At 35.8% G+C, this 47,454-nt stretch carries 36 protein-coding genes and 2 pseudogenes (1 of these 38 cut by a window edge); 24 read left to right on the top strand and 14 right to left on the bottom strand.

All coding sequences use genetic code 11. The annotated features are described in order from the left end of the window. Positions 1–318 precede the first annotated feature (318 nt). The 8 genes from ACFFGV_RS20160 to ACFFGV_RS20125 all read left to right on the top strand — a co-directional run bounded on the left by ACFFGV_RS20160 (position 319) and on the right by ACFFGV_RS20125 (position 15,157). Positions 319–516, top strand: coding sequence for a hypothetical protein (locus ACFFGV_RS20160; protein ID WP_377351734.1), 198 nt, complete (start codon positions 319–321; stop codon positions 514–516). 152 nt (positions 517–668) lie between these two features. Further along, a complete protein-coding gene (locus tag ACFFGV_RS20155) occupies positions 669–3,983 on the top strand; it encodes an Eco57I restriction-modification methylase domain-containing protein (protein ID WP_377351732.1) in 3,315 nt (1,104 codons plus the stop codon). After that, the gene (locus ACFFGV_RS20150) at positions 3,976–4,797 is read left to right on the top strand and encodes a DUF4007 family protein (protein ID WP_377351730.1); all 822 of its coding nucleotides are present in this window, start codon (positions 3,976–3,978) and stop codon (positions 4,795–4,797) included. Before ACFFGV_RS20155 ends, ACFFGV_RS20150 begins: the two co-directional genes overlap by 8 nt. Then, positions 4,790–5,272, top strand: a complete 483-nt coding sequence (locus ACFFGV_RS20145) for a hypothetical protein (RefSeq protein ID WP_377351728.1) — start codon at positions 4,790–4,792, stop codon at positions 5,270–5,272. The genes ACFFGV_RS20150 and ACFFGV_RS20145 overlap by 8 nt, the downstream gene beginning before the upstream one ends. Then, positions 5,272–9,402 carry a hypothetical protein gene (locus tag ACFFGV_RS20140; RefSeq protein WP_377351726.1) on the top strand — a complete coding sequence of 1,377 codons (4,131 nt, stop codon included), beginning with the start codon at positions 5,272–5,274 and terminating at the stop codon, positions 9,400–9,402. The genes ACFFGV_RS20145 and ACFFGV_RS20140 overlap by 1 nt, the downstream gene beginning before the upstream one ends. After that, entirely contained in the window at positions 9,395–11,740 is a 2,346-nt protein-coding gene (locus ACFFGV_RS20135) for a PglZ domain-containing protein (RefSeq protein WP_377351724.1), read from the top strand. The genes ACFFGV_RS20140 and ACFFGV_RS20135 overlap by 8 nt, the downstream gene beginning before the upstream one ends. A gap of 18 nt (positions 11,741–11,758) precedes the next feature. Then, positions 11,759–13,183: a BREX system Lon protease-like protein BrxL gene (gene brxL, locus ACFFGV_RS20130; protein ID WP_377351722.1), complete on the top strand. Its 1,425-nt coding sequence runs from the start codon at positions 11,759–11,761 to the stop codon at positions 13,181–13,183. A 420-nt stretch (positions 13,184–13,603) separates the two neighbouring features. Further along, a complete protein-coding gene (locus ACFFGV_RS20125) occupies positions 13,604–15,157 on the top strand; it encodes a hypothetical protein (RefSeq protein WP_377351720.1) in 1,554 nt (517 codons plus the stop codon). 483 nt (positions 15,158–15,640) lie between these two features. Here ACFFGV_RS20125 and istB read toward each other — a convergent pair whose 3' ends face one another. After that, positions 15,641–16,399: an IS21-like element helper ATPase IstB gene (istB, locus tag ACFFGV_RS20120; protein ID WP_377351718.1), complete on the bottom strand. Its 759-nt coding sequence runs from the start codon at positions 16,397–16,399 to the stop codon at positions 15,641–15,643. Further along, positions 16,396–17,631, bottom strand: a complete 1,236-nt coding sequence (gene istA, locus ACFFGV_RS20115) for an IS21 family transposase (protein ID WP_377351716.1) — start codon at positions 17,629–17,631, stop codon at positions 16,396–16,398. The genes istB and istA overlap by 4 nt, the downstream gene beginning before the upstream one ends. Positions 17,632–17,770: 139 nt before the next feature. Between istA and ACFFGV_RS20865 the strand changes: the two are divergent. The 11 genes and pseudogenes from ACFFGV_RS20865 to ACFFGV_RS20065 form a co-directional block, all read left to right on the top strand. Continuing rightward, a pseudogene (locus tag ACFFGV_RS20865) lies at positions 17,771–17,934 on the top strand (IS91 family transposase); the annotation flags it as partial. An 80-nt stretch (positions 17,935–18,014) separates the two neighbouring features. Beyond that, positions 18,015–18,718 (top strand): annotated as a pseudogene (locus ACFFGV_RS20110) (threonine/serine exporter family protein). 18 nt (positions 18,719–18,736) lie between these two features. Continuing rightward, the gene (locus ACFFGV_RS20105; protein WP_377351714.1) at positions 18,737–19,183 is read left to right on the top strand and encodes a threonine/serine exporter family protein; all 447 of its coding nucleotides are present in this window, start codon (positions 18,737–18,739) and stop codon (positions 19,181–19,183) included. Positions 19,184–19,971: 788 nt separating this feature from the next. Further along, entirely contained in the window at positions 19,972–20,976 is a 1,005-nt protein-coding gene (locus ACFFGV_RS20100) for a LacI family DNA-binding transcriptional regulator (protein ID WP_377351712.1), read from the top strand. Positions 20,977–21,033: 57 nt separating this feature from the next. Further along, the gene (locus tag ACFFGV_RS20095) at positions 21,034–22,725 is read left to right on the top strand and encodes a glycoside hydrolase family 13 protein (protein WP_377351710.1); all 1,692 of its coding nucleotides are present in this window, start codon (positions 21,034–21,036) and stop codon (positions 22,723–22,725) included. A gap of 57 nt (positions 22,726–22,782) precedes the next feature. After that, on the top strand, positions 22,783–24,015 hold the full coding sequence (locus tag ACFFGV_RS20090; RefSeq protein WP_377351708.1) for an ABC transporter substrate-binding protein: 1,233 nt from the start codon (positions 22,783–22,785) through the stop codon (positions 24,013–24,015). 13 nt (positions 24,016–24,028) lie between these two features. Further along, positions 24,029–24,892 carry a carbohydrate ABC transporter permease gene (locus ACFFGV_RS20085; RefSeq protein WP_377351706.1) on the top strand — a complete coding sequence of 288 codons (864 nt, stop codon included), beginning with the start codon at positions 24,029–24,031 and terminating at the stop codon, positions 24,890–24,892. Continuing rightward, a complete protein-coding gene (locus ACFFGV_RS20080) occupies positions 24,892–25,713 on the top strand; it encodes a carbohydrate ABC transporter permease (protein ID WP_377351704.1) in 822 nt (273 codons plus the stop codon). Before ACFFGV_RS20085 ends, ACFFGV_RS20080 begins: the two co-directional genes overlap by 1 nt. Before the next feature lie 915 nt (positions 25,714–26,628). Continuing rightward, on the top strand, positions 26,629–28,284 hold the full coding sequence (locus ACFFGV_RS20075; RefSeq protein WP_377351702.1) for a hypothetical protein: 1,656 nt from the start codon (positions 26,629–26,631) through the stop codon (positions 28,282–28,284). Positions 28,285–28,295: 11 nt separating this feature from the next. After that, the gene (locus tag ACFFGV_RS20070; protein WP_377351700.1) at positions 28,296–29,459 is read left to right on the top strand and encodes a coiled-coil domain-containing protein; all 1,164 of its coding nucleotides are present in this window, start codon (positions 28,296–28,298) and stop codon (positions 29,457–29,459) included. After that, positions 29,459–30,577, top strand: a complete 1,119-nt coding sequence (locus ACFFGV_RS20065) for an AAA family ATPase (RefSeq protein ID WP_377351698.1) — start codon at positions 29,459–29,461, stop codon at positions 30,575–30,577. The genes ACFFGV_RS20070 and ACFFGV_RS20065 overlap by 1 nt, the downstream gene beginning before the upstream one ends. A 419-nt stretch (positions 30,578–30,996) precedes the next feature. On the opposite strand, the gene ACFFGV_RS20060 is transcribed toward ACFFGV_RS20065, so the two are convergent. The 4 genes from ACFFGV_RS20060 to ACFFGV_RS20045 all read right to left on the bottom strand — a co-directional run bounded on the left by ACFFGV_RS20060 (position 30,997) and on the right by ACFFGV_RS20045 (position 34,136). Beyond that, a complete protein-coding gene (locus ACFFGV_RS20060; RefSeq protein ID WP_377351746.1) occupies positions 30,997–31,242 on the bottom strand; it encodes a peptidase G2 autoproteolytic cleavage domain-containing protein in 246 nt (81 codons plus the stop codon). A gap of 199 nt (positions 31,243–31,441) precedes the next feature. After that, complete coding sequence (locus tag ACFFGV_RS20055; RefSeq protein WP_377351696.1) at positions 31,442–32,023, bottom strand: hypothetical protein; 582 nt, start codon at positions 32,021–32,023, stop codon at positions 31,442–31,444. A 106-nt stretch (positions 32,024–32,129) separates the two neighbouring features. Next, positions 32,130–32,633: a DoxX family protein gene (locus ACFFGV_RS20050; RefSeq protein WP_377351694.1), complete on the bottom strand. Its 504-nt coding sequence runs from the start codon at positions 32,631–32,633 to the stop codon at positions 32,130–32,132. 861 nt (positions 32,634–33,494) lie between these two features. Next, complete coding sequence (locus ACFFGV_RS20045) at positions 33,495–34,136, bottom strand: YczE/YyaS/YitT family protein (protein ID WP_377351692.1); 642 nt, start codon at positions 34,134–34,136, stop codon at positions 33,495–33,497. Between the two features lie 397 nt (positions 34,137–34,533). Between ACFFGV_RS20045 and ACFFGV_RS20040 the strand changes: the two genes are divergently transcribed. After that, entirely contained in the window at positions 34,534–35,592 is a 1,059-nt protein-coding gene (locus ACFFGV_RS20040) for an amidohydrolase family protein (RefSeq protein WP_377351690.1), read from the top strand. Between the two features lie 343 nt (positions 35,593–35,935). Here the strand turns inward: ACFFGV_RS20040 and betB are convergent, their stop codons facing one another. From betB to ACFFGV_RS20010, 6 genes are read right to left on the bottom strand one after another with little or no spacing between them, the layout of a single operon-like run. Next, positions 35,936–37,393, bottom strand: coding sequence for a betaine-aldehyde dehydrogenase (gene betB / locus ACFFGV_RS20035; RefSeq protein ID WP_377351744.1), 1,458 nt, complete (start codon positions 37,391–37,393; stop codon positions 35,936–35,938). Between the two features lie 34 nt (positions 37,394–37,427). Continuing rightward, the gene (locus tag ACFFGV_RS20030; RefSeq protein ID WP_377351688.1) at positions 37,428–37,961 is read right to left on the bottom strand and encodes a chromate transporter; all 534 of its coding nucleotides are present in this window, start codon (positions 37,959–37,961) and stop codon (positions 37,428–37,430) included. Positions 37,962–37,963: 2 nt separating this feature from the next. Further along, on the bottom strand, positions 37,964–38,551 hold the full coding sequence (locus ACFFGV_RS20025; RefSeq protein WP_377351686.1) for a chromate transporter: 588 nt from the start codon (positions 38,549–38,551) through the stop codon (positions 37,964–37,966). Positions 38,552–38,554: 3 nt separating this feature from the next. Beyond that, positions 38,555–39,550, bottom strand: coding sequence for an NAD(P)/FAD-dependent oxidoreductase (locus ACFFGV_RS20020; RefSeq protein ID WP_377351684.1), 996 nt, complete (start codon positions 39,548–39,550; stop codon positions 38,555–38,557). A gap of 20 nt (positions 39,551–39,570) precedes the next feature. Beyond that, on the bottom strand, positions 39,571–39,933 hold the full coding sequence (locus ACFFGV_RS20015) for a Rieske (2Fe-2S) protein (RefSeq protein WP_377351682.1): 363 nt from the start codon (positions 39,931–39,933) through the stop codon (positions 39,571–39,573). A gap of 2 nt (positions 39,934–39,935) precedes the next feature. Beyond that, complete coding sequence (locus ACFFGV_RS20010; RefSeq protein WP_377351679.1) at positions 39,936–41,006, bottom strand: amidohydrolase family protein; 1,071 nt, start codon at positions 41,004–41,006, stop codon at positions 39,936–39,938. A 356-nt stretch (positions 41,007–41,362) separates the two neighbouring features. Here ACFFGV_RS20010 and ACFFGV_RS20005 point away from each other — a divergent pair, with 356 nt between their 5' ends. Beyond that, complete coding sequence (locus ACFFGV_RS20005; RefSeq protein ID WP_377351677.1) at positions 41,363–42,838, top strand: BCCT family transporter; 1,476 nt, start codon at positions 41,363–41,365, stop codon at positions 42,836–42,838. A 368-nt stretch (positions 42,839–43,206) separates the two neighbouring features. Here ACFFGV_RS20005 and ACFFGV_RS20000 read toward each other — a convergent pair whose 3' ends face one another. Together ACFFGV_RS20000 and ACFFGV_RS19995 are read right to left on the bottom strand one after the other, a co-directional pair. After that, positions 43,207–43,329, bottom strand: coding sequence for a helix-turn-helix domain-containing protein (locus ACFFGV_RS20000; RefSeq protein WP_377351675.1), 123 nt, complete (start codon positions 43,327–43,329; stop codon positions 43,207–43,209). A gap of 186 nt (positions 43,330–43,515) precedes the next feature. Further along, positions 43,516–44,700: an ROK family transcriptional regulator gene (locus tag ACFFGV_RS19995; protein ID WP_377351673.1), complete on the bottom strand. Its 1,185-nt coding sequence runs from the start codon at positions 44,698–44,700 to the stop codon at positions 43,516–43,518. Positions 44,701–44,892: 192 nt separating this feature from the next. Between ACFFGV_RS19995 and uxaC the strand changes: the two genes are divergently transcribed. The 3 genes in view from uxaC to ACFFGV_RS19980 are tightly spaced (each overlapping or abutting the next) and all read left to right on the top strand, a layout consistent with a single transcriptional unit that may run on beyond the window. Continuing rightward, a complete protein-coding gene (gene uxaC, locus ACFFGV_RS19990) occupies positions 44,893–46,311 on the top strand; it encodes a glucuronate isomerase (protein WP_377351742.1) in 1,419 nt (472 codons plus the stop codon). Further along, positions 46,302–47,375, top strand: coding sequence for a mannonate dehydratase (locus ACFFGV_RS19985; protein WP_377351671.1), 1,074 nt, complete (start codon positions 46,302–46,304; stop codon positions 47,373–47,375). Before uxaC ends, ACFFGV_RS19985 begins: the two co-directional genes overlap by 10 nt. After that, positions 47,353–47,454 carry the start of an SDR family oxidoreductase gene (locus ACFFGV_RS19980; RefSeq protein WP_377351669.1) on the top strand. The gene runs 744 nt beyond the window's last position, so 102 of the gene's 846 nt are visible here — the first part of the coding sequence; it begins with the start codon at positions 47,353–47,355; its stop codon lies beyond the right edge, outside the window. The genes ACFFGV_RS19985 and ACFFGV_RS19980 overlap by 23 nt, the downstream gene beginning before the upstream one ends.

The raw sequence follows: 47,454 nt of genomic DNA, 5'->3' as shown, positions 1-47,454 counted from the left end.
TCGGGCTTCGTAGCTTAGCTGAACGATACGAAATGCTTCGTCAAACTTGAAGGAACCGCCAAGTACGGTCCCGTACGCTTGGTGGTGTGAGAGGACGGGAGTTAGTCACTCCCTCCTACTCGATTTTGCCAAATTGACCTTGAATAAGAATTGAAAGGGGGGGATTCATGTAGAATAAATCATTTTTTTAGTAGATATAATCAATCATATCGAGTTAATTGACCGGAATTAAAAATTAAGGAACACAAAAAAATAAAACTAACAAGTATGGATGATGACTTGTATTAACCTACATACGTGAATTCGGAGATAAAAGTAATGGCTAATAAAGTAATAGTTGAAACTGGAAAGCAAGAAAGGTATTCAATGATTTTTGATGTGAGAAGAGACTCTCAAACTGGCAAGCTTCATATTAAGCAGAAGATGTTTAACTCTAGTGAAGAAGCTGATGCATTTCTCAAAGAACTTAGAAGTTCTATAGAAGATGTCTTTATGCATCTTAAATATCCAAGATAAGTAATTTAAGTAGTTTTTTATAATACAGAATAAGGCAGGATTGGACTGGAATTAATATTCATAAAATTTAGATTGCGAATGTAGTAAGCGTGTAAGTATTTTGGTAAAATCAGGTTATGTTGTATTATTTTGAGGGGATTGGAGTATTAAAAGTGAAAAATTCAGGATTTATTTCAGAAGCATATTTAAAGAAAGTTATAAAAAAAACTAGTGTAAAAGAACTGGAAGTATTATTAGAAACTATAAAATCTTGGTTCAATGACATAAAAGAAGAAGTACTAAACAATGTTAGTGAAGATGATATGTCATTTGGTGAGTACTTATATGACTTTATTGCTCCTATATTATCTTCACTTAACTTTACATATCAAAAATTGGACGATATTCATGAATTATTATTATTTTGTGATTCCAATAAGTCGCAAAAAGTTGCTACCCTTTATGCAATACGATTTGATAAAAATTTAAATACAGAAACAAAAGGATTGAATTACTCATTTAATGCCGTGCAATTAGCTAAGAGAAATAATATTAGGTGGGCATTCTTAACTAATGGGTTTAAATGGCGTATTTATGATACACATTCTAATTCACCTTATGAAAATTTTTTAGAAGTTAATCTTGAGCAAGTTTTATACAATAAGTTAGATAAAAAAGACATTAACGCACTACTGTTAACTAATTTTTTTCAAGGAAAAGTATTTTTTAAGGAAAAAGATCAAAGTTCTATAATAGAAAATCACTTTATCTCAAGTGAAAAAGAAGTAGAAAAGCAAGAAAAAACATTAAAGAATAAGATGGAGGAAGTTGTCAAGCATATCTGTTATGGATTTAAGGAATCAATAGGTAAGGATAATTTTACGAGTCAGGAAAAGAAAGATATTTTTGAAGATGCAATTGTTCTGTTATATAGGATTTTATTTATACATTATGCAGAATCAAGAGAGTTATTACCTTTTGACAATCCAATTTATAAAGATCAAAGTCTTACAACTTTAACTAATAATACTAGGGATTTTTTTAATAATGGCGAAATAACGAGTATTGCTCATGAAAGTACTTTGTGGAGAAAGTTTGACCGCTTGAGAAATTATGTAGATGAAGGATGGGAAGATATAAATATGTCCGCATATAATGGTGGACTTTTTGATAATTCTGAACGTCCAATCCTTAGAAATTATTCAATTAAAAATTCATATTTTAGCACTGTTTTATGTGAACTTTCTTATTTTAAAAAATCTGATAAATATACAGACAGAATAGAGTACAAAGATCTTTCAGTCAGAAACTTAGGTAGTTTATATGAAGGATTACTTGAATTTAACCTTTTTATTGCAAATGAGCAACTGGTACGAAGAAAAGATTCAAAAGGGAAAATTAATTTTATTGAAGTCTCTGAAACACAACTAAAAAGAAATGAACAATTAAATTTAATTGAACCAGGCGATATTTATTTAGCAAACGATGCGACTGAAAGAAAAAGTACAGGCAGTTATTATACCCCGGAAGATGTAGTGAATTATATTATTAAGAATACTATTGGAGAAAAACTTGAATCAATAGTAAGTGAATTTAATGACAATCTTAATAAATTTAATGAAAAATTGCTTATTACAGTTACAGAATCTGAAAAGAATGCTGTTCAGAAAGAAATTGATGTTTTTACTTTAAGTTTTATCAAAAAAAATATACTTTCATTATCTATTATTGATAGTTCAATGGGAAGTGGACATTTCTTAGTCAATTCAACCTACTATATTACAAATTGTATTATGGAATTAATTAATAGCACTACATGGGTGAATAGCGATATACCTGCGAATTACTCTTATTGGAAATCTATGGTGGTGAGTAACTGTATTTATGGAATTGATATTAATCCACTTGCAGTGCATCTAGGCAAGTTATCTTTATGGTTAATTTCAGCAGAGAAAAATAAACCTCTTTCGTTTATGGACCACCACTTAAAAACTGGTAACAGCCTAATGGGAATAAGTAAAAAACAAATAGAAAATAAAATAGAAGAATGGACAAATGATGAATATAACTTATTTACATCCTTGTATAACAATTCACTTAACTCAGCAATTGATAAGTATGAGCAACTACAAAGTTTACCTGAAGAGACAAAAGATGATGTGCATTATAAGAAGGAACTATATGAGAATATTTCATCAGAACTTGAAATAATGAAGAAAAAGTACGACTTGTTCTTATCGTACTTAATCAAGGATGGTGAAATTAATGAAGAAATCTATTTGGAAAAATTATCGCTAAATGATATTAAGTCCATATTTGAAGGTATTAATCAAGAAGATAACTTGAAAAAGTTATCAGATAAAAATAAATTTTTTCATTGGGAATTAGAGTATCCGCAAATAATGTCAAAAGGCGGATTCGACATAGTAATTGGTAATCCACCATATGTAGTCACGCAAGAAAAGAATTATAGATATTGTAATTATGAATCGGTATCTACCAGAAATTTATTTGCATACATGATGGAAAGGGGTATTAAACAATTAAGGCCGAATGGTAGTTTGGGTATGATTATTCCAATTTCATCTATTTCGGGTGAAACAATGATTCCATTACAAAATTACCTTCTCAATAAAATGAATAATTTGTTTATCAGTAGTTATTCAACCAGACCTTCGAAGCTTTTCCCAAAAGTCGAACAAAGATTATCCATTATTTTTGGAAATAAAAAAGAAAATGATAATAATCCTTGCACAGTTAATACTACTTCATATATGAAGTGGTTTTCGAACGAGAGGGATATTTTATTTTCAAAATTAGTAAATTACACACCTTGTTTTAAAGAGAATATCAAGAGTGGAATTATACCTAAAATTGGTAATGCGGCTGAGAATAGTATATTAGGGAAAGTACGAGCCAAAAAAACAACATTAGAAACATTGACCAATAGCAATGGTGAATATGAGTTGTTTTATCATGGGACACCGAGATACTGGATTAAGTCCATGAATTATTTACCGAGATTTTATAGTGAAAACTTAGGCGAAAAGAAATCGTCTGAATATAAAATAGTTAAATTTTCTAACGAATCTAAGATGAAAATATTCTCATGTGTATTAAATAGTGGATTATATTATTGGATGTGGAATGTTGTATCAGATTGTAGGCATTTAACTAAAAGGGATGTTTTGGATTTTTACTTTGATTGGAATTGTTTGTCAAACGGAGTGAGAGTTAATTTAGAACATTTATTTAATCAGTTGATGCTAAATTATAAAGCAAATAAAGAAGAACTAACTATGAATTTAGGTGGAAAAAATGGACAAGTAACAATTGAGACGGTTAATCATAAAGCATCGAAACCCATTATAGACATGATAGACAAAGAGTTAGCTGCTTATTATGGTTTTAGTGATAAAGAATTGACCTTCATTCAAAATTTTGATTTCCGATTCAGAATGAAAGATAAAGGAGAATTAGATGGATAGACCAAGATTAATTATATCTGAAGGGTATAATCTACACCTAGAAATTGTTTCTGAAATCCTTGAATTTACTATTAAAAATGAAAAGAAATCATATACAAGAAAAGAGATTTCAGAAGAAATTGGCTACGGAGAAAGAATGGTTAAGTCAGTTATGAACTTTGGAATTGCAATGGGGATAATAAAGAAAAGAACATATACACCTACAAAGTTAGGTGAAATTATCCATAGATACGATCCATTTATAACAGACCCAGGTACTCTCTGGGTTCTGCATTATGTATCATCTTCCAACCCGCAATTATTAATTTGGAATAAGCTTTTCAATTCAATACTTTACAAGTCACAAGATGGTGAATTATCAACTTTAATAAATCAATTCGATGAAATTTCTGAGTTTGTTTCAGAAAACACTTTGAAGAAAAATTTACGCGGTGAATTGAGTAGTGTTTTAAATGCATATTGTGAACAGGAATTCCGGAAAGTAGGAATTATATCTAAAGATGATAATGAGTATTTTTGGTATAAGAATCAGCCAATAAATGAAATGATTTTTCTTTCATTGATTTATTGGTATAAGGAAATGTTTCATGCAAATATTTCGACAATAGATATTGATTTTCTATTAAAAGAGAAGAATAGTCCAGGAAGAATTTGTTTATTCGAATTATCCTATATGAGAAAAATACTAGAAAAGTTAGGTAATAATAAACTGATTACTTTAGAAACTAGAGCAGATCTAGACCAGGTTCGATTTAGAGACAATTTTAATTTTTATAATGTACTAGAATTGTACTATGGAGGTCAACATGCATAATAGGATTGATCTTGGAAAATTTATTGAAGATCAGAGCAATGAGCGTTACAAATCATTTATTGTTTTAGCTAACATTTTAACTTTTACTGAAGACATAAAAGAGAAAATAATAGATTCTGTAGAAGGGAACCACCTTGATTTAATTCAAATTTTTAAATCAAATAGAGAGTTGTCAAAAAATATTGATGTATTTGACGTAGATAATCTTAAAAGCTTATTAAATCAATCTGACAATAATTCTGAAATAATATTTGTTACAGGTCTAGATATGATTTGGAATATCTGGACTGATTTTGAAAAGAATCGATTTGTAAAAATGATAGAAAAAGATACAATTTCTAGTCCATTTTCAAATAAGTTATATTGTTTCTTTATGATAAAGGATCAATATATTTCTCAGATAGAGCTATTAAATACATATGGAAAGTCTAGAGTGGTACCAATTGATAAGTTTATTATTAGGGGGACTATTTAATGACAAATAAAATAGCTGAACTTATAGAAATAAAAAGTGCTTATTCAACTCAAGTGAATTTACGTGAAGAATACTCTGATGATTCTGTAAACATAGAAAGAATGGAACGTTATATGCCAATTAGATCTCATAGGGATGCATTTGAGAAAATTGCTAATGGATTGATTCAAAAAGATAATAAAAGGTTTTACTTACTAACAGGTAGTTACGGAACTGGTAAATCACATTTATGCCTAATGGCAGCAAATTACTTATCAACACCTTCAAACACACCAGAAATAGAAGCATTCTTTAACAACTTCAAATCAATGGCTGAAGAAGATAAAGAAAATACAAGCAATTTAGAAAGGCTTAAAAGTGTAAGAAAGAACAAAAAATTCCTAGTTTGTATTTGTGATTATGATAGCAATGATTCTTTTATGGAAATTATTCTTAAATCAATCTTATCTGCATTAACAAGAGAAGGTATTGATTCAAGAAAAGTTGAAAGCCCATATAAGGAAGCAATTCGTAAAATAAAAGAATGGTCTGATTATTCTGATCAGAGCTTTTTTAATCGCTTTAAAGACCAATTATCATCAAAATTACCAGGAACTACAGTTAACCAATTTATCATGAGTATAGAAAAAAATCTAGATACTGGAATGTTAGAAGTCTTTAAAGAAATACATAAAAATATTACTACGGTTGACTTTGTTTTTGATAAAAATAATTTAGTTGATATAGTTAAAGAAATAACTAGTAGTAACTATTTTAATGAGAACTTCAGTGGTATAGCAATCATTTTTGATGAGTTTGATTATGTACTAAAGAGTAAAAGGTTTGATTTACATATTTTCCAATCTTTTGGTGAGTACTGCGCAAAATCTTTCCTAAATAATGCTCCTGTAATAATGTTAGCTACAGGCCATAGATCATTTGTAAGTTATAAGAATCACTATAATGATGAAGATTTTAGTGTGGTTAGTAATAGGGTAGAGGAAATATCTTTGTTAACTGAAGGATTCGAGGATATAATAGCAGCAATTGTCCTTCCTAAGAAAGACTCGCTATTATGGAATGAATATATTACTCCAAATAGACAAATTTTTGATACATTAACACATTCTTGTATTGAATATGGTATTTTTGAGCATCTCAAAGGTTCACCAAGAAAACTAAGGAAAAAAATTGTTGAAAATATTTATCCTATGCATCCTATGGCGACATATGTATTATTAGAGATTTCTAAGCAGATTGGATCAAATAACAGATCTGTTTTTACATTTTTCACACAACATAGACAAAAAGGGTCATATAATTGGTTTATTGACAATTTTGATATTGTTAATGAGAACAACAATTTGAATTTTTATACAGTTGATTTTGTACTTGATTACTTTGGAGATTTGATAAGTTCGGATAATAAAGAATTAACCGATACCGTTAAAAATTTTATTAGGAATTATGAGTCTTCTTTAAGAGAATGGAAAAAAGTAAATCTAAAAAATAAAGATTTAAAAGATGATCTATTTAATGAAAACGAAAAATTGGTTGAAAAAATATTAAAGACCTTAGTTTTATTTAATATCTCTAATATTGTTACCAATGAAGAAAATATCCTTTTCGGCTTAAATGCAAATGCATTTGAAGATCAAAAAAGAAAGATAAAATCATTGTTAAATTACTTAGTTAAAAACCAGGTCCTATATTACAATCGACAAACTACAACTTACGAATTTCGTAAAAGCGATATTATCGATGTAAATTCAATAATTGAGGATTATGTAAGTAAAGAAGAGAATTTTAATATCAATGTCACTGAGGAACTTTATTCACTTGGCAAGGTTAGAGAATATCAAGAGCTTTACAAGGCTTTTAAGGAGGAGTTTCTTGAGGGGAAATCCTACAATCGTCAATGGAATGAAGACAAACGATTTCTAAGAAAGTTCGTTACTATAAATGATATTGAGAGCTCTAAGTTTTATCATAATTTAGCAGATAATTTTAATAAGGAAACTTATGAAGGTTTAGCAATTATTTGCATATGTGAAACAAAGGATGAATGTGAAAGAGCAAAAGAAATAGCGAAAACAAATAAGAACCTTAGGATTATAGTTGGAGTTCCGTCCCATCCTCTTCCGATAAAAGAGAATATGGTAAGGTATCTTGGTACAAAAACTAGCTTCGATTATGATCAATTATCAGAACAAGAAAAAACATATGTAAAGGATAAAAGAAATTCTATTGTGGAAGATATTACTTCTACAATTAAACAATATTCTAGTGATTCAAATCTGAATTGGTTTGGTAGTGAAGGTCTAATATTAGGCACTGATACAAGGTATGAAAATCAACCTGTGAGCTTAACTTTAGAGAGAATCTACGATGGTAAGAGAACTCGAATAAAACAATCGGATATAAACAAGGTGCACTCTAATGAAAAAACAGCATTAAAAAGTGTTAAAGATGCAGTAAATCGATTGCTAAATATGGATGCCCAAATATCTTGGGATACACAAAAATCCGAAGATACTGCGGATATTAGATATTTTAAAAAAGTATTGCATGCCGGGAATGTATTAAATGTTATTGAAAGCAATGAAACTATTAATATTGGGAAAATAAATAAAGATAAGCAAAAGTTTGAAGAAAACATCCCGGTTCTAAGTAGGCTATTTGAGGAAATTGATGATAACCATAGAGGTGTTTCAGTTAAAGAACTTATAGATATTTGTGATGAGTATGGAGCAGGAGAAGTGGCAAAGAGCCTTTATATATCAATCATTATCAGGTATTTTTCAGGCTCATTATTTGTGAAAAAGTCTTCAAATGGTGATTTTTTAAGTTTAAAAAACTATGAGGATTTTCACGATGTTTTTATTACTAAAAATTATAGTAATGCAATTGTTGAAATAATTGAATTTACAGATGACGAAATAAATCTAATCAACAACATATACGGAGTTTTTGAAAATATTACATTAAACGAGAACATAACTGTTGAAAAATGTTTTAATGTATTAAGAAATTGGTATGAAAGTTTGCCAGCAGTTTGCAAGGTTAAAAATTACTATGATAATGAACAAGAACAAAAATTAATTGATGTCTTTTCAACAATGAATTCTGTACCTCCGCAAACATTTATACTAGTAAAGTTACAAACAATAATTGGCTCGGACGAGAGTAATATGATAGATAGTCCTATCTCAGAGGAGATAGTGAACATTCTTCAATTGGCAAAGTTAACTATGCCAAAAACAATTTTAAAAGTAAAAGAAATAATTTACCAAAATGTATTAATTCTTTTTGAAAACACTGATGTCCCAACTTTTAAGGACAAAGATTTAGAGGAAGCTTTAGTAAATTGGTTTGAATCCCTAACTGAAGTTCAGAAAGATATTTCAAATCCAAAGCATAATAGTGAATCTAGAGAGTTAGTATCAATATTAAGCAATGTTATTAGTGTTCAAAAAACTTTACTCGAAGATATTCCTACTGCATTTGATTTACAATGTGTTCATGAATGGAAAGTTGATAAATTACAAGATCTAATTGTAAAACTTAGATATGCTAAAAAACATACTGAAGAAAATGTTGTTGATGTAGAAGACCCAGATATAACATTTGATAGTAGTTGGTTGGAATCAATAGAAAATAATGAAAAGGTATATTACTTTAAAGAAGGAAGTTATCTAACTATTTCTGTTCCTAAATCTCATATCGTATTACAATGTACATTTGATGGATCAAATCCAAAGAATGTAACAGGTGCTATGAAAATTAAAGATTCTTTAGATTATTTTCCCGATTTTGATCAAGTAACGCTTAAAGTTGTGAGTAAAGATCATGAAAACAGATATGGGAATGTAAGAATATATAAACTTAGAGCAAGCAAATTGAAATTTGCAGCTCAAAAGAAAGTAAAAGAACAGCAATTAGGTTATAGTTTTGATAATGAATTAACAAGTGATTTACAAGTACAAGAAGATTATATATATATACCTGGTATTCCTCATGACGATGCTTCATTAGAATTATGCATTGGAAGTGTAATTGATATTGCAAAGAAAGAACATGGAGTAGATGATCGGGAAATCTTTAAAGTTCTAAATAGAATAATTAAAAGGATGCAAGATAGTAGTGAATAAAATTAAAATATGGTTTGATCCATCACTAATTTCTGATGAAAAAGCAGTAAAAATCTATAGAAGCATTGAAGAGTATCCAGAATTATATGAAAGGGTAAAGAATTCTGTTTTGGATAACGAAGAAAGCGAGTTTATTATCCAAAATGTTCAAATGTTAAATTGGGTCAAAGGTCTTAATAGCTTTGACCCGGGTGATTTTATTACTGTTGAGGAAATATCACTAAGGGGATTATTGGAACAAAACTGGGGAAATATAAAAATTCCTGAATATATGTCTGAAAAAGATTTAAAGTTTGTATTAGAGGAAGTACCACAACCTAAAGTAGTGTGTGACTTTGAAAATATTATTATCAGCCATTACTTAGGAGTATATTTTGATGAAAATGTATTTATTGATGACATTAAAGTATGGATAAATCAATTTCCCTACAATGAATTTGAACAAATAGTTAAGAAAAGTCTTTTTTATAAGGTATGGATTCGAAAAAAGAGTGAGCTTTTAGCTAATAGTAATAAAGGTATTCACAATTTGATTAGTTTATTTTTTGACAACCCTAAAAAGTTTAGAACCTTGATTATCTCTTATCAGTTATTAAAATCTTACTCACTTCAATTAAAAAAGAGATTCTGCGGAGATTATATAGAGTCATTAAATTCCTTAGTAGAGTCAGAAATAATAAAAATAGATATTAACAGTGATGAATTACTTGAAATTAAAAATGCAATTGCAATTGAATTAAATTCAATGCTAACTAATTGTGAAGAAAAATTAGATATCCTAAGTGTTATTAGTTGTACCAGCGGAAGATTAGAGAAAGAATTTTATATAATTATAAATTTCTTGAAAGTAAATAGTTTATTGAATGTAGAGGAAGTAAGAGAACAAGTTTACGTAAAGTATAGAGAACTATTAAGTAAGAATTTAGTACTAATGAATAATTTTGAACAATTAAAAAGACCGAAATATCCAATAAATCCAGAGAAAATAGATGACTTTTCAACGTTAATAAAATGGGCTAAGGATGAATATCTCCCATATAGAACTTGGCTTAATAAACAAAATATAATTGATAAAGATATAGAACAATACTCTATTCAATATTCAGATTACTTTTACAAAAATTATATAGACATTATGTTTTCATACCCTTATGTAATGTGGAAGATGATTCCTAATATAAAAGTTGAAATAGATAAACAAAACTTTACAATTCTATTAGTAATTGACAACCTTAACCACAACTATTTTGATTACTTGATTTCTTTATTTAATGAAGAAGACATTTCAATAATAGAATCAAAAGATTATGTTGCAATGGCACCCACTGAGACAAAATTTTCTAAAACTGCGCTGTTCTCTTCAAACTATGAGTATGAAAACAAGGAACAAAATTACAGAAACATATTTAATAAGAAAATGAAAAGTTATTTCCTTACAAAGAAGTTTCATTATACAACCGAGATAAGTACTATAGATAACTTAGATGATACAGTCAATTTTTTAGTAATAAATTTTGGGGAAATTGACGAATACCTTCATAAAGATCAGGGTAGGATGGCAAGGAGCAGAGATGAAAAAATAAAAGATGAATTAAGGGCTTTCTTCATGAGAGTATGGAGAGTTATTGAAAATAAACCTGATGCTGACATATATATTACCTCTGATCATGGTTCGTTAAAGGTTTCTCAAGAACATGAGTTGCTGGTTGACCAAGACTTGTTAGAGGGTAAGTACATTGAAAAGTCAGAAAGAGTAATGACTGTTACAGAACGTGAACTGCAAAAATCAAGAGAATTGTTTGAGAAAGAAGGATATATATTAAGAAAGGATTTCTTTAGTTTAGATACTCACTACGTAGTTGCTAAAGGGGATAGTAGTTTTAAGCCAATTAAAGGTGAGTATTATGTTCATGGAGGACTTTCCCCAGAAGAAACAATTGTTCCATTTATTCATCTTAAAAAATCCAATTTAAAATTGATAAAACCAACAATTCTAATAGAAGAAAATCAATATAGATATAATGTGAAGACTAAACTAATCTTATCAATAGAAAATCCCAACGATGTTCCCTTAATTAATTTATCTATAAATCTTGATAGTGATATTGTAGCTGTTACGGATATGAAAAAACAAGTAAATCTATTAAAAGAATTAAGTAAAGTAACAATAGAATTTGATGAAGTTAGAATTCTGAATAAGAATAGGCAAAATAATGAGTTAATAGTGCATCTTGAATATTCTGTTTATGGAAAACATTTTAATTATGAATACCGTATCCCAATAAAAGTAAATTCAATTCAAGAAAATACATTTGATTTTGATGATTTTGATTTTTAAGGGGGGAATAATACTCTAATGGAGTTTGAAAAGAAGGCTTTAGATATGTACGGGGAAGTAATTATTAACAAAAGTTTAGTACAAAAAGCTGGTTTTTCTGCCCGGTCAATCCCAACATATGTCGGAGAGTGGATTCTATTTAATTTTATTGAAGATGGCATATTAACAAACGAATCAAGAGTGAAAGTTTCTAACTTTATAGATAGATTTTTACCACAAAAGGGGGAAAAAGAAGAAGTTAAAAATCGTCTAATTAATATGGAACCTGTAAAATTACTAGATGATTATAGTGTTTCAATTAATTTACAAAGTGGGACAAGGTATTTAAGAATTCCTTTCTTAGATATAAATGATGCAATTGTTTCACAGAAAATTATTGAAGATAATAATCTTCTTCTTGGCAGTGGAGTATGGGGAGTAGGCGAATTATTTTATGTTCCTCCTGAAAATGAAAAAGATAAAGGTTCAGTCTTAATGAGAAATTTTAAGCCATTTCAAATTGGTGCCGTTGATATCGATTATTTTATCGAATGTCGAAAGCATTTTGGCTTAGATGAATGGTTGGATTTAATAATATCAAGTATGGGATTTAATCCTACAATTTATAGTTTAGAACAAAAGTTTGTATTAATAACAAGGATAGTCGCTTTTGTAGAACCCAGAATTAATCTAATTGAATTAGCACCTAAAGGAACTGGGAAATCGTTTGTATACGATAATTTTTCCAGATATGCAAGGGTGGTCCGTGGTGGGAAAATTACTCCTGCTGTCATGTTCTTTCATCATGTTAGAAATACCCCTGGTTTAATATCAAAATATGATACAGTAGTTCTTGATGAAATTCAAAGCATTCAAACTGATTCGGAATTATCAGCAGGATTAAAGACATATTTAGAAAGTGGTAAATTTAGTAGAGGAGATACCGAAGCTACCTCAGAAGCAGGTTTTGTAATGTTAGGTAATATACCTTTAGATAAAAATCGAAACCCTTTAAACTTAGATAAAGGGTTGTTGAAAGATTTCCCTAATTTTTTACAAGAGACAGCGTTTTTAGATAGATTACATGGTATAATCCCTGGATGGTATATGCCAAGGGTTACTAGTGAAACTCCTTCTCAAATGATGGGGTTTAAAGGGGATTTTCTCTCAGAAGTTTTACATGTTTTACGAGGAAGATCTGACTTTTCGGATTACGTAGCTGGTAATATGAAATTGAAAAATTGTAAAGATTTAAGAGATACTAAAGCAATTCAAAGGTTAGCTACTGGATTCTTAAAAATCTTATTTCCAGATATATCACTTACTAAAAAGGAATTTTTAGAATATTGTTTGAAGCCAGCAATTGAGCTACGGCAACGAGTTAGGGATGAATTACATAAGATGGATCCAGAATATAAGAAAATTAAGATAGGTTATGAGGAAGATTATTATAATAATGATTAAACTGAAAGAAACTTTTATAAACTGTTTTGTATTTTGTAATAGTAGAATTACAAGCTTAAAAAGATGGTGAGACACATACATAAATGGATAAATTTCACTTATGCCATGGCGTTAACATAACCATAAAAGCAGTATTAAAATTATTGGAACAATAAATTTGAAGTGATGTTGGATAAACAATATCATGTTTCAATCGTAAAGTGAGGATTTGTTAAAGAAATGAAGTTTTTCATATTGGTATTAGGTTTGCTAAATTTTCTTTACTCTGTTTCAAAATCTTATAAAATAAGAAAAAGCCTAAAAAACCGGAGTAAAATAGGACTCCACGGAACCCGAACCCTAAAAAACAGTTGGATTATTGGACAGGCAATACTTATATTACTCCCAACAATAATTCAAGTATTGTTGCAAGGAGATCTAATGGAGTTTATTTGGATACTATGTTTTACATTTTTTATACCATTTAGTTTATATAGGTTTACTGAAGCTAGACACTTATCGGATGGTCAAAGTATTTCTAGATTTTCATATAATTTTTTTAAAATATATGCATGGTCAGGATTTTGGCCAACTATTACAGGATTATTATTAGTTTTATTAGTACAAATCCCTCTGATGTGGAAAATATTACTTTTTGGTTGGATAGCGATTACTGTTGTAGCAGGCTTGGGAGATCTTGCACAGACTAGTGGTATTAATAAAAGCATGAGGGAAGGAAAGTATATAAGAAAACGGTGGTATCGCCCCATTATTGATTGGCCTGCAAATATATTTGGCCTATTAACTAAAAAAAAGAGGAAATATTTTTGGAAAGAAGTTACTATTACTCTTAAAAATGTGAGTAAGGGTGTAATTATACTATTTAAAAACAAAAAATTCACTCTATATGATAAAGAATTCATTGAATCTCTTCCAAATCTAGATGGTAATTGGAAAGCTCCATATGTTGTATATGTAGCAAACGGTGTAACAGAAAAACATAAATCAATGAAAGCTTTTATAGAAGACTTCTACGATAGTATCCCTGAAGATAGAAAGCTAGATTATTATAGAAGGTTGAGGAGTCAGAACGATAAAGAGTTTCTTGCCCAGATAAATGAATTTCTTGTTGCAAAATTCTGTTCTGAAAATGGAGAGATTGAATTCAACCCAAAATTAGAAAATGGTTTAACACCAGAATTGTTGTGGGAAATAAATGGACAAAAAGTACTATTGGATGTAGTAACTTTATTTGAATCAGAGGATATTGGCAAGGAGCAAGAAACAATAGATCATCTTTTAAATTACCTTTCAGATGTTGAACATTTTTTTGATGTTGGAATATGGTATGAAATTGTGGATCAAAAAAATTATAAACCTAGTGGAATAAAAAGAAAATTGATTAAGTATCTTGATGCTCTAGATCCAACAGATGTTGATCCAGAGGAAGAACTAGTAATTAATTCTGATGGTATATCAGGGGGATTTTTTATTTCACCTAAGGGAAACATCGAAACAAAATCAAAAATTGATTTTGCTTTGTTAGGTCCACCTAGAAAAATTGAGCCATTAAAGGCGATTGAAAGAAGAATTAATTCAAAGCTAAAAAAATATAAATGGGAAGGTCCAATTATTGTTGCAATATGTAAAGCTGCTGATAACGGAGCGGATTGGGAAGAAGTTGCAGAAGTGTTATATGGTCCTACCATCGTCAGGTATGATAAAAAAGAGGGTGAGTATTCTGAGTGTTTAGGTTCAGGAGGGATACTAATGCCAAGAGGTGACAGTCCTCCACTAAATACTTCTCTTACAGGTATCCTATACTGTGAACAGAACTGGAATGAAGAACTACCGACATTAAAAATTAAGTACTTAATAAATCCTTTTGCCAAACACCAAATAAATTTAAAGATACCCAGTTATCCAACTGTTGAAAATGAAAGGATTAAATTTGATTGGATAAATACCCAGGGGGAAAAACTGGAACATCATTAATAATATTTGTGAAAAAATGAGGACTAATCTATAACTAAATTTAATAAACAAAAAGTCTAATTACGAGTAAAATGCTAACATTTTGCTAACGCAATCCAATGAAAAACGGTGAAACCAAGTTAAAGATGTTACAGACAGCATTCAGCAAAACCTTAATATAGCGCACTATTTGCATACAACGTGTAAGATATTACACACTCTCACCATAGGGGCGGCATGATGTAATAACGGGTTAATAATTAAAGGACTACTTCCTAAATAAAGGAGGTAGTCCTTTTTTGCTTTTAAAATTAGCATTCAGGTTTTTTTAGAAGACCGTACATTCTAGCCATGTAAAAATATTGCTAAGAGAGTGGCAAAACTATGATAATAATGCTGGAGCAATAAATACAAAATTACAACGAGTCAGGTCATTTTTATTTGACAATGTCAATAACGGTTTAAATTTCCCTAATTTCAACGGAATAAAATTCCCTAATATCGTCATAATTGAGCGGGCTGTATGCCTGCTTTTTTCTTTTCACGAAGCCTGTAAGAGTCACCTCTTATATTAAAGGTTGAAGAATGATGAACAATCCTATCTAGAATTGCAGTTACTAATACTTCATCCCCAAAAATCTTACCCCACTCTACATAAGACTTATTGGAAGTTAGGATCATTGCTCCGGTTTCATACCTTTTTGAGATGATCTGAAAGAATGTATGTGAACTTAATTCGTCAAAACCAAAATAACCTATTTCGTCTACAACCAAGATATCTGGTCTACAATACCTCTTAATAATCCGTTGGATTAACCCTTGTTTATTAGCTTTTTGGCATTCTGCTATAAAGTCATTTGCCGTGATATAAAGGGCTGTATGACCTTGTGTGAGGGCCTCTACTGTCATAGATATGGCTAAGTGCGTTTTCCCTACACCAGGAGGCCCTAGAAGGATAATATTCTCTCCATGATGTATGTATCGTCCGGTGAGAACTTCTTTAATACGTTTCTCGTCTATACTTGGTTGAAAGGCAAAATCAAAATCGTGAATGGTTTTTATATAGGGAAGTTTGGACTTTTTAATCCTTTTGTTTAACTCTGTTTCTTCCCTGTGTTCAATTTCCTTAGATAAAAGCGTGTATAGGAAGGTAGAATATGATACATTATCTTTAGATGAATCTTCCAAGATTCCGTCTAGTTGGTCAGCTGTGTAGGACCAACCTAATTGCTTGAGTCGTTCAACTAAGACTGTGGTGTTCATGTTAGATCACCATCCTCTAGTTGATCATAAATTTGAAGAGAGCGTTGCTCTACTTCAAGATTTGAGGGCTGTAAACGACTGTGGGTCGCCAAACCAACAGAGGTCGTTTTCAGTCCTTTATAATGTTCAAAATGAATATGTTCTTTTGCTTTTCCATCTAAGATTGGGTGGCTTGCAATACGTTCGTTTGAGTCGAATATCTCCAGATGATGATCTAAAGTTTCTTTAATTTTTACTTCTTGGCCCACGTACCTGAAAGGTACGGAGTAACGGTTACCTTTATACGAGACAAAGCAGTCTTTACTAACAGTTCTAAGCTCCCAGTGATTAATAGGGAATAAAGGTTTAGTGTTTGATTTAGCTAAGTAACGTTGTTCTTGTTGAAAGCGTATCTCCGGTGCTTCTTGTGTAGTTTGATTAATCTTTCGATTAGCTGTTCGATCTAACCATCTTCTTACCTCATTATTTAATCCTTCAAGACTTTTAGGCAATCTTCGCTGCATAAAATTCTTCTTCAAGTAGCCCACTACGTTTTCTACTTTCCCCTTAGTTTGAGGCCTATAAGGCTTACAGGCTTTAGGAGCCACTCCATAATAATCTAAAAACTCTTCAAACTTTCTATTGAAACGGATCTCTACTGGACTATGTTTAATAACAGCTGTTTTCATATTGTCATAGAGTATCTGTTCGGGAACACCATTAAAGTAAGCAAATGCATTCATATGACATTTCATCAATGTTTCTAGGTTCATATTATCCGTAAACTCTATATACTTCATTCGTGAATAACTTAATACCATTGTGAATGCACTAATGTCTTTCATCTCTCCATCAACTTCAAATTTCCCTACGTGACCCCAATCCATTTGAGCTTGTTTCCCTGGAGACGTTTCAAATCTTATCGTTGCTTGTTTTTTAGGCTGAGACCTAAATGGTCTCACAAAGTCTCTGAGAATCGTCATCTTGCCGGTATAACCTAAGGATTGAATCTCTTCAAATAACACCAAACAATTCGTTGTTCCTTCTTTAATTCTTTCTCTTAAGTAATCTTTGTAAGGATCTAGCTTACTGATCTTTTTAGCTGATCTATCCTTTCGTTCGGGAAGACTATCGGCTTTTATGTACTTTCTAATCGTTTTTGGATCAAATCCAGTCTCCTCAGAAATTGCTGTAATTGACCAACCTTTTTGATAAAGTTCCCTAATCATAAAAAACTCCCCAATCTGGACCATCACTCTACACTCCATCTCTATGTTATATAGAATGATTATCCGTTATTAGTGGGGAATTTGAAACCGTTGTTATTAGGGATTTTATCACCGTTGCTAACAGACAATTCTACAGCCCTTAATGATGTGGTATTGTACTTGTATGGAGACAAACATTTTACGACGAATTTTCTTTGATGAACATCAACATTGGGAAGCCTTTAAGAACAAATATGGAGGTAAGACTCAGCCAGTCGTGAAAAAGGAAGTGGAGAAGCTTCAGATTGTGGAAATTTTAAAAAGTGTTTTAAGCTTTTAGTATATGAATAGATACACTAAACATACTGTAATACGAATTGAGGTGGCGAGTGGAGCGTACAGAGGACTTAATTGAGTTGTGTTTATTAATGGGGAAGATGATGCTACAAAATGGAGCGGAAACCTATCGTGTGGAAGATACAATGACGCGGATTGCCCAATCTTTTGGACGGGATGAAGCACAAAGTTATGTAACACCTACTGGGATTGTGTTTACCATTAGCCCTAGTGCCCCTGCAAAATTAGTAAGGGTTTCAGCACGAGAGACAAATCTCGAAAAAGTAAAGCTCGCGAATAATGTCTCTAGAAACATTACCAGTGGAGACATGTCTACTCAGGAAGCGTATAAAGAGCTTAGAAAAATTGAAACCAGTCCTACAGATTATTCCATGCAAATGCAAATCATCGCTGCCACGTTAGCGAGTGGTTTCTTTAGTATCATGTTTCAGGGGAGTTGGTACGATTTTCTACCAGCCTGCATTGCAGGAGGGCTAGGATTTATTGCATTAATTAACTTTATTCATTATTTGAATCTAAATTTGTTGCTGAATTCATTGCTTCGTTGTTGATTGGTTTTACGGCCTTTTCCCTTTTTTCATTAGGTATTGGGAAGGAAGTTGATAAGGTAGTTGTTGGTTCTGTCATGCCGTTGGTCCCTGGCCTGCTCATCACCAACGCTGTAAGGGATTTGATGGCAGGTCATCTTATCTCAGGACTCGCCAAGGGGGCGGAGGCCTTTTTAACGGCTTTTGCAATTGGGGCAGGTATTGCTGTTATGTTTGCACTATTTTAGAGATCGTGAGGAATAATTATGTTGATTGAACATGCCATTGCAAGCTTTTTTGCATCAGCTGCCTTTGGAATCATCTTTCAGGCGCCAAGAAATACGCTCATCAAATGTGGTCTCGTCGGCATGATTGGTTGGGTCATTTACATATCCTTAGTATGGGAAGAAGTCGACAGTGTCCCAGCTACACTTTTTGCCTCCTTTGTTATTGCCATGGTCAGCCAGATGCTGGCAAGGATATATAAAACACCTATGATTATATTTAGCGTAGCAGGGATTATTCCTCTTGTACCAGGAAGTCTTGCGTATGACGCCATGCGAAGCTTTGTGCAAAATGACTACAGCGTCGCTATCTCCATTGCAGCGAAAGCTTTTATGATATCTGGTGCGATTGCATTTGGGCTCGTGTTCTCGGAAGTGCTTAACCAGATTATAAAAAAGATGAGAAAAACAAAAGCGCAAGTGGGGTAATGGGAGAGCCTCCCTTGCGCTTTTGTTCGTCGTCCATGAAACTATAAACGGAACAACTTTATTACCAATTGTACGAGCAGAAAAGTATTATTTGTGGAGTCGAGGTTGAGAGCAGCACTGATTGACCGTGTAATACACCATCCGCATATGTTTACTTTCACAGGTAATAGTTATTGAATTAGCCATGCGTTATTCAGGCAAAACTACTAAATGAAATCGGCTGGCAAGCTTATGTACTTATCTTTGCACATTTATGTACTTTTCTAGCGTAAAACACAGGATAAAGATAAAGTAGAAGAACTGACCTACGTTCACCTTAAGGGATTTCCTAATATGAAGTAGTTGTTCATGAGGATATACAAGAAAATAATCATGTGAAAGATTCAGTATCATGTTGGTTTTGTCCATACTGGCATTCTAGTAGTGGTACAAGTGGTTCAGGGGGAGGTGTCTTGAGGTTTGCTTATGAATTGCCAGAAAGTCATCCATGGTTATCCACATCTATCCACATTACAGATTTTATATAAACCTTGGCTCATTTTTAATTTCCCCCTCATAATCAATAGGTAGTTTGATGTAGTGAAATGTAAAAACCATACATATTCTAGTGTAATCCTATCCACAGATGGGTATAGTCACAGAAGTAAAAAGACCTCTCAAGAGTCTAAAAACTTTTGAGAGGTTTTTTTAATTTTCTAATTAGCTTGACGAAATAACATCATGTGGGTATATTATAGATAATCATTTAGTAAGCGTTTACGTAAAAATGAAAGTAAGGTGTACTAATCATGAATCCAACAATCCAAGATGTAGCAAAAGCAGCGAATGTTTCGATTGCGACGGTCTCCAGAGTCTTGAACAATCAACCTGGCTTTTCCCAAAAAACAAAGCAACGGGTCTTGCAGACGATTGAAGAGCTTGGCTATCAGCCAAATGCAATTGCCAGAGGTCTTGTCAATCGAAATTCAGGGACAATTGGAGTGCTTTTCCCTAGTGTATCCGGTCTTCTCTCATCAGAAGTCCTACATGGAATTGAAGCCCGAGCTAATGAGGAAGGTTACAGTGTGATTGTGTGTAATACAGCCGCAGATCACGAAAAGACCTTGAGATATATCCAGTTATTAAGTGAGAAGCGGGTTGATGGGCTTGTATTTGTTAGTGAAGAGGTCGATGAGGAATATTATAAGGCATTTCAGCGAATGGGCGTCCCAGTGGTGCTCGTGTTGACGCAGTCTTACAAATATCCATTGCCTTATGTAAAGGTGGATGACTCTCATGCCGCTTATACGGCTACAAGTTATCTCATTGATTCTGGTCATAAAAGGATAGGAATGCTCTCAGGGAACCCGAATGATCTCTTGGCGGGAAGGACGAGAATTGAAGGCTTTAAACGGGCGCTATTAGAGGCAGAACTTCCTTATTCTGAATCATTAGTTGAAAATCAAAATAGTTTCACCTATGAAGACGGAATCAACAGCCTGCCTCGGCTTTTAGAACGTCATCCTGAAATTACGGGTATTTTTGCTGCCAGTGATGAAATCGCCATAGGAGCCATATCCGCAGCTTACAAACTCGGTATCCGCATTCCAGAGGATATATCAATCATTGGATATGACAACTTGAAACTATCGGAGATGTCTATTCCGCCACTAACAACGATTGCGCAGCCATTCCAGCGAATGGGAGAAAAAGCGATCGAAATGGTTCTTACTATAAAAAATGATAAGCAAGCAGAATCTAGTGTGATGCCCCATCATTTAGTGGAACGAGAATCTGTGAAAAAAATAAAATAAATTTTTTTAAGGATTTACGTAAGCGTTTACGTTAATTATTATGAGGAGGATGAAAAAATGGCAGAACAATGGTGGAAAGAAAGTGTCGTTTATCAAATTTATCCACGCAGTTTTAATGATAGCAATGGAGATGGAATTGGGGATATTCCGGGGATCACAGAGAAGCTGGATTATTTAGTGGAGTTAGGGGTGAATGTTATTTGGCTTTCTCCTGTTTATGATTCTCCCAATGATGATAACGGCTATGATATCCGTAATTATACAGCCATCATGGATGAATTCGGAAGCATGGAAGACTTTGATCGTTTACTGGAAGAAGCTCATCATAAAGGGTTAAAAATTGTTATGGATCTTGTAGTTAATCATACATCGGACGAGCACCCGTGGTTTGTGGAATCGAAGTCATCGAAGGAAAGTCCGAAAAGGGATTACTACATATGGAAGGAAGGTCAAAACGGCCAGCCCCCTACAAATTGGGAAGCGGCTTTCAGTGGTTCGACATGGGAATATAATGAAGCGTCAGACGAATATTATCTGCATATATTCTCGAAGAAGCAGCCTGATTTGAATTGGGAAAATGAAAAAGTCCGTGAGGAAGTTTACGACATGATGTCTTGGTGGCTGGATAAGGGGATAGATGGTTTTCGTATGGATGTCGTGAATTTTATTTCCAAGGACCCGAGTTATCCAGACGGGGAGGTCGAGGAAGGAAAAGAGTATGGGGATGGAAGTCCTTATTTTATGAATGGCCCCCGTATCCACGAATTTTTACATGAAATGAACCAGAAAGTTCTTTCTAGGTATGACATTATGACGGTTGGCGAAATGCCAGGAGTGACGCCTGAACAAGGTAAACGTTATACGGTGGAAGATCGAAATGAGTTGAATATGGTGTTCCACTTTGAGCACATGGATGTCGATGGAGGAGGCCCCCTTGGAAAGTGGTCGCTCAACGATTGGAAACTTACCGACTTGAAAAAGATATTGTCCAAATGGCAGTACGAATTGGAAGAAGAGGGATGGAACAGCTTGTATTGGAATAATCACGATCAGCCAAGAGTTGTCTCGCGATTTGGGGATGATCAGGAGTATCGTAAGAAGTCGGCTAAGATGCTGGGCACATGCCTTCATCTAATGAAAGGGACTCCATACATCTATCAGGGAGAAGAGCTTGGTATGACGAATGTCGCTTTTGAAAGAATAGAGGATTATGAAGATCTTGAATCATTGAACATGTACCAGGAGCGGGTGGATCAATACGGAGATGACGTCAAGGATGTGATGAAAAGAATCCATCACAAAGGCAGGGACAATGCAAGGACGCCTATGCAATGGTCATCCGAAGAACATGGCGGTTTTACGACGGGGACACCTTGGCTTCGAGTCAACCCTAACTATAAAACAATCAACGCAGAAGAAGTCTTAGATGATCCAAATTCCGTTTTCCATTATTATCAGAAATTGATTCAGCTGCGTAAATCAAACGATAATGTTGTTCATGGGAAATTTGACTTGTTGCTTGAAAATAGTGAAGACATTTTTGCTTATACACGGACCTATGAGGGGGAAGTACTGCTTATCCTTTGTAATTTCTCGAATAAAGAGCAGGAAGCGGAACTAAGCGAATTTCGTGATAAAAGTGGTGAAATCATTCTGACCAACCGTGAAGAAAGTACTTTCAACTCTCCAGAACTATTTAAAGTCACCCTTGAGCCATATGAGGCTACGGTTATCAGTGTCGATAAATAGTTGGCAGGCATTTTTGTGCCTTGAACGTAAGCGTTTACTAAAATGAAGGAGTGGAGAATGATGAAACGAGTCACTCAAATCGTTGCAAGCGTTCTTGTGGGTGCGTTCCTACTCTCGGGGTGTGGAGAAAGTACCTCTTCCAAGGGAGAAGTGAAGCTTGAACTGTTTTCCAATAAACCAGAAAACATCAGCACCTATAACAAGATCATAGAAAAGTTTGAGCAACAACATCCGGACATTAATGTAGAACTTTATGCTCCGCCGTCTGCGGAGACTGTTCTCCGTACTAGGCTTGTGAAGGAAGATATGCCGGATATTCTCTCTATTGCAGGAAGTGCGCTTTATGGTGAGCTGGCAGATGCAGGGATGCTGAAAGATTATTCAGGTACTGAAATGCTTGAAAATGTTCAGCCGAGTTATGTGGATATGATCAATCAACTCGTTCCTGGTAACAACGAGGGGACGTATGGCATTCCATATGCTACAAACGCCAACGCTGTCATTTATAACAAAGAGCTGATGGATGAGTTGGGACTTCAAGTTCCCAAAACTTGGGATGATTTCATCGAAGCTTTAGAAACAGCGGAAGAAGAGGGGGTCACACCGATTTACTTCACGCTGAAAGACGCGTGGACAGGGATGATTCCATGGAATGCCGTAGCGGGTGTTTTGCAGCCAAATAATTTTGCGGGGAAAAAGAGCAGCGGGGAAGCAAGTTTCCAAAAAGACTACCAGGAAGTGACGGACAAAATGCTGCAGCTATTGGATTATGGTTTAAATGACAATTTCCAATATGGGTATAACGATGGAAACAATGCATTTGCAAATGGAGAGGCACTCTTTTATTTCCAAGGGAACTGGGCGATACCCGAGTTGAAGAAAGTGAACCCTGATGTCGAGCTCGGTACTTTTGCCATGCCCGTTACCAATGACCCTGAAAAAAATGACCTTGTATCAGGGGTCGACGTGATGCTGACCGCATTGAAGGATAGCGAACACCCAAAAGAGGCGAGGCAGTTTATTGAATTTATGACTCAGGAAGAAAATGCGAAGTTATACATTGAAGAACAGTACGCCTTCTCCGCTCTTAAAGGTGTGAAACAAGAGGATGAAATCTTGAGTGGTCTACAAGGGAAAATCGCAAATGATGAGATTACCAGTTTCCCAGATCACTATTATCCGAGCGGCATGCAGGCTGCAAACTTGATTCAGGCCTTTTTTATTGAAAAGGATACGGATGCATTTCTAAAGAAAATGGACCGCGAGTGGGAGAAAGTCGAAATCCGTTAAGGGGGAGAGCGTTATGATAAATCGGCAGCGTGCTTTTTTACTGATGGCCATGCCAGCGGTAATTATATTTTTTATTTTTCATACCTATCCAGTCCTTCAGGGAATATTCTATAGTTTTACGAATTGGAGAGGGTATGGAGAATGGGATTTTGTTGGATTTAGAAACTATTTGAATGTCTTTCAGGATGGACGGGCATTAAGCTCCTATTGGTTTACATTTAAATTTGCTGTTGTTTCTACAATTTTAGTAAATATTTTCAGTTTGGCCGTTGCACTCGGCCTGAATGCGAAAATCAAATTCCAAAAGACACTTCGAGCGATTTATTTTATGCCGAATATCTTAAGTATTCTGATCGTCGGGTTTATTTTCAACTTTATTTTTACTCATTTCCTGCCAGAAATTATGGGGGTGCTGGGATTAGACGCATGGGCTAAAAATATTCTTGGCGATCCGGATACAGCTTGGATCGGGATTGTCATCATGACGGTTTGGCAGGCGACAGCCTTCAATACCATCTTGTATCTAGCAGGTCTCCAAACAATTCAGGAAGATGTGTATGAAGCGGCTGAAATAGACGGGGCAAATGCTTGGAAGAAGTTTTTGAAAATCACTTTCCCATTAATTGCGCCATTTTTCACAATCAACATGGTTTTAGCGATGAAAAACTTCCTGATGGCTTTTGATCAGATTATTGCTCTTACCAACGGCGGGCCAGGGCAGGCTACAGAATCTATTTCTCTCTTAATCTATAAAGGTGGATTCGAAGGCGGAGAATTTGCCTATCAATCAGCGAATGCCGTCATTTACTTTATCATTATAGTTGTGATTTCAGTCTTTCAAATTCGTGTACTTCAGAAACGGGAGGTGGAGATGTAATGGTAAAAGGAAAGAAAAATTGGCCCATCACTTTACTATTAATCATAGGAACGATACTTGTCTTGCTGCCACTGTATTTGACGGTTACGATTGCTTTGAAAACGCCTGAAGAAATGTCAGAATCTCTTCTATCCTTACCGAACGAGTGGCGATTTGAGAATTTTGCCGATGCCGTGGTGGTCACCGATTTCTTCAGTGCCCTGTTTAATAGTACGGTAGTAACCGTATTCGTGGTAGTTTTCACCCTTTTATCAAATTCACTTGTTGCCTATGCGATTGCACGTAATATGCATAAACGCTTTTACAAATTTCTTTTTTATTATTTTGTGAGTGCTATGTTTGTACCATTTCCAATCATTATGCTTCCAATCGTGAAGCAGACAGCGATCTGGAATATCGATAATCCTATTGGGTTGATTCTTTTGTATGTTGTCTATGGCCTTGCTTTTAACGTATTCATCTATGTGGGCTACATTAAATCAATTCCGAAGGAGCTAGAAGAAGCAGCGATTATGGACGGTGCAAACACATGGAAGGTATTTTGGAAGGTCATTTTCCCACTGTTGACCCCAATGAATGCAACCGTCGGGATTCTTACCTGTCTGTGGGCATGGAATGATTTTATGCTGCCGCTTGTCATTTTAAGCGACCCAGACTTTGCTACTCTACCGCTCGTTCAATATATTTTTCAGACGGAGTTTAGTACCAACTATAATTTGGCCTTTGCCTCTTATTTAATGGCGTTAGCGCCTATGATTTTAGTCTATGTGATTGCTCAGAAATGGATTATTAGCGGAGTAATGAAAGGGTCTATCAAGTAAGAATATCATCAATAGAACGCCCAATGCCTTTCATGTATACTTAATAGTTATGCTAAGGGTGGAGGTGGATTATACGATGGTCCAATTGAGATGGTTACAGTTAAAGAGGATTTCGCCGATTAAAACCCTGAACTGTCGTTCCCAGATGTTGTGTATGAGTGGGCTGATACATAAATCAACTTTATAGCCAGCTAGGGTTAGTTAACCGTTATCCAAATGGGTACTTCCGTCCATAATTATGAGAAAGCTTCCCTTATGAGGGGAAGCTTTTTTATGTGGTATGGGAAGATTAAGCTTTAAATATATGAAAAATTTTTTAGCTTCGTAAGTTAAGTGAAGGAATATGTTGATTGGTGGGTATCTCTTGGACTCAAACATCCTTATAATCTGTAGGTCTTTTTGTTGGTGGTTTGAGGTAGTACTTCCGACTGGATATTGACTGGATTTTCTTTATTGATACTGATATCTTATTTAACTCATACAAATATAGTAAAGTTGGAAGACCGATTATATAGGGATTTTTACATCTTATCTTTTATCACAACGAAAATCGTTAGGTTAGGGGAAAGGGGAGTGGTGTAGTTTTCTTCCACAAATGGGATGAATTTGTGTAGTAACTTTTTTATTACATAGTAGATACATACTACGGACTTCTATCTTCAGGAATCGTGGAAAATATAAACAAAATTTAGTTATCTTCTGGTATGATTTTAATATTAGAGAGAATTATAATTTATTCAAAGCAATATTGATGTGAAGATCACAAACAGAACAGTGCTTGATGGGGAGCAGAGCTTAACATATCTTTCACTGTCGGGAATTACTCATATCAGTTAGAAGCACTTCAGAAATAATAATAACAGCAGTATTCTTAACAAAATATTGATTAAAATTATTTAGAAGGGATGTAAGCTTTTGTCTAATAGGGGTGCGAATCAAAATAATGAAATTGGTAATGTCGAAACGGATTTTGATTTCGAGGAATTGGAAGTTTCCTTATCAAAACAGTTGGAAGAAAGTTTTTCTGATTTAGAGCTACTGGAAAAAGATAGAGAAACCATTTCTAATCCTGATTCTTTAGGAAAAGTAGTCATGGATGAAGTTTGGAAACAATTCGGAAATCAAATTGGACTCGACATTACTAATGAGACATTAATTCAAAAATATGATAGAGAGCATCCTGAGCAGTATAAGGATATTGCTGATTCGGTTATGAAAGACCAACGATATAAAGATGCCAATAAGGCAATGAGGGATCAACAACAATCTGGAAATTTAAAGGATAAATACACAGGAAAAGACTTAAAGCCTAGTGAAAAAGCTAATCTTGACCATGTAGTAACTAGAAAAGAATTATTTGAGAATCAAAGAAGAAAGCAAGCAAACTTAGATGTAGCTGCCCTTGCCAATAAAGAAGAAAATCTAAAGCCGACAAACGAATCATTGAATAAGAGTAAAGGTGCCAAAAGCAACAAAGAGTATGTAGAAACACGGGAAACCAGGGAAAAAGATCTTATTGAACAAAACGAGAAGGCGAATAAAAAAGTCGATGAATCAAACAAATCAGATGTTGATAAACGTGTACAAAAGGAAGAAAATGACAAACATTTGAACGATAAGCTTGCTGCTGATGACGATCTTATGTTGCAAGCTGATAAAAAAGCAAGAAAACCGATTAATAAAGATATTCGAGTTAATGCAGCAAAAGGAATTGGGAAAAAAGCCGGAAAAGATGCTCTAAAGAATATGGCCATCTCAGCACTTTTTTCGTTGTTGAAAGAAATCATGAATGGTCTAATTCGTTTCTTGAAAGGCAAATCTAAGTCGTTTAAAGGATTTTTATCTGAAATGAAGCAAGCGTTAAAATCCTTCTTTTCCAAAATTCTAAGTGTTTTCCAAACTGGAGCATCAACATTAATTGGTACAATCATATCTGAAATCTTCGGACCTATTGTAAATATTTTTAAGAAATTGGCGAGTTTTATTAAGCAAGGAATATCTTCTGTTATTGATGCAGTTAATTATCTTCGAGATAAGAGGAATAAGGACAAGCCGTTTACCGTTAAGGTAGCACAAGTTGGGAAAATAATAACTGTTGGATTAGTTGGTGGCAGTGCGATTTTCTTAGGAGAGGTATTCGAAAAATTCTTACTGACAGTTCCTGGTATGCAAATTGAGATACCACTGATTGGCACACTTGCTAATACGATTGGGTTATTTTTATCAAGTTTGGTGTCTGGATTAGTTGGTGCAATAGTTTTAAATCTTATCGATAAGTTTATCGCCAAAAAGTTAAAAGAAGAAAAGTACGAACAAATTATTGATAAGAAAAATGGGATAATAAGTCTTCAACAAGTACAAATTTCTGTAGCTGAAAATCGTGTAGTAGCATTGAAAGAAAATATTATGAGCGAAGTTTCAGAGAATCATGCATTAGCGAAGGGCGCAATGCGACAATCGCTTAATAATATATTTGATGATAATGCCAATAACTCTAAAAACAATAAAAATACTAGTGAAAATCAGAGTGATTTAGTTCAAATGCAGAGTGATTTAGAAGATTTACTTTGAGGTGATTAGAAGTGTTGAATATAAAGGAGAGAGAACAAAATCAAAATAATGAACAGAATGGAAATGTGACTACTAGCTCGACTGTTTTTAATGAAAAGAAACTTGAGCTAAAGGCATTCAGTGAGAAATTGCCTGCAGAAGCAGAGTTACCTAGTGTACCACTTTCGGGAGGGGTATTTGGGTGGTTTAATTATGATGTGACGGGTAGTGACTTAAATAGACTAACTGAAAGTATTCAAGATAAATTGATCGAGCAAAATAAAGCTCTTGTTAGAACAATACAAGAGTTTAATACTATTTACGATACATTTTCTGCATTAGATAAAGAGTACATTCAGGGGATTTTAATCTCATTGAAAGCAGCTGAAGAAGCTAATTCAAAAGCATTAAGAGGAATAAAAGGCGTTGAAGAAAATCAAGATCAAATCAAACAAATGATTAATCAACAAAAACAGGTAATTCAGGTTCTGAAAAACTTTAAAGATAAGATTGAGAGGATAGAACACATAGAAGATGTGGATGAAATTTTTGATATCTATTCTACAATACCAGGTTATTTTAAAGCAATCGAAGCAAAGATTGAAGCTCAGGATCTGACAGTAGCTGACCTTACTGATGAAATAAATGAATTGATATCTTCACATTCAGTTTTTCAAGATAATTTGGATTATTTTAAAGAAAATCAAGTTGAACAATTTGAAACAATGAAACAATTAGTTTCACATCAAGATGATGGTTTATCTAAAATCGAAGCAATAAGTAAAGAGAACAAGACTAATATCGAAACCCTAAACAAAGAAGTTGCTATTTATGGAGAGGAATACAGTGATCTAAAACGATTAATTCAAGATGACATCCAAACTTTATTTGAAATGGTTGCCCGAAACTATTCGGAGTTTGATACCAAAATCCGTTCAACTATTAACGAAGTTGCCAACAATAAGATGAATTTTGAAAATGATATTAAGGAACTCAAAATTGGAATGGAAAAACAAGAAGAAAGTATGTCTGCCTATCTTGAATCTGAATTGTCAAAGGCAAAAAATGAGATTGCAGAGCTTAGTCTGTTGACAGGAGGCTTATCAAAAGCTTTGAAGACTACTAGGGTTATTTCATTTGCTAGTATTGCTATAATATTTTTTCTAGTGATTTTAATAATAAGTGGGGTACTATAATGATTTCAGAGCATTACAAACGCCAGCTTATTAAAGAAGCTAGGCAGATAGATGTTTCCTTAGGGCAAACCTCTGATTTTGAAAAATTAGTTCAAGAAATAACTGACGAACAAATTGATAGAGCAGTTTTAGAGTTAATTAAAAACCTAGGTATCTTAACTAAGAAAAACTCCTTGCCTAGGATGGAGCAAAAGCAAGAAAAAGTTGTTGAGATATTATATAAATATCTAGGAGCATCAAAAGTTGATGGGTTATACCAAAACTTAAAAGATTCATCAAATGTTTCATTAGACAAGCTACTTAACCAATTAGATGAATTAGTTGGACTCGAAAATGTGAAGCAACAAATTCGTAATTTGATTGACTATAATCAAATTCAACAATTACGAGAGAAAAACGGCTTGAAGAAACCTGACAAAACTTTGCACATGGCATTTCTGGGTAATCCCGGCACAGCAAAAACTACAGTGGCTCGTATTGTTGGGAGGATGTTTAAAGCTATTGGATTGCTAAATAAAGGACATTTTATTGAAACGAGTAGGACTGATTTAATTGGTGAGTATCAAGGACAAACAGCAATTAAGGTAAAAAGGTTAATTAATCGTGCGAAAGGTGGAGTCCTTTTTATTGATGAAGCGTATAGTATAACAGAGAACGATCGTAGCGATAGTTATGGGAGAGAAAGCCTGACTGAGCTAACAAAAGCACTCGAGGATTATCGTGATGACCTAGTTGTAATCGTAGCTGGATATACGAATTTAATGGAGCATTTCTTTGACTCCAACCCAGGGTTAAAGTCAAGATTCAATACTTTTATTACATTTAGTGATTATTCACTAGATGAGCTTGTTCGAATATTTATTTACACCTGTAATCAAAATGACTATTTTGCGGAAGATCAAGCTATTGAAAAAGTTCGAGATTTGTTACATACGAAATTAAATGAAAAAGATGATCACTTTTCAAATGGTCGTCTTGTTCGGAATTTGTTTGATAATATAACCCTGAATCAGTCGAAGAGGTTATCGAAGTTGACTGGGCATTTTGCTAAAGAATCGTTGATGTTAATTACTAAAGAAGATGTTCCTCAAGATGATGGGCTTTTTTCCATAGAGTAATAAATCAACAATCGAATACTCAGTAATAGGAACCTTTGAGCAAGGCTACAAAGGTTCTTAATACTGAGTTGATGAAGATAGTATAAAGGTTGGTGATTCTGTTCTGGTTCTTGCTCGAAAGGACAACCGTATTAAGTGGAAATTTAATTGACTCTGCTTCTTTGTTTAATACCTATTACGTAGTACAAGAATACTAAACAATAGAAAATACGATATTGAGTAATGGATGTACTTTTATGGATTATATACAAAAACTCTAGGAATTTCTTTCCCAGACGTTTGCTGCTTTTTTACCTTGAATTTTATTTCACCTAATACTACGCATTTTTACGTTTATTACATGGAGGTACACTTTTTAAGTCGTTTTTTCATCATTATGTCCTAATCGGTCCAAAATCTCTTCTATGTCCACTTGAGCTTCAGCCAGAAAGTATGGATGTGTTTTTTAGTAAGATAAGAATTTGATTTTCGCCAGTTCTTTTTAAAACAAGGTATCCTTTATCAGAAGAGGTAGCTATTCCTTCTGTATTTGGACAACAATACCCATGAACTGTGCAAGATCCATCGTCTCTAGCGAGTGTTTGACCAATAGTACCAACTGCAACCCATTCGCTTCTCTCTGTTCGTGGAATGTATTCTTTCTGAGGGTCCCAATCTGAATTTATGATTGGTTGCCTCTCTTTTCCTTGTGAGAGGATGACATGGATAATTCCCTTATTTGGGAAAAGATAGATAGAGGCTTGAGAAGGAGTTACGTGTTCATCGAAGCCTACTCAAAAGAGCAGGCTTCGATGAACACGTTTGCCTGACTTAAGGTCTATGAAATTAAGAAAGTTTTGGAATATAACCCTCTCATCCCTTTTTCTATTTTTTATCACTAGAAAAAACTTGGATAGACAATTTAGTTTCTAGTAAATAAATGGTTTTTCCCAGGATAAAGATTATCTTTGTTGAACCTCTAATAGCAATCTCCTTGCATAAGGCTTTTCCACCAACCGTTAAACCGGCCACAATACTAGTAAATATAATGGCCATGATTAAATGGTAAATGGAGTCTTCGTTTTGACCAGCCATCAAGGACAATTGTAGTACAACGGCTGCTGACGCTGAACCACTGACGATTCCACATATATCTCCCACTACATCATTAAAAAAGCTAGAAAAGACTTCTGCGTTCTTACAAATATGAACAGATTCCTTTGCTCCTACAATTCTTTTTGAGGCCATAGCATGGAATGGATACTCCTTCGCGGCAGCTGCAGACAACCCAATCGTATCAGAAATGACTCCAAATGAGATGAAAAAGAAGACAGTAATTATCCCTAGCATTATAGAAGCATTAGATAACACAAAAGTAGATATAGAGGAAAATATAGAAGCAAGGAGTATAGTAAAAACAGTTACTTTCGTACTCCATCCTAAAGATCTAGACAAAAAACCTATCATTATATTATCCCCTTACGCTTTTAATAACTGTAAAATAAGTTGTTTTGGACTAATCTTCCACTCTCTCTTAGTGGAAGATTAGTCATAAGTACATAATGTTTTAAGCTTAACTAATGCTTTGTGTCTTACTGGAATTGCTAGTTGCTTTGTTGAGTAATGGTTTTAGATAAGAATCTATACCATAACGACCAGCATTCATCCCACTAGCAAGAATGAGAAATTCCATTATGATGAGATTAGGATTAACACTAATAGTACCCGCGAATAAGAAGCTAAAATTAAGAAATGCACCCATCAAGCTAGAAAACCTCGTGAATATACCAAAGATTAATCCAATTCCAACGAGAACTTCTCCCGCAGGTACTAGGAAGTTAAAGAGTTCAACGTTTGGTATGGCGAAATTTTCTAGGAAATTTGCGTACCACTGCTGTACTGAGGGGTGTTCTCCACTTGATTTACTAATAGCTCCTTTTAAGAATCCAATAGCATTAAAAGGTTCGGGTCCAAACACTTTACTCCATCCTGCGGACAAAAATACCCATCCAACATACACCCGTATTACACTTAGTAAAATAGCTGCTATTCTACTCGATCGTAGCCATGTAGACATATCATCATCCTTTTTTTAGATAATTTGAAGGTATAGAACTTAATGGCACTATCATTTTTACCAACGAACAAAAAGTTTCCTTAGGGAAAAAATTTGTTGTGTGGTAAATTCTACGATGGAATATGGTAATATGTCAAATCTATATTCTTCAGTTAAAAGATCAGGGGAATTTTGTTGCATGAATGTTTTACTACAGCACTATTTAGGTTTTCTATAGTAAGAGAGGAAAAAAGAGAACATCCAAAAACGATGTACTTGATTTTCTCATGGATAGAAAGGGAATCAATTAAGAGGATTGAAAGATATGATGAAGGTTCTACATGATTCGCTTGTACAAGTAGAGTATTTTTCCTATTATGCTTTATTAATAATGTGTGTGGGGGGGTACAACTACTCCTTCTACCTCTAAATTAAATCAGAATGTAAAACGAGGAAGAAATGCATGATGTTTATCTAAGTTATAATAGCAACTTTCAAAAAGTGAATAGAAGAAATTCATAGAGGCAAGCAAACATAATCGGTGATCCTTAGTGGGGGACAATACAGAACATGGGAGATGCAATTGATTACGTAAAGCAAATCCATAAATATAATACTAAAGCAAACTAAGGAATTCATTTCGATGTAGAGTCCTACCCGACTGAAGCAAGGGAGGTAATTCTGCAAAGAGATACACACAATGGTGGGAATGTGCACAAGCCTATATAATCAAGGCAAGGTCATATGGGTTTGTAGTGGGGAGGGGATGAAAGATTTAGGCGATTGTTCACATTGAACAATCGCTTTTTCTCTGTTGGGGCAGAAAGGGAAACAGGTTTACACTACCGTACATTCCCTTTTCAAGACCACATAGCGAAAGGATTATATACGGCTAGTTACAATTTCTTTATTTTGGGATGGAAGAAACCGACGGTACGTTAAATACAAGCTTGAATAGAAATACTGGATAGATACACCACTAAACATTGTTAATGCAACTGTTCCAATACCAACAGGACCACCAATCATCAGGGCTGCGGTTGCTACAACGATAGCTATCAGTGTTTGTGCGAATCTTAAGCTAATCTCAAAACGATGACTAATAACAATCGTGACTTGAATAATAGGGGACCGTGGTAATTGAGGGAACAAATATAAAGCAATTCCTATTCCTATAAAAACAATACCCAGGAGCATTAACAATAACCGCAATACGAGTGGAGCACCAACTAAGTTAACTTGAGCAAACCCTATTTCTAGCCAAAAATCTAAAGCAAGGCTTTCCAAAACCAAAGGAATAAGAGCGAGGAATTCCGGGGACTTCCTTATCAACCAGGAATTAATGAAAATAAGCACTAACTGAGTAGCCCCGTTCCAAAATCCGACTGTTAATCCAAAAATATCTGATAAACCAATGAATAATGACTGCCAAAAACCAGCCCCAACCATTGCATTGATGACAAGTGCAACACCGAAGAAATTAGTGACAATCCCTAATATATAAATGAAAATTCGGTAGCTCATAGGAAGCCTCCTTTCTTATAATCCTCAGGTTGTTCCCACGGTGAAAGAATATCCCACTAATAATGAGAAACATATTATCATGGATATCTAATAGACGTCTGTACAATAGATGTAGAACCATTTGAAATAGTATATAGGGGAATATTATAAATACATCTCATTTTCTTTAAATTACTCCCTACATCTTTTGATATCTACTAATAAGCTAAATTTTATAGAGATTCTAGGTTTCAATCAACTATCCAATATGTTCCACTGAGCTTCACTGAGTCTCACTGAACTTCACTGAGAGCGCTGAACGTATATATTGACCTATTTTGCGTTTTGGAGGATTGATAGTTCTGGTGCTACCATAAATGGGAAATGATAAACACTTTGGAATGGAGGAGGAACTAAAATGAGTCAACGAATCCCTATAGTCGATGCAGACATACATGAAAGAGCCCAATATGAAGATTTATTAGCATATCTAGATGAACCCTTTAGAAGCTATATTAAAGATTGTAACTGGATTCAAGAAAAACACATGCCCTACGTTCAACCCACTGTTGCTGGTCTGGATAGAGCAGATGCCGTATTACCGGATGGTAGTCCAGCTGGATCAAATTTACACTTTATGCAAGAGCAATTACTGGATGATATCGGTCATGAAATCGGAATTTTGACAGGAGCTTTGGACCCTTCCCCATCCTCCATGCATGGATGGTATGAAATGGCAGCTGCTCTTGCAACTGCTTATAATGACTGGCAAATTGAGAATTGGCTAGAAAAAGATGAAAGAATCTATGGGTCAGTTCATGTAGCTGCTCAAGATAGAGATGCAGCAATAAAAGAAATAGAGCGGGTGGGGAATCATCCAAAAATGCTTCAGGTTATGCTTCCGATGGATGACATTATGTGGGGCGACCCTTACTATCATCCGGTATTTGAGGCTGCAGAAAAGCATGATTTAATCATTGGTATGCACCACAACGAACCACCTGTATATTATGGGAAATGGCCAAGATATTTCATTGAATGGCACTCTATGATATCAACGACTCACATGAAGCAAGTCACCAATATGATTTTCAATGGTGTTTTTGAGAAATATCCAAACCTAGGTGTCATGATGATTGAAGGTGGTTTCACCTTCGTGCCACACCTAATGTGGAAATTAGATCAGCAATATAGAGACTTACGAAACGAAGTACCATGGGTTAAGGAAAAGCCAAGTAACATTATGAAGAAACATTTCCGATTTACCACTCAGCCTGCAGAGGAACTAACCAAAAAAGAATTTATGTCTATCATAGAGCAAATGGGAACGGATGAGATGCTGTGCTTCTCTACCGATTATCCTCACTTTGATTATGATTCTCCAACTCGTTCCTTACCGAATCTCGATTCAGATTTAAAGGAGAAGTTGTTTTACAAAAACGCTCGTGCTTTTTATCCGAAACTTTCTAACAGGTAGAAAGTTATTGTAGTCAGAACAAATGGTGCCATGAGGTTGCTTTCTTCTATGCGTTAGCATCCTCCCTTGATTCCATCAATTTTTGCTGTAAGTCTTATCTACCTTACGTCTCAACATTTACTACTGTGTAAAAATGCATAAAACATATAAGTGTACCCTACAGCACAAAAGGTGTTTGTAGGGTACACTTAATTTCTGGCTATTTGAAGAATGCTGATCTTATCCTCAGGACAATAGGAAGTAATGGGCGAATGCTTCCAAATCATCAGGAAAGATAAGAACTTGCGGAATTCCTGCCATTAACAAGTAATTATTACTTATTTGCTAATCTAATTATTAAAGCTTATCCAAACCAACCAAGTGGCTCAGGCTTTGTATTTCTATAGATGTGTTTGACTTCTGTGTACTCTTCTATACCTTGTTTTCCTAACTCTCTACCAATTCCAGATGCTTTATAACCACCCCATGGTGCCTGCGCGAAATACGTATGAAAATCATTAATCCAAACTGTCCCCATCCTTAATTGGTTCGAAACTCTTTCTGCTTTAGAGATATCCTCAGACCAAACTGCTCCAGCCAAACCATAAACGGAATCATTTGCTAGTTGAATTGCTTCGGGTTCCGAGTGAAATTTCTCGACTGTTAAAATAGGACCAAACGTTTCTTCTTGAACAATTCGCATAGAAGAATCGCAGTTTGTGAAAATGGTAGGTTCAAAGAAAAAGCCATCTTTTACTTCTTCGCCTTGCGGTCGTGCTCCTCCTATAGCTAGATGAGCACCTTCATCTTTTCCAATTTGTACATAGTTCACCACATTATCTAAATGTTCTTGAGAAATAAGTGGGCCTGATTGAGTAGAAGAATGAAAGCCGTTTCCAAGTTTAATGTTTTTGGTTCGTCTGATTAATTCTTCCACAAATGTATCATGTATAGAATCCTCTACAATCAATCTTGCACCTGCGGAACAGACTTGTCCGGCATGAAAGAACACGGCATTTAACGCTTGATCAACAGCGGTATCAAAGTCAGCATCACTAAAGACAACATTTGGGTTTTTTCCACCAAGTTCAAGGGATACTTTTTTAAAGTTCCCTGTTGCAGCCGTCATTACTTTACGACCTGCTTCCATTCCTCCTGTGAAAGATACTAAATCAACATCATAGTTCTCAGCCAGTTCTTGACCTAATTTGGAGCCTGATCCCAGTACTAGGTTTACTACCCCTGCTGGTACTCCAGCTTCTTCGATTAACTCTGTCACTTTAATCGTTGTTAATGGAGTAATAGCACTAGGTTTGATAATTAATGTGTTCCCCGTGGCAATGGCCGGGGCTAATTTCCATGAAGCTTGCAATAATGGGTAATTCCATGGTGTTATTTGTCCGCATACTCCAACTGGTTCATGAACAACTTTGCTATTGGAATTCGGTATGGGTGATTCGATAATCTCACCGCCGTCCTTATCCGCTAGGCCACCGTAGAAACGAAAGACTTCCGCAATGTCTTCCATATCCTGCAAGCTTTCTGTTAATGTTTTTCCTGTATCCAAGGTTTCTAATTCTGCTAACTCTTCTTTATCTCTTTCTATTAATTCAGCAATTCTGACAACTAGCTTTCCTCGCTCTAATCCTGTAGATTTACGCCAATCTCCTTCATCAAACGTTTGACGCGCTACTTGTATTGCTTCTATTACATCTTCCTTAGTACCTTCAGCTACATTTGCAATAACATCTTGATTAAATGGGTTGATAATGTCACGCGTTTCACCATGTTTGGCATCTATCCATTCGCCATTTATAAACATTTTCTTTTTAATCAATTTGAGAACCTCCTTTTATTTACATACCATATATCACTATACCTGTTATTCCAGCTATTACGATGATCCAAAGTGGTGAGATTTTTTTCACCATGAGTACAATAGTAAGGAGCAAAATCCCAACTTGTGTACCAAATGAAGCATTAAAGGAAAATAACTTAATTTGAAATCCCATTTGAATACCTGCATATAAGATGAGCGCTGTAATAACAGGATGAATGCCATATAGTCCATTATTAAGCTTCCTTGTATTTCTGTTTCTTGATACTAGTCTGATAAGGACTAACATCAGGAAAAGAGAAGGGAGTAGACTACCTATAATTGCTACCACTGCACCAAGGATACCGGCTGTTTCATATCCTACAAACATAGCGGCGTTAGAAGCTATGGGACCGGGAGCTGAGCTGGCAAGTGCAATAACATCCGTGTATTGTTCGGGAGTGAGCCAATTATGCCTGCGGACAGCCTGTTCCATGAGTGGAATCATAGCGTACCCTCCACCAAAACCGAAAAATCCTATTTTCAGAAACTCAAAAAACAACAGGAAAATCATGGTTATATCCCTTTCTGGGAGGAAATATAAGGATAAAGCATACCTATCCCTCCACCAGCTGCAATCATAATCAATGGAAATATTGATTGAGAAAACAGTAAGCCTAGAGAAATGATAAAGATGATAACAGTAAGCTTATCTTGTATAGCATTTCTACCAATTTGAAAGGCTGCGTAGATAATCAGACCGATAATCGCTGGCCTTATCCCTTTAAATGCTTGTTGAACAATGGATAAGTTGTTATAGGTTACATATAGATAGGTGAGCATAGTCATTATCAGACTTGCAGGCAACACCATACCTACCAATGCCGCTAAGGATCCCCATATTCCCTTAGAAATATAGCCAATATAAATAGCGACATTAACTGCAATGGAACCAGGTGCGGATTGAGCAATAGCTAGCATGGTTGGGATATCCTCTGTTTTAAACCAACCTTTCTTTCGAACAAATTCACTCTCCAAATGGGGGATAATGGCTATACCTCCGCCAAATGTAAGAGGACTAATCTTTGCAAACACAAGAAAAAGGGTGAGCAAATCTTTATGTGTGGCAGACACCCTTTTAGCTTGTGATGGTTTAGTAGCCAACAATTACCCTTCACCCATAATGCTTGTACTATGGAGAGGCTGGATTTTGGCATTTGGGTCAATATAGTGTTTTGCTTGACTGATTGCTACTGGTGCTTCACCAAATCCAGAGGCAATTAACTTTACTTTTCCATCGTACGTAGCAATATCACCCGCTGCATAGATACCATGAATATTAGTTTCCATCTTGGAATTCACTTCAATAGCATTGCCGTTTAGGGACAACCCCCATTCCTTAATGGCCCCCAAACTGGTTAGGAATCCATGGTTCACTAGCAGAGCATCTACGCTTAATTTTTCTAATGATTCTGTTTTTTTCTCTTTGAGGTGGATAGAGTCAATCACTCCATTTTCTCCAACGAGCTCTTCAATCACCATCGGCGTTTTAACAGTTACATTCGAGTTTTTCAACTCATTCACGCTATGTTCGTGTGCTCTAAATTTATCTCTTCGATGCACGAGTGTTACTTCGCGTGCCTTATCCTGGAGCATAAGCGCCCAATCAACAGCGGAGTCTCCTCCTCCGGAAACACAAACGCGTTGATTTCTAAATGATTCCAAATCAGTTATGGAATAGTGCAAATTATTTCCTTCATACTGCTCGCAATCCACTTTTAACTTGCGGGGTTGAAAGGCTCCTGCACCACTTGTAATTATGACTGCTTTAGAATAATGAACATCCTTTGTAGTGGAAATCTTAAATAGATTATCTTCTAGTTTTTCAACATGTTGGACATTCTCATCTAGGCATACTTCCGGATTAAATTGATTTGCTTGTTCTTCTAGTTGATAAACTAAGTCCTTCGCTAACACTTTAGGAAAACCGGCAACATCATAGATATATTTTTCAGGATATAAAGCCATTAATTGGCCACCCAATTGTGGTAGGCTATCTATTACTTTAATTGACATATCTCGTAAACCACCATAAAAAGCAGTAAACAACCCCACAGGTCCTCCTCCGATGATGGTTACATCTACTAGATTTGAATTGCTCATATGCATCACCTTACTATCGTTTATTTGTACACAATGACATCATCATCTTCTACTCTAACGTTGAAACTTTTCAGCTTCTTAGACGAATCAGCAAGCATCTTACCTTCGTTCTTTACATCGAATTCTCTACCATGCCAAGGGCAACGTATAATTTCCCCCACTTGGCAATACTCATATTCACCAGGTCCATCTGTGGTAGATTGAGTAGCTCCACATAGCTTTCCTTTACCGAGTGGAGCTCCTTGGTGAATGCACGAGTTCATGAATGCATAAAACTCTCCATCTGGTGTTCTACAAAGCACGACCCCGACTTTACCAAACGTAAATTCTTGCATTTCTCCTGGTTGAATGTCGTGCTGCTTACATACAATTTGCTCTTTCATCATTATTCCTCCTCCGTATTAGGAAGTTTTGGATAAAAAGATTTTGCATTTTGCGAGAAAATCTTCCGCTTTAAGTCTGCATCTAAAGGTGGCAGTGCACGAGTTGGTGAATCATAATCCCAGTGAGGATAATCCGTAGAGAAGCACAGCATCTCATCTGTTCCCATTTGCTCAATCAGGGAGAGCATTTCCTTTTTGGTAAGCTCCTCTGCTGGTTGGGTCGTAAATCGTACATGCTGTTTCATAATCTCACTTGGCTTCCGTTTGATCCACGGCACTTCATGGCGAAGATCTCGATACTGTTGATCCATTTTCCACATCAGGTGCGGGATAAATGTAAAACCACCCTCAATCATTATCAAACCTAAGTTAGGGTATTTTTCAAATACGCCATTAAAAATCATATTGGTCACTTGCTTCATGTGAGCAGTAGGGATAAGAGTGTGCCATTCGATAAAGTACCTTGGCCATTTCCCGTAATAAACAGGTGGTTCATTATGGTGCATCCCTATCATTAAGTTATGTTTTTCTGCAGCTTCAAAAATAGGGTGATAGTAAGGATCTCCCCACATGATGTCGTCAATAGGTAACAACACTTGCACCATCTTAGGGTGTGAACCGACACGCTCGATTTCTTTTACAGCTTCATCTCTTTCTTGGGCTGCAATATGGACAGAACCATACAATCGCTCATCCTTGTCCAACCATTCTTTTATCTGCCAGTTGTTATAAGCAGAAGCTAATGCCACAGCCATTTCATGCCACCCATGCATAGAAGAAGGGGATGGATCCAATGCACTGGTTAAAATGCCTGCTTCATGACCTATGTCATCTAAAAGTTGTTCTTGCATGAACGTTAAGTCTGAACCAGCAGGTCCTCCACTTGGCGGGATAGCATCCGCACGGTCCACTCCACCAACAGATGGCTGGGTGTAAGGCATGTGTTTTTCTTGTATCCATTGGCAATCTGTAATATACGATTTAAACGGTTCTTCCAAGTAATCTAGTATTTGTTCATAGCTCACTCTTTCATGAATGTCTGTATCGATTAACGGAATGTCATTTTGGGTCATATAGAAACCTCCTGTTTTGATGTTTAACGATATGAAGCTTAGCATTCCTTTTTCAGTGCTCCAAAGTCGGTGAGATGGATTGAGTGGCACTTAGATAGCTCAGTTCTCCTCAGTGAAGCTCAGTTCTCCTCAGTAATAGAATTTTGTTTTTTTTGAGTAAAATTGCATAATTAAAATTTTTATAAAAATTTTGTGACTCTCTAAAACTTGTCATTGGGCAATCTCCACATTAATTTTCACTCTATCTAGCTGGTTTCGACATTGCATATAAAATTTGGGTAAGTTAAACTCCTAAACCATGTACAGAACATATTTTTTATACAGTACAAATTAAAATTTTTGTGAGGAGGGGTATCTTGAACAAGTTTACAAATTTGTTTTGGGTAGCAATTTGGATTGGTATTGTGTTTGTAGGATGGGGAGTGATTTTTCCAGAAAACTTAAATGAAGTGATGATGACATTGCGTAATAGTGTTTTGGATCAATTCGGATGGTTTTATCAACTAATCGTTTCGCTTTTTTTCATCGTTGGTATTTTCATAGCAATGAGTAAATATGGAAAAATTAAATTAGGGGATGACGATGATACTCCTGAGTACAGTACAGCTACATGGTTTGCCATGTTGTTTAGTGCGGGTATGGGGGTAGGTCTACTTTTTTGGGGGGTTTCAGAGCCCGTGGCGCACTATTCTAACCCACCATTTGGAGAACCAAACACCATTAAATCAGCAAACAAAGGGCTGGAATATACATATTTGCATTGGGGATTTCATGCTTGGGGCATATATGCAATTGTAGGATTAGGACTTGCTTACTATAAATTCAAAAAGAAATTGCCGGGTATGATGAGTGCGACCCTGTACCCTTTATTAGGTTCTAGAGTAAATGGGCCAATAGGTTATGTGGTAGATATAATATCTGTGTTTGCAACACTCTTTGGGGTAACAATTGCGTTAGGGATCGGGGCATCTCAAATAAATAGTGGCTTGAATTATCTAATGGGTATCCCCGTCAATTTTCCAACGCAACTTGGGATTATGGGTATTACCGCTATACTATTTATTTATTCTGCTTCATCCGGTTTATCGAAAGGAATTAAATATCTCAGTAATGCTAACTTAATATTAGCAGTCCTATTATTTTTCTCTTTTCTATTCCTAGGACCTACCCAATTCATGTTGGAGACCTTCACTTCAACATTTGGGTCTTATGTGCAGAACCTTCCGAGTATGGGATTACGCTTTGCTCCCTTCACGGAGGAGGACAATCAATGGGTAAAAGATTGGACCATTTTTTACTGGGCATGGTTCATTTCTTGGACACCTTTTGTGAGTACATTTATTGCTCGTGTTTCGAAAGGACGTACGGTTCGAGAGTTTGTCACAGCTGTTATTATAGCCCCTACCATTGTTTGTACGTTATGGTTCGGGGTATTTGGAAGTGCAGGTTTGTACTTTGATTTAGTACAGGGTATGGATGTATCAGGTAAGAGTTTGGAAACAGCATTATTTTACGTATATGATCAGCTACCGCTAAGCGGATTTCTATCAATCATTTCTTTGATATTAATATTTACTTTCTTTGTTACGTCTGGTGATTCTGCTACTTTTGTTCTAGGTATGCAAACATCAAATGGAAGCCTGAATCCCCCATTTTTTGTTAAGTTTAGTTGGGGGATTATTATGACAGCCATCGCGGCTATATTAATGGGCACAGGTGGGTTAGATGGATTACAAGCAGCGACCATAATTTCCGGATTACCTCTGTCTTTCATTTTATTGGGGACAGTCGTTGGCTTGTTTAAGTCCTTTAGTCAAGAATTAAGGGACTAACTTAGAGTTACCCATGGAGAAATATTGTCAAGATTTGTTACTACTACCTATTTTGGAATATGGACTAGCTCCATTGTTATAGGAATTTAATAATATTTTGATGAATCAACCTGATGAGAGAGTCGAATTCATAAATTAACCTTATTAGGGAAAGTTCGGGGTTAGAGGGCATTCATAATGGACTTCCTCCAAATATATTAGCTGGATTATAACGGATAGTCATAAAGTATTAAACCTATTTAGTTCAATATAAGGGAATTAAAACCTAATTGCACTGTAGCTTGATACTCCAATCTCCTGAAAGTGGAAAAGAGAGGTATTCTCAAAAAAACGTAAATAGAAATCAACGCTCCTTCATACGTTGATTTCTATTTTTCTTCTTTTCGATTACTCAAGTACCTATAAAACGTGGCACGACCCATTCCAGTAGCATCCAGAATCTCTTTTATACTATATTCTTTACTATCATACATCCGAAAGGCCATATCCAACTTGGATTGGTCTTTTTTTGGTCCCTCACCTTGTTATAGAACAATATGAACGGGAGACCTTTATCACTTAAGAGAGTTTCAGGTCAGTTTATTCTTAAGGATTTAGGTCTGTCGTTCATTCTCCTTTATCTTCACGGGGTATTCCCTTTAATGGTAATGGAGAATAGTTTAGTTGTATCCATTATGTTATATGGTTTTTGCAAGATTCTCGTGATATTCGTACTGGCTTAAATTCAATTGATGGATGCCGTAGAAGGATTTGAGTGCCACCATGCTGCCGCCCAGTGCACAGGCATGTTTGCCGAGGTGGGAGGGCTCAATGCGTTTATAGTGGTTCATTTTGGATTTAAGGCGTACTTCAATCTGGGAAATAACGTGTGGGTTTTGATTGAGTATGTCGCCGTTTAAGATAATAGTTTCTGGATTAAAGATGTTAATAATGTTGTTGAGTCCAATGGACATGTAATCAAAAAAGCTATTAAATACATCCATATGTGTGCCGCTCTGGAGAAGTCCGGGAATTTCTTGTGGTTGGAGGGTATCGTCCACTTCCTGGAGTCTTGCGAGTATCGCTTTTTCCGAGGCGTAGCCTTCCCAGCAGCCTCTGTTGCCGCATGGGCACAAGCGGCCATTTGATTCAATAATCATATGTCCAATTTCTCCGGCAAAACCTTGGAAGCCCCGATAGATTTCTCGGTTTTTCACTATTCCGAGTCCGATACCTGAATACATCGTGACACAGAATAGATCCTCTGTTGATGAGAAGCGAAGAGCTTGCTCGGCGAACGCTGATAGGTTGGAATTGTTATCGATATAGATTGGTGCTTGAATTTCTTCCTCTAAACGCTGTTGAATGTTTGTATCCTTCCATTGCAGTTTTGGTGTAAAGACTACATGCTGATCGTTACGGACGATGCCATGTATGCCAATGCCAATCCCGGTGAGTCCGGTCGGGGTATGGGTTTTGTCGTAGGTGGACCGAATATCCTGTAACGCCTTAATGAGAACGTCCATCGCGTGATCAATCGGCTCGTCTTCGAGGTGAAGTGTACGAACTTCAAGCGTCTCGCCGAGCAGGTCGGTAATGTGGACCAGAATTTGAGGATGGTCCACATCGACACCAATCGCATAACCTGCCTGTCGGTTGATTTTTAAGAAAATCGGCTTTCTTCCTCCAGAAGATGCCGTTGCTTCTTCCTCAATCAGTAATGCTTCTTCTAGTAGTCCGTTGATTTGCTCTGAAACGGTTGATTTATTAAGACCGATTTTTCGAGCAAGTTCACTCCTTGAGATTGTACCGTGCTCGATGATTGTTTCTATTAACAGTCTGCGGTTCATTGTTTTCATTAATTGACCGTTTGCTTTGCTCATGAGAGGCTCCTTTCAAAAAAACACTTGAAATATGTAGCGCTTACATTTAGTATAATACATATAGTTTGTTGGGTAAACAAACAAAGTGTATCTACATTAATATTTTTGTGTAAATGGACCCCATCCTAGATTCCCTCCCTTAGAGCATTTTTTTCAACAAGCTAAAATATAGAAGCAAAGGAGAGTTTGTTCTTGAATCCGATTATTTCAGACGATTTCCTTCTAGATACTGAGATGGCGAAAAGACTCTACAACACTTATGCGAAAGCATTGCCTATTCTTGATTTCCATAATCATTTATCTCCAACAGAGATTCGACACAATCGCACGTTTACCAACATGACAGAAATTTGGCTAGAAGGTGATCATTACAAGTGGAGGGCGATGAGAGCTTGTGGCATTGAGGAAGCGTACATAACAGGTGATGCTTCGGACAAAGAAAAGTTTTTGGCTTGGGCGAAGGTTGTGCCACAATTGCTTGGCAATCCGCTCTATCACTGGGTACACCTTGAGCTCAAGCGGTATTTTGACATTGACCTTCTGCTCAGCGAACAAACGGCGGAAGAGATTTGGATACTTGGGAATGAGAAATTGCAGTCTATGACCACTCATTCTCTTCTAAAAGCGAACAAAGTCGAATTTCTCGGTACAACCGATGACCCCACTGATGTCTTAGATGACCACCGTTATTTACAAGAAAGTGACTTAGCCTGTTTCGTTGCCCCGTCGTTTCGTCCAGATCAAGGGTTGGAAGTGAATGGAAACCAGTTTGTTTCATGGGTGGAACGGTTAGCAATCCGGACGAACAAAACCATCACCACTTACACCGATTTTATGGATGCTCTTGATGAGCGGATCGATGCTTTTGATGCCCTTGGCTGCCGTGCTTCGGATCACGGGCTGAGTGAAATGGTCTTTGAACCAGCGTCGGAGCAAGAGGTTCAACGGATTTTCGACAAGCGACTCAACAATCAGCCTGTCACATTGCACGAGTCCAAACAATTTAAGACCCACACCTTACTGAGACTAGCTGGTAAATACCAGGAGAAAAATTGGGCCATGCAGCTCCATATCGGTCCGTTACGAAACAATAATACGAAAATGTTTAAACAGCTTGGACCGGACAGCGGGTTTGATTCAATTGGGGATCGTCCAGTTGCGGAACCATTGTCTGCCTTTCTTAATCAACTAGAGCAGCACGGTCAGCTGCCGAAAACTGTATTATATGGCTTAAATCCACGAGACAACTATATTCTCGCAACAATGGCAGGGAATTTCCAAAGCGGGGAACAACCCGGCAAAATTCAGTTTGGAACTGCCTGGTGGTTTAACGACCATCTGGATGGTATGCGGGACCAGATGCAGATTCTCGCAAACGTTGGAACCTTACGCCATTTTATCGGGATGCTGACTGATTCCCGCTCGTTTTTATCCTTTTCACGGCACGAATACTTTCGTCGCATCCTCTGTAACTTGCTAGGAGAGTGGAGTGAAAAAGGGCTGGTGCCTGCGGATCAAGCATTACTTGGCGAATACGTTTCGGCGATATCTTACCATAATGCGGCTCATTACTTTGAGCTAGTGAGAGAGGGGGCTAACCAATGGACATGAGCTTTCGCTGGTATGGGGAAGACGATGCTGTCAAGCTTGAAGATATCAGGCAAATCCCCTTCATGAAGGGGATTGTGACAGCGATTTATAACATTCCACCAGGGGACGTATGGCCGGTAGAAAAAGTGAACGAGCTTAAGAAGAGAATTGAGGCTCATGGATTAACGCTAAATGTGATAGAAAGTGTTCCAGTTCATGAGGACATTAAGCTTGGGCTGCCCTCAAGAGAACATTACATTGCCAACTACCAAGCCACGCTCCGTAACTTATCAAAAGCCGGGGTGAAAACAGTTTGCTATAACTTTATGCCAGTATTTGATTGGACAAGAACGGCCATGGAAGCTCCCTTTCCAGATGGCTCTCACTCCCTCGCCTTTGACCAAGAAGCAGCTGACGTGATTGATCCATTAAGCGGATGTTTAACGCTACCTGGCTGGGATTTATCTTATCAAACAGACCAGCTTAGTGAGTTAATCGTACAGTTTAAACGTCTCACGGAGAACGATTTAATGAATAATCTCATTTACTTCTTAGAACAGGTTGTACCTGTTGCAGAAGAGGAAGATATCAAGCTCGCCCTTCATCCGGATGATCCACCCTGGTCCGTATTTGGGCTGCCAAGAGTCGTGACCAATGAAACGAATGTTGCCAAGCTTCTCCGGGCTGTAGACTCTCAAGCGAACGGTCTAACGTTTTGTACAGGCTCGTATGGCGCAAACCCGGAGAATAATTTGATTTCGATGATTGAAATGGCCAAAGGGCGTATTCACTTCGTGCATGCTCGCAATGTGAAGTGGACAGGCCCGAAAAGCTTCCAAGAAACATCGCATTCCATTCATGATGGATCGCTGCTGCTTATTGAGGTTATGGAAAAGCTGATTGAAACGGGCTATAACGGTCCGATTCGTCCCGATCACGGACGGATGATTTGGGGAGAATCGGGACGTCCGGGTTACGGGTTGTATGACCGTGCACTGGGGGCTTCCTATTTAAATGGCATCATCGATACAGTCAAATCTAGAATGAAAGAGGGGGATCAGCATGCAGCTTCCATTTCATATTGATTTAAAGGGGCAGGTGGCGGTAGTTACTGGGGGAAGCGGAGTGCTTGGATCGGTCATGGTTCGGGCGCTCGCAGCGTGT

Origin of the sequence: Pontibacillus salicampi (assembly GCF_042434395.1) — a bacterium.
GTDB classification, from domain to species: Bacteria; Bacillota; Bacilli; order Bacillales; family BH030062; genus Pontibacillus; species Pontibacillus salicampi.
The sequence above is the reverse complement of the archived record's forward strand: the minus strand, read 5'-3'. Positions and strand labels throughout refer to the sequence as shown.

Coding starts and splice junctions, on each gene's coding strand:
- ACFFGV_RS20160 (WP_377351734.1), top strand. CDS start 319: ATGGCTAATAAAGTAATAGTTGAAACTGGAAAGCAAGAAAGGTATTCA.
- ACFFGV_RS20150 (WP_377351730.1), top strand. CDS start 3,976: ATGGATAGACCAAGATTAATTATATCTGAAGGGTATAATCTACACCTA.
- ACFFGV_RS20145 (WP_377351728.1), top strand. CDS start 4,790: ATGCATAATAGGATTGATCTTGGAAAATTTATTGAAGATCAGAGCAAT.
- ACFFGV_RS20140 (WP_377351726.1), top strand. CDS start 5,272: ATGACAAATAAAATAGCTGAACTTATAGAAATAAAAAGTGCTTATTCA.
- brxL (WP_377351722.1), top strand. CDS start 11,759: ATGGAGTTTGAAAAGAAGGCTTTAGATATGTACGGGGAAGTAATTATT.
- ACFFGV_RS20125 (WP_377351720.1), top strand. CDS start 13,604: ATGGAGTTTATTTGGATACTATGTTTTACATTTTTTATACCATTTAGT.
- istB (WP_377351718.1), bottom strand. CDS start 16,399: ATGAACACCACAGTCTTAGTTGAACGACTCAAGCAATTAGGTTGGTCC.
- istA (WP_377351716.1), bottom strand. CDS start 17,631: ATGGTCCAGATTGGGGAGTTTTTTATGATTAGGGAACTTTATCAAAAA.
- ACFFGV_RS20105 (WP_377351714.1), top strand. CDS start 18,737: ATGTTGATTGAACATGCCATTGCAAGCTTTTTTGCATCAGCTGCCTTT.
- ACFFGV_RS20100 (WP_377351712.1), top strand. CDS start 19,972: ATGAATCCAACAATCCAAGATGTAGCAAAAGCAGCGAATGTTTCGATT.
- ACFFGV_RS20095 (WP_377351710.1), top strand. CDS start 21,034: ATGGCAGAACAATGGTGGAAAGAAAGTGTCGTTTATCAAATTTATCCA.
- ACFFGV_RS20090 (WP_377351708.1), top strand. CDS start 22,783: ATGATGAAACGAGTCACTCAAATCGTTGCAAGCGTTCTTGTGGGTGCG.
- ACFFGV_RS20085 (WP_377351706.1), top strand. CDS start 24,029: ATGATAAATCGGCAGCGTGCTTTTTTACTGATGGCCATGCCAGCGGTA.
- ACFFGV_RS20080 (WP_377351704.1), top strand. CDS start 24,892: ATGGTAAAAGGAAAGAAAAATTGGCCCATCACTTTACTATTAATCATA.
- ACFFGV_RS20065 (WP_377351698.1), top strand. CDS start 29,459: ATGATTTCAGAGCATTACAAACGCCAGCTTATTAAAGAAGCTAGGCAG.
- ACFFGV_RS20055 (WP_377351696.1), bottom strand. CDS start 32,023: ATGATAGGTTTTTTGTCTAGATCTTTAGGATGGAGTACGAAAGTAACT.
- ACFFGV_RS20050 (WP_377351694.1), bottom strand. CDS start 32,633: ATGTCTACATGGCTACGATCGAGTAGAATAGCAGCTATTTTACTAAGT.
- ACFFGV_RS20045 (WP_377351692.1), bottom strand. CDS start 34,136: ATGAGCTACCGAATTTTCATTTATATATTAGGGATTGTCACTAATTTC.
- ACFFGV_RS20040 (WP_377351690.1), top strand. CDS start 34,534: ATGAGTCAACGAATCCCTATAGTCGATGCAGACATACATGAAAGAGCC.
- betB (WP_377351744.1), bottom strand. CDS start 37,393: ATGTTTATAAATGGCGAATGGATAGATGCCAAACATGGTGAAACGCGT.
- ACFFGV_RS20030 (WP_377351688.1), bottom strand. CDS start 37,961: ATGATTTTCCTGTTGTTTTTTGAGTTTCTGAAAATAGGATTTTTCGGT.
- ACFFGV_RS20020 (WP_377351684.1), bottom strand. CDS start 39,550: ATGAGCAATTCAAATCTAGTAGATGTAACCATCATCGGAGGAGGACCT.
- ACFFGV_RS20015 (WP_377351682.1), bottom strand. CDS start 39,933: ATGAAAGAGCAAATTGTATGTAAGCAGCACGACATTCAACCAGGAGAA.
- ACFFGV_RS20010 (WP_377351679.1), bottom strand. CDS start 41,006: ATGACCCAAAATGACATTCCGTTAATCGATACAGACATTCATGAAAGA.
- ACFFGV_RS19995 (WP_377351673.1), bottom strand. CDS start 44,700: ATGAGCAAAGCAAACGGTCAATTAATGAAAACAATGAACCGCAGACTG.
- ACFFGV_RS19985 (WP_377351671.1), top strand. CDS start 46,302: ATGGACATGAGCTTTCGCTGGTATGGGGAAGACGATGCTGTCAAGCTT.